Origin of the sequence: Rhodoferax sp., from assembly GCF_013297935.1 — a bacterium.
Lineage (GTDB): Bacteria > Pseudomonadota > Gammaproteobacteria > Burkholderiales > Burkholderiaceae_C > Allorhodoferax.
Window position 1 is genome coordinate 57,672 of the sequence record NZ_JAAFIX010000009.1, and the last position, 56,948, is coordinate 114,619.

Annotated in this window: 52 protein-coding genes and 1 tRNA gene (2 of these 53 cut by a window edge); 36 read left to right on the forward strand and 17 right to left on the reverse strand. The window is 61.5% G+C overall.

What is annotated here, in order from left to right:
* The 5 genes in view from QZW03_RS13130 to QZW03_RS13150 are tightly spaced (each overlapping or abutting the next) and all read left to right on the forward strand, a layout consistent with a single transcriptional unit that may run on beyond the window.
* On the forward strand, positions 1 to 475 hold the 3' end of the coding sequence (locus tag QZW03_RS13130; protein ID WP_296510460.1) for an EscU/YscU/HrcU family type III secretion system export apparatus switch protein. 680 nt of this gene lie to the left of the window's left edge; only the last 475 of its 1,155 coding nucleotides appear in the window; the start codon falls outside the window, past its left edge; the stop codon is at positions 473 to 475.
* Positions 472 to 2,553 carry a flagellar biosynthesis protein FlhA gene (gene flhA / locus QZW03_RS13135; protein WP_296510461.1) on the forward strand — a complete coding sequence of 694 codons (2,082 nt, stop codon included), beginning with the start codon at positions 472 to 474 and terminating at the stop codon, positions 2,551 to 2,553. Before QZW03_RS13130 ends, flhA begins: the two co-directional genes overlap by 4 nt.
* Positions 2,550 to 4,004, forward strand: a complete 1,455-nt coding sequence (flhF, locus tag QZW03_RS13140; RefSeq protein WP_296510462.1) for a flagellar biosynthesis protein FlhF — start codon at positions 2,550 to 2,552, stop codon at positions 4,002 to 4,004. The genes flhA and flhF overlap by 4 nt, the downstream gene beginning before the upstream one ends.
* Positions 3,997 to 4,791, forward strand: a complete 795-nt coding sequence (locus tag QZW03_RS13145) for a hypothetical protein (protein ID WP_296510463.1) — start codon at positions 3,997 to 3,999, stop codon at positions 4,789 to 4,791. The genes flhF and QZW03_RS13145 overlap by 8 nt, the downstream gene beginning before the upstream one ends.
* A complete protein-coding gene (locus tag QZW03_RS13150) occupies positions 4,791 to 5,507 on the forward strand; it encodes an RNA polymerase sigma factor FliA (protein WP_296510464.1) in 717 nt (238 codons plus the stop codon). Before QZW03_RS13145 ends, QZW03_RS13150 begins: the two co-directional genes overlap by 1 nt.
* Positions 5,508 to 5,569: 62 nt before the next feature.
* On the opposite strand, the gene QZW03_RS13155 is transcribed toward QZW03_RS13150, so the two are convergent.
* The 3 genes from QZW03_RS13155 to flgA all read right to left on the reverse strand — a co-directional run bounded on the left by QZW03_RS13155 (position 5,570) and on the right by flgA (position 7,154).
* The gene (locus tag QZW03_RS13155) at positions 5,570 to 5,947 is read right to left on the reverse strand and encodes a hypothetical protein (RefSeq protein WP_296510465.1); all 378 of its coding nucleotides are present in this window, start codon (positions 5,945 to 5,947) and stop codon (positions 5,570 to 5,572) included.
* A gap of 43 nt (positions 5,948 to 5,990) precedes the next feature.
* A complete protein-coding gene (gene flgM / locus QZW03_RS13160) occupies positions 5,991 to 6,323 on the reverse strand; it encodes a flagellar biosynthesis anti-sigma factor FlgM (RefSeq protein WP_296510466.1) in 333 nt (110 codons plus the stop codon).
* Positions 6,324 to 6,416: 93 nt separating this feature from the next.
* A complete protein-coding gene (flgA, locus tag QZW03_RS13165; protein WP_296510467.1) occupies positions 6,417 to 7,154 on the reverse strand; it encodes a flagellar basal body P-ring formation chaperone FlgA in 738 nt (245 codons plus the stop codon).
* A gap of 175 nt (positions 7,155 to 7,329) precedes the next feature.
* Here flgA and flgB point away from each other — a divergent pair, with 175 nt between their 5' ends.
* The 12 genes from flgB (at position 7,330) to QZW03_RS13225 (ending at position 19,280) form a co-directional block, all read left to right on the forward strand.
* Positions 7,330 to 7,770 (forward strand): flagellar basal body rod protein FlgB, encoded by a 441-nt coding sequence (flgB, locus tag QZW03_RS13170; RefSeq protein WP_296510468.1) that lies wholly within the window; start codon positions 7,330 to 7,332, stop codon positions 7,768 to 7,770.
* A gap of 28 nt (positions 7,771 to 7,798) precedes the next feature.
* Complete coding sequence (gene flgC, locus QZW03_RS13175; protein WP_296510469.1) at positions 7,799 to 8,203, forward strand: flagellar basal body rod protein FlgC; 405 nt, start codon at positions 7,799 to 7,801, stop codon at positions 8,201 to 8,203.
* Positions 8,204 to 8,220: 17 nt separating this feature from the next.
* The gene (locus QZW03_RS13180) at positions 8,221 to 8,868 is read left to right on the forward strand and encodes a flagellar hook capping FlgD N-terminal domain-containing protein (RefSeq protein ID WP_296510470.1); all 648 of its coding nucleotides are present in this window, start codon (positions 8,221 to 8,223) and stop codon (positions 8,866 to 8,868) included.
* A gap of 26 nt (positions 8,869 to 8,894) precedes the next feature.
* Entirely contained in the window at positions 8,895 to 10,298 is a 1,404-nt protein-coding gene (gene flgE / locus QZW03_RS13185; RefSeq protein WP_296510471.1) for a flagellar hook protein FlgE, read from the forward strand.
* A gap of 25 nt (positions 10,299 to 10,323) precedes the next feature.
* Positions 10,324 to 11,064: a flagellar basal body rod protein FlgF gene (locus tag QZW03_RS13190; RefSeq protein WP_296510472.1), complete on the forward strand. Its 741-nt coding sequence runs from the start codon at positions 10,324 to 10,326 to the stop codon at positions 11,062 to 11,064.
* Between the two features lie 5 nt (positions 11,065 to 11,069).
* Positions 11,070 to 11,852: a flagellar basal-body rod protein FlgG gene (flgG, locus tag QZW03_RS13195; protein WP_296510473.1), complete on the forward strand. Its 783-nt coding sequence runs from the start codon at positions 11,070 to 11,072 to the stop codon at positions 11,850 to 11,852.
* 12 nt (positions 11,853 to 11,864) lie between these two features.
* A complete protein-coding gene (locus QZW03_RS13200) occupies positions 11,865 to 12,554 on the forward strand; it encodes a flagellar basal body L-ring protein FlgH (RefSeq protein WP_296510474.1) in 690 nt (229 codons plus the stop codon).
* A gap of 66 nt (positions 12,555 to 12,620) precedes the next feature.
* Complete coding sequence (locus QZW03_RS13205; protein WP_296510475.1) at positions 12,621 to 13,766, forward strand: flagellar basal body P-ring protein FlgI; 1,146 nt, start codon at positions 12,621 to 12,623, stop codon at positions 13,764 to 13,766.
* A gap of 1 nt (position 13,767) precedes the next feature.
* Entirely contained in the window at positions 13,768 to 14,736 is a 969-nt protein-coding gene (flgJ, locus tag QZW03_RS13210; RefSeq protein ID WP_296510476.1) for a flagellar assembly peptidoglycan hydrolase FlgJ, read from the forward strand.
* Between the two features lie 18 nt (positions 14,737 to 14,754).
* Entirely contained in the window at positions 14,755 to 16,725 is a 1,971-nt protein-coding gene (gene flgK, locus QZW03_RS13215) for a flagellar hook-associated protein FlgK (protein ID WP_296510477.1), read from the forward strand.
* Between the two features lie 19 nt (positions 16,726 to 16,744).
* Complete coding sequence (gene flgL / locus QZW03_RS13220) at positions 16,745 to 18,055, forward strand: flagellar hook-associated protein FlgL (protein WP_296510478.1); 1,311 nt, start codon at positions 16,745 to 16,747, stop codon at positions 18,053 to 18,055.
* Between the two features lie 4 nt (positions 18,056 to 18,059).
* The gene (locus QZW03_RS13225) at positions 18,060 to 19,280 is read left to right on the forward strand and encodes an HDOD domain-containing protein (protein ID WP_296510479.1); all 1,221 of its coding nucleotides are present in this window, start codon (positions 18,060 to 18,062) and stop codon (positions 19,278 to 19,280) included.
* Between the two features lie 61 nt (positions 19,281 to 19,341).
* Here QZW03_RS13225 and QZW03_RS13230 read toward each other — a convergent pair whose 3' ends face one another.
* A complete protein-coding gene (locus QZW03_RS13230) occupies positions 19,342 to 20,805 on the reverse strand; it encodes a PLP-dependent aminotransferase family protein (protein ID WP_296510480.1) in 1,464 nt (487 codons plus the stop codon).
* Between the two features lie 110 nt (positions 20,806 to 20,915).
* Between QZW03_RS13230 and QZW03_RS13235 the strand changes: the two genes are divergently transcribed.
* Genes QZW03_RS13235 through QZW03_RS13270 form a run of 8 tightly spaced genes read left to right on the forward strand, consistent with a single transcriptional unit; the run spans position 20,916 to position 27,602 of the window.
* Positions 20,916 to 21,869, forward strand: a complete 954-nt coding sequence (locus QZW03_RS13235; RefSeq protein ID WP_296510481.1) for a DMT family transporter — start codon at positions 20,916 to 20,918, stop codon at positions 21,867 to 21,869.
* A complete protein-coding gene (locus QZW03_RS13240; protein WP_296510482.1) occupies positions 21,866 to 22,486 on the forward strand; it encodes a LysE family translocator in 621 nt (206 codons plus the stop codon). The genes QZW03_RS13235 and QZW03_RS13240 overlap by 4 nt, the downstream gene beginning before the upstream one ends.
* A 10-nt stretch (positions 22,487 to 22,496) precedes the next feature.
* Complete coding sequence (locus QZW03_RS13245; RefSeq protein WP_296510483.1) at positions 22,497 to 22,826, forward strand: DHCW motif cupin fold protein; 330 nt, start codon at positions 22,497 to 22,499, stop codon at positions 22,824 to 22,826.
* Between the two features lie 49 nt (positions 22,827 to 22,875).
* Complete coding sequence (locus QZW03_RS13250) at positions 22,876 to 24,102, forward strand: PLP-dependent aminotransferase family protein (RefSeq protein WP_296510484.1); 1,227 nt, start codon at positions 22,876 to 22,878, stop codon at positions 24,100 to 24,102.
* 4 nt (positions 24,103 to 24,106) lie between these two features.
* Positions 24,107 to 24,730, forward strand: a complete 624-nt coding sequence (locus tag QZW03_RS13255; protein ID WP_296510485.1) for a glutathione S-transferase — start codon at positions 24,107 to 24,109, stop codon at positions 24,728 to 24,730.
* Between the two features lie 25 nt (positions 24,731 to 24,755).
* The gene (locus QZW03_RS13260; RefSeq protein ID WP_296510486.1) at positions 24,756 to 25,628 is read left to right on the forward strand and encodes a PhzF family phenazine biosynthesis protein; all 873 of its coding nucleotides are present in this window, start codon (positions 24,756 to 24,758) and stop codon (positions 25,626 to 25,628) included.
* A gap of 46 nt (positions 25,629 to 25,674) precedes the next feature.
* A complete protein-coding gene (locus tag QZW03_RS13265; RefSeq protein ID WP_296510487.1) occupies positions 25,675 to 26,640 on the forward strand; it encodes a PhzF family phenazine biosynthesis protein in 966 nt (321 codons plus the stop codon).
* Positions 26,637 to 27,602 carry a threonine dehydratase gene (locus QZW03_RS13270; RefSeq protein WP_296510488.1) on the forward strand — a complete coding sequence of 322 codons (966 nt, stop codon included), beginning with the start codon at positions 26,637 to 26,639 and terminating at the stop codon, positions 27,600 to 27,602. Before QZW03_RS13265 ends, QZW03_RS13270 begins: the two co-directional genes overlap by 4 nt.
* Positions 27,603 to 27,919: 317 nt before the next feature.
* On the opposite strand, the gene QZW03_RS13275 is transcribed toward QZW03_RS13270, so the two are convergent.
* On the reverse strand, positions 27,920 to 28,672 hold the full coding sequence (locus tag QZW03_RS13275) for a heme-binding protein (RefSeq protein WP_296510489.1): 753 nt from the start codon (positions 28,670 to 28,672) through the stop codon (positions 27,920 to 27,922).
* A gap of 155 nt (positions 28,673 to 28,827) precedes the next feature.
* On the opposite strand from QZW03_RS13275, the gene QZW03_RS13280 reads away from it, so the two are divergent.
* The 5 genes from QZW03_RS13280 to QZW03_RS13300 all read left to right on the forward strand — a co-directional run bounded on the left by QZW03_RS13280 (position 28,828) and on the right by QZW03_RS13300 (position 32,879).
* Positions 28,828 to 29,496, forward strand: a complete 669-nt coding sequence (locus QZW03_RS13280; RefSeq protein WP_296510490.1) for a histidine phosphatase family protein — start codon at positions 28,828 to 28,830, stop codon at positions 29,494 to 29,496.
* 268 nt (positions 29,497 to 29,764) lie between these two features.
* On the forward strand, positions 29,765 to 30,994 hold the full coding sequence (locus QZW03_RS13285) for an ammonium transporter (protein ID WP_296510530.1): 1,230 nt from the start codon (positions 29,765 to 29,767) through the stop codon (positions 30,992 to 30,994).
* A 52-nt stretch (positions 30,995 to 31,046) separates the two neighbouring features.
* Positions 31,047 to 31,412, forward strand: coding sequence for a hypothetical protein (locus QZW03_RS13290; RefSeq protein ID WP_296510491.1), 366 nt, complete (start codon positions 31,047 to 31,049; stop codon positions 31,410 to 31,412).
* Between the two features lie 46 nt (positions 31,413 to 31,458).
* Positions 31,459 to 31,866 carry a hypothetical protein gene (locus QZW03_RS13295; protein WP_296510492.1) on the forward strand — a complete coding sequence of 136 codons (408 nt, stop codon included), beginning with the start codon at positions 31,459 to 31,461 and terminating at the stop codon, positions 31,864 to 31,866.
* Positions 31,863 to 32,879, forward strand: coding sequence for a CapA family protein (locus QZW03_RS13300; protein ID WP_296510493.1), 1,017 nt, complete (start codon positions 31,863 to 31,865; stop codon positions 32,877 to 32,879). Before QZW03_RS13295 ends, QZW03_RS13300 begins: the two co-directional genes overlap by 4 nt.
* A gap of 1 nt (position 32,880) precedes the next feature.
* Here the strand turns inward: QZW03_RS13300 and QZW03_RS13305 are convergent, their stop codons facing one another.
* A complete protein-coding gene (locus QZW03_RS13305; RefSeq protein WP_296510494.1) occupies positions 32,881 to 33,717 on the reverse strand; it encodes a creatininase family protein in 837 nt (278 codons plus the stop codon).
* 9 nt (positions 33,718 to 33,726) lie between these two features.
* The gene (locus QZW03_RS13310; protein ID WP_296510495.1) at positions 33,727 to 35,790 is read right to left on the reverse strand and encodes an ATP-binding protein; all 2,064 of its coding nucleotides are present in this window, start codon (positions 35,788 to 35,790) and stop codon (positions 33,727 to 33,729) included.
* Between the two features lie 213 nt (positions 35,791 to 36,003).
* On the opposite strand from QZW03_RS13310, the gene QZW03_RS13315 reads away from it, so the two are divergent.
* The 4 genes from QZW03_RS13315 (at position 36,004) to priA (ending at position 42,380) form a co-directional block, all read left to right on the forward strand.
* Positions 36,004 to 38,157, forward strand: a complete 2,154-nt coding sequence (locus tag QZW03_RS13315) for a thioredoxin family protein (RefSeq protein WP_296510496.1) — start codon at positions 36,004 to 36,006, stop codon at positions 38,155 to 38,157.
* 34 nt (positions 38,158 to 38,191) lie between these two features.
* Positions 38,192 to 38,602 (forward strand): CoA-binding protein, encoded by a 411-nt coding sequence (locus QZW03_RS13320; protein WP_296510497.1) that lies wholly within the window; start codon positions 38,192 to 38,194, stop codon positions 38,600 to 38,602.
* A gap of 102 nt (positions 38,603 to 38,704) precedes the next feature.
* Positions 38,705 to 39,868, forward strand: coding sequence for a uroporphyrinogen decarboxylase (gene hemE, locus QZW03_RS13325; RefSeq protein ID WP_296510498.1), 1,164 nt, complete (start codon positions 38,705 to 38,707; stop codon positions 39,866 to 39,868).
* Positions 39,869 to 40,241: 373 nt separating this feature from the next.
* Positions 40,242 to 42,380, forward strand: a complete 2,139-nt coding sequence (gene priA, locus QZW03_RS13330; RefSeq protein WP_296510499.1) for a primosomal protein N' — start codon at positions 40,242 to 40,244, stop codon at positions 42,378 to 42,380.
* A gap of 62 nt (positions 42,381 to 42,442) precedes the next feature.
* Here the strand turns inward: priA and QZW03_RS13335 are convergent, their stop codons facing one another.
* Positions 42,443 to 42,802: a hypothetical protein gene (locus tag QZW03_RS13335; RefSeq protein ID WP_296510500.1), complete on the reverse strand. Its 360-nt coding sequence runs from the start codon at positions 42,800 to 42,802 to the stop codon at positions 42,443 to 42,445.
* Positions 42,803 to 42,934: 132 nt separating this feature from the next.
* Complete coding sequence (locus QZW03_RS13340) at positions 42,935 to 43,915, reverse strand: AEC family transporter (RefSeq protein ID WP_296510501.1); 981 nt, start codon at positions 43,913 to 43,915, stop codon at positions 42,935 to 42,937.
* 244 nt (positions 43,916 to 44,159) lie between these two features.
* Between QZW03_RS13340 and QZW03_RS13345 the strand changes: the two genes are divergently transcribed.
* Together QZW03_RS13345 and QZW03_RS13350 are read left to right on the forward strand one after the other, a co-directional pair.
* Positions 44,160 to 46,301: a UvrD-helicase domain-containing protein gene (locus QZW03_RS13345; RefSeq protein ID WP_296510502.1), complete on the forward strand. Its 2,142-nt coding sequence runs from the start codon at positions 44,160 to 44,162 to the stop codon at positions 46,299 to 46,301.
* The gene (locus QZW03_RS13350) at positions 46,298 to 47,314 is read left to right on the forward strand and encodes a phospholipase A (protein ID WP_296510503.1); all 1,017 of its coding nucleotides are present in this window, start codon (positions 46,298 to 46,300) and stop codon (positions 47,312 to 47,314) included. Before QZW03_RS13345 ends, QZW03_RS13350 begins: the two co-directional genes overlap by 4 nt.
* A gap of 5 nt (positions 47,315 to 47,319) precedes the next feature.
* On the opposite strand, the gene QZW03_RS13355 is transcribed toward QZW03_RS13350, so the two are convergent.
* The 8 genes from QZW03_RS13355 to rpoC form a co-directional block, all read right to left on the reverse strand.
* On the reverse strand, positions 47,320 to 47,907 hold the full coding sequence (locus QZW03_RS13355; RefSeq protein WP_296510504.1) for a hypothetical protein: 588 nt from the start codon (positions 47,905 to 47,907) through the stop codon (positions 47,320 to 47,322).
* 207 nt (positions 47,908 to 48,114) lie between these two features.
* Positions 48,115 to 48,190, reverse strand: a tRNA-Phe gene (locus QZW03_RS13360).
* Positions 48,191 to 48,215: 25 nt separating this feature from the next.
* A complete protein-coding gene (locus tag QZW03_RS13365) occupies positions 48,216 to 48,887 on the reverse strand; it encodes a response regulator (protein ID WP_296510505.1) in 672 nt (223 codons plus the stop codon).
* A gap of 34 nt (positions 48,888 to 48,921) precedes the next feature.
* Complete coding sequence (locus QZW03_RS13370; protein ID WP_296510506.1) at positions 48,922 to 51,216, reverse strand: ATP-binding protein; 2,295 nt, start codon at positions 51,214 to 51,216, stop codon at positions 48,922 to 48,924.
* On the reverse strand, positions 51,213 to 51,821 hold the full coding sequence (locus QZW03_RS13375; protein WP_296510507.1) for a DUF4390 domain-containing protein: 609 nt from the start codon (positions 51,819 to 51,821) through the stop codon (positions 51,213 to 51,215). Before QZW03_RS13375 ends, QZW03_RS13370 begins: the two co-directional genes overlap by 4 nt.
* Positions 51,802 to 53,127: a 16S rRNA (cytosine(967)-C(5))-methyltransferase RsmB gene (gene rsmB / locus QZW03_RS13380; RefSeq protein ID WP_296510508.1), complete on the reverse strand. Its 1,326-nt coding sequence runs from the start codon at positions 53,125 to 53,127 to the stop codon at positions 51,802 to 51,804. Before rsmB ends, QZW03_RS13375 begins: the two co-directional genes overlap by 20 nt.
* 7 nt (positions 53,128 to 53,134) lie before the next feature.
* A complete protein-coding gene (locus QZW03_RS13385) occupies positions 53,135 to 53,692 on the reverse strand; it encodes a hypothetical protein (protein WP_296510509.1) in 558 nt (185 codons plus the stop codon).
* Between the two features lie 88 nt (positions 53,693 to 53,780).
* Positions 53,781 to 56,948, reverse strand: partial view of a DNA-directed RNA polymerase subunit beta' gene (rpoC, locus tag QZW03_RS13390; protein ID WP_296510510.1) — the 3' portion only. The gene runs 1,059 nt beyond the window's last position; only the last 3,168 of its 4,227 coding nucleotides appear in the window; its start codon lies off the right edge, out of view; its stop codon occupies positions 53,781 to 53,783.

Here is a 56,948-nt window from a genome sequence, read left to right on the forward strand (position 1 = left end):
GGAAGAGGGCAAGGAGTCCGACGGCAACCCTCAACTCAAGGGGAAAATCCGCCAAAAGCAACGCGAGCTGGCCCAGAAAAGCAGCGTGGGCGCGGTGCCCAAGGCAGATTTCATTGTCATGAACCCGACCCACTTTGCGGTCGCTATCCGCTACGACGAAGCCACCATGCGGGCTCCGCGTGTGATTTCAAAAGGCGCTGACTTGCTGGCGATGCGGATTCGCGATGTTGCGAAGCAGCACTCGATTCCGGTGTTGCAGTCCCCCATGCTGGCGCGCGCTTTGTATGCCAACGCGGAGTTGGATCAGGACATTCCGGCGACGCTGTACACCGCGGTGGCCCAGGTTCTGGCCTATGTCTATCGCTTGCGGGCGGCCTTGCGCGGTGAAGGCACGATGCCGACCGAAGTGCCGCAACCGTTTGTTCCGCCGGAACTTGACCCCCTGTCCAAGACCGTGAAGGCAGCACCCGTATGAACGCCCAACTCAAATCCTTCCAGCAGTGGTACGCCGCGAATGCCGGCGTGATGCAAGGCGCCGCAGCCCCCATGCTGGTAGTCGCCATTCTCGCCATGATGGTGTTGCCCATGCCTCCGCTGCTGCTGGACATGTTCTTCACCATCAATATTGCGGTCGCCCTGATGGTGATGATGGTGGCGGCCTACATGGTTCGACCACTGGACTTCGCAGCATTTCCCTCGGTGTTGCTGCTGACCACCCTGATGCGCCTATCGTTAAACGTGGCGTCCACCCGTGTTGTGCTCCTAGAGGGCCACACAGGCCCGGGCGCTGCCGGTGCGGTGATTGAGGCGTTCGGCCACTTTCTGATCGGCGGCAACTTTGCGGTGGGTTTGATTGTGTTTGCCATTCTGGTGGTGATCAACTTTGTAGTGGTAACCAAGGGCTCTGAACGTATTGCGGAAGTGTCCGCCCGCTTCACCTTGGATGCGATGCCCGGCAAACAAATGGCGGTAGATGCGGATTTGAACGCTGGCTTGATCGATGAAAAAGAGGCCAAGCGGCGTCGGGCCGAGATCGGCGAAGAGGCCGAATTTTTCGGCTCCATGGACGGTGCCTCCAAATTTGTGCGCGGCGACGCGATTGCCGGCATTTTGATTCTGCTGATCAACATCTTTGGTGGTTTCGCGATCGGCATACTGCAGCACGACCTGAGCGCATCTCAGGCCGCCAACTCCTACATTCTGCTGGCGGTAGGTGATGCGCTGGTTGCGCAGATTCCGGGTTTGCTCATTTCCGTAGCGGCTGCCATGGTGGTGTCGCGGGTGGGTAAAGACAAAGACATCGGTAAGCAAATTGTGGGGCAGATGTTTGTGTCCCCCAAGGTGCTGGGTATCACGGCCACGATCATGGTGATCCTGGGCCTGATTCCCAACATGCCCCATTTTGTTTTTCTGTCGATTGGCGCCGTGCTGGCATATGGCGCCTGGGCGCTTGCCAACAAGCCGGTTCCGGTGGAGGCAGATGTCGCCCCCGCCGCCGCCACCGGGGACGGAGATGCCACGTGGGATGATCTGCAGCCGGTTGACCAGCTCGGCCTGGAGCTCGGTTATCGCCTGATCGCACTGGTAGACAAAACCCGCCAAGGCGATTTGCTAAACCGCATCAAGGGTGTGCGCAGAAAGTTCGCGCAAGAGGTTGGCTTTTTGCCACCGTCTGTGCATGTGCGGGACAACCTGGAGCTCAAACCCAGCGGCTACCGGATCACCCTGCGTGGAGTGATCGTGGGCGAAGGAGAGGCATTCCCCGGCAATTACCTGGCGATCAACCCCGGAGGCATCACAACCCCGTTGATCGGCACCGCCACTACGGACCCGGCTTTTGGACTCCCTGCACACTGGATCGACGAACGCCAGAAGGAAGCCGCGCAAATGGCCGGATTTACCGTGGTTGATTCTGAGACTGTCATGGCAACCCATTTGTCACACTTGATGCAAGTCCAGGCCTCCAAGCTATTGAGCCGGACAGAAACACAACAATTGGTAGAGCACGTGGCAAAACTGGCCCCCAAACTGATCGAAGAGGTCGTACCGAAGATGGTCTCCGTGGCCGTCTTTCAAAAGGTGCTGCAGCTGCTGCTGGACGAGTCGGTGCACATCCGCGACATCCGCACCATCATCGAATCCATCGCCGAGCATGCGCCGGCCACCACGGACCCGGTGGAGCTTGCAAAGCGGGTGCGGGTGGCGTTGTCGCCCGCCATCGTTCAGCAGATTTACGGCCCGACCCGCGAACTCAATGTGATTGCGATCGACCCCGGCCTGGAGCGCTTGCTGGTGCAGGCCCTCGGTAGTGCTTCCGGCTCCGCACTGGACCCGGGTGTTGCCGATATGTTGAGCCGCAATGCCGCAGAGACCGCCATGAAACAAGAGGAAATCGGAGTGCCGGCCTGCCTGCTGGTGCCTGACCAGATTCGGGGTGCCATCTCCCGCCTGGTGCGACGCGTTGCCCCTCGCCTACAGGTGCTCGGCCACAGTGAAATTCCAGAAACCCACACCATCCGTATCGGTCCGATTTTGAGAGGCGCCACATCATGAACGTCCAACGCTTTACTGCCGCCACTTCCCGCGAAGCACTGGCCAAGGCCCGCCAAGCCTTTGGCGAGGGAACCCTGATTCTGTCGAACCGACCGACTGCCAATGGTGTAGAAGTCGTTGCTACCGCTGAAGAGAGCCTGGCCACTCTGGATGCGGCTGTCGGCAGCGCCGGCGCACGCTCTGGCAGCGGCGGATCTCAGCGCAAATCGCCACCGAGCTATCGCGAAGTGGCCAGCAAGGTGGAAGAGGATGCCGAGCAACTGGCCATGAGCACCCTGTCTTTTCAAGACTACGTGCGTGAGCGCATGATGCGCCGGCGTGCGGAGGCCATGCAAGCACCCGCAGCCGTGCCGCAGATGATTCCCGCCCCCATGCCGGCCCCGGCACCGCTGGAGCGCCCGAAGCCCACACTGACCCAGCGCATCGCCATCGATATTGAGGCCCAGCCCAAGCGGTCAGCGCCTGTACGCAAGCCGGCTCCGGCTGCCCAAGCACCTGCCGTTAACAAGATCGTGATGGATGAGCTGCACGCCATGAAGGAGTTGATCGAAGACCGCTTCAACACACTCACCTGGTTGGGTCAGGCAAAACAAAATCCGATCCAGTCCAACATGATGTTGAAGATGATCCGCGCAGGCTATTCGCCCACCCTGTCGCGCGCCATCCTGGAGCGCCTGCCCGAAGACATGGATGCCTCCGAATCGGTTCGCTGGGTCCTGGATGTGCTCGAACGCAACTTGCACACCGATGCAGCCATCCCTGCGCTCCACGAAGAAGGTGGTGTGTTCGCCCTCATTGGCGCTACCGGTGTGGGCAAGACCACCACCGCAGCCAAACTGGCCGGACTGTGCGCCCGCACCCACGGCCCGGGCAGCGTAGGACTGATTACCCTGGACACCTACCGTATCGGAGCGCACGAGCAACTCCGCGCTTACGGAAAGATGCTGGGCGTGGTTGCCCACCTGGCGCATGACCAGGCAGCCCTGCAAGATCTCTTGAGTCTGTTGTCCAACAAGCAGATGGTTCTGATCGACACCACGGGCATTGCCCCCCGCGACCCCCGCAAGCGCGAGCTCCTGGAGTTGCTGGACTTGCCCGAAATCAAACGCCTGCTCGTCCTGAATGCCGGCGGCCACGGCGACACGCTAGATGAAGCCGTGGGCTGCTTCAAGACGGGTGAAACACAGCAGGTCATTCTGTCCAAGACCGATGAGGCCGTTAAGTTAGGCCCGTCTATAGATGCCTGCATCCGGCATCAGTTGATGCTGCGCGGCACGACCACCGGTCAACGCGTGCCTGAGGACTGGGAGCCAGCAGTCGCAGCCAAGCTGGTTCGCGCGTCCATGCGGAGCACGGGTGCTTCGGCCTACGACCCGAAAACGACAGACCTTAGCTTCTTCTTCAGCCAACCTGCCAACACCACTTCACACAAGGGGCGCATGAATGCTTGACAGACCTCCGAACCAGGCAGCCGGCTTGATGGACTTTGCCGTCCCGCACACGCCCAAACTCCTGGCCATGGTCAGCCATGGCGACGAACACGCAGAACTTCCTCTGCTACTTCGTGTCTGCGGTGCTTTGGTCACCTTCGGCTACACCGTCACGGTGTTGGACGGCTCCGTCCTGGAAACCGCAGAAAACCCGGGTCTGGAGCAGCTGCTGAACTTTACCTTTGCATCGCCAGCAGCAACCGAGAGCCCGGCGTGGAGCATCCTGCCCGCCGGCCTTGGGCTGCAGAGCCTTGCGGCCGCCCACAAACACGGGGGCCCGGGCATCGGCGATTGCGGATCCTTCTTTCCCCACGAAAGCATTGTGATTGTGTATGCCAACGCCCACAGCCTGACACCCTTGGTCAAGGGCAGTCGTATCCGGCCCTTGCTGGCCATGTCGGCCGCAAAAACCTCGCTGCTGACCACCTATCTCGCACTCAAACGCTTGTTGCTGAAAGCCAAAGTTGAGCCTACTATCGTTAATATGGTGGACCCCACGAAACCGGCTAAAACAGGCACCAAATCACCCACGAGCCTCAGTGATTGTGCGAAGTATTTTTTGAATTACGACATATCTCCCGTGCACATCAGGGCACCCGTCGGTGACGAACTGCCTTCGCCCAGCATTGAGCGATTGGCGTTGGGACTGCTAGAAAGTGCCCTGCCACTGGAAGCCGGCTGGGCCTACGCCCCGCACCAACAGAGCCGTCGGGCCTTCAGCAGCGCAGTTCCCGCAGGGAGACATTGATGTATACCGCCAAAGGGCAACTCGACCGCTCCGCACTGATCAAGCAATACCAACCATTGGTGCGCCGCCTGGCCCACCACATGATGGCCAAATTGCCGCCCAGTGTGGAGGTAGACGACCTGATTCAGGTCGGATTAATCGGCCTGTCCGACGCACTATCCCGCTACGAGGCATCGCAGGGCGTTCAGTTCGAAACCTTCGCCACCCAGCGCATCCGTGGCGCCATGCTCGACGAGCTTCGCGAGAACGACTGGATGTCGCGGGGTTCGCGCAAGAGCCAAAAAGAAATCGAGACCGCCCTGCGCAAGCTGGAGCACAAGTTGGGCCGGAGCCCGGCGGAGTCTGAAATCGCTGCAGAACTCGGCATGTCTCTGCCGGACTACCAGTCGCTGCTCGGCAAGGTCCGGGGTACCCAGTTGGTGTACCTGGAAGACATGTCGCGCCGCAATGAAGACGACGACACCTACCTCGACCGCCACGTCGCCGACCAGGACGCCGATCCGCTCAATATGTTGCGCGACCAGCGCTTGCGACAGTCGCTGGTGGACGCCATCAAGGGGCTGCCGGAGCGCGAGCAGTACATCATGAGCATGTATTACGAGCAGGATATGAATCTGAAAGAAATCGCTGCCGTGCTGGATGTGACTGAGTCACGGGTGTGCCAGTTACACAGCCAATCTATCGCCCGGCTACGCGCCAAAATGCGCGCCCATTGATGGCACTACCTCAACAAAAAAGGGCCTCACGGCCCTTTTTTTTCGGATGAACTTCGGTGGTCTCAAACCGCCATTGGGCTTAAGCGGCCGGACGACTTGGGGCCGGCCCCATAAGCACCACCACCTGCGTAGGTAGGGTCCATGGTTGCGGGCACCACCAGATTGAGTGTCTGCTCCACCAGCATGGCGCGTCGCAACAGGTTTGCGCGTACGACCTGGAAACCTTCAGCCAATGCCTTGATCCGCGCAGTGACGACCGCGTCGTTCAGGCCTTGGCGCTGCCATTGTTGCCAGACCTCTGCGAGATTGATGGATAGTTTTTGAACCTGCTCGGACAGCGCAGGCAATACCTCGATATCACCGGCCGCAACAGCGACTGCCAGTTGATTGAAATGACTTTCCAGCGCGTCGAAATAAGAATCCGGACTGAACGTATTCATGGTGTCACCTTTGCATCAAATGAAATGCACAGGTGACCCCCATTTACCGGGTGGTGCGGTTCAACATTTCCTGCGCGTTGGACAAAAGCTTGTCGGCAATGGCTTCGGCATTCACCGTGAACGAGCCGTCCTGGATGGAAGCGCGTACGGACTCTACCTTCGCCATGTCGACATCTGCCGCTTCGCTGCGCTCCGGTTTTTCCAAGGCGCGCGCCGCGGTGGACACCGTCACCGCCACGCCGGCGGACCGGGTGCTCTGGGTGGCGTTGGTGTTCGCATTGGCCGCCGCATTGCTGCTCTGCGCAGCCTTTTGGGCAGCACCGGACACCGTAGATGTTACGGAAGCGGGTAATTCTGAGGGTTGACCAATTTTCATCGCGTTCTCCAAAACTACGGTAAGCGTAGCCTCGTACGAATGTTATCGGTCCGTGCGGTGTGAACTTTAGGGATATTTGCACAATGTTTGCCCCTAAAGATCAATTTTCACTGTGCGGACATCCAGTACGGTACCCGTGGTGACCCGCCCGTTGTCCATTTTTACGCGCGCCTGTTGCCCGATCACGCCCGCCGAGAGCGCTTGGGCCTCACTGGAAATCTGAAAACCCGGCCCCTGGGCCACAATTTTGACCGAAGCCCCCGCCTGAAACACCTGCGTCGGCCGGAGCATCCCTTGCCGCAAAGCCTGACCGGTCGTCAGCACGCGTGAGGCGGTCTGACCCAGCCACGCAGAGCGCTCGGTGAGCACTGCCGCAGGCTCCTCGGCCCAATCGACCTCGCCGCGGATGATGTCGCCGTCGTTCACGTTGACCCCCGCTGCCAGCTGGTTTTTTACCACCCAGGCTTCCCCCCAGGCGCGCACGGTCACGGGCAGCGTGATATTCCAGCGGCTCATGCCGTCTACACACTTCACCCCTAAGCGACTGCGCCCCCACAAACGGGAGCCGGGCGGAACATAGACCTCCATATTCCCGCAGGCTGCGAGCCGGACCCGACTGTCCAAGGCGCCGACCTGAACCTCCATCCGGAGGGGGGATCCGCCGGGTCGTTGAGACTTCAACACCGCGTCGCCCGCCCATTGCTGCGCCAGCGTCTGCACACTGAGTGCGCTTTGCTCTTGGGCCACGACCGGCGAAGCCCACACGGACAGAGCCGCCGCCACCAGCCAGGGTGCGCGCGCAAGATAGAAAGGGGGATGACGGGTTGGCATAGCAGGCTCCAGTAATGGCACTGACTATAGGAATCCGGTCGCCCCACGAAGCCCGCAAATACGCAGCTTTCCTCGCCTTATTCCAAAGCTCAAAAATTAAAGCTTTTTCCATAATTGCCTCACGTCGCGAGCCGGGGTCCTTCCCGGGGAGCGAATGCCATCAGCCGAGGTGCCTATGTTCTCCAACCTAACCAATGCTTTGGATTTCCAATCAAAGGGATTGGTGCTGCGCGCAGAACGACAACGCGTCATTGCCAGCAACATCGCCAATGCCGACACGCCCGGTTACTCCGGACGCGACTTCGACTTTAAGAAGGCCATGGCGGAGGCGACTTCGGGCCCGGCCATGCCCTTGGCAAATCCATCGAGCGGCAAATCGCTGGATGGCACTACCAATAGCCGCCACATTCCTCTCAGCACCATCGAAGGCTCCTCCATCGGTGACAACAGCAAGCTGGGCTACACGATCCAAACCCAACCCGCCATGGATGGCAACAGTGTTGATCTGGACCGCGAGCGCGCCAACTTTGTAGACAACTCGGTCCGCTACGAGGCCACGCTCCGTTTCATTAACGGCTCTTCCCGAACAATCTTGAGCGCTATTCAAGGCCAGTAGGCATTGAATTAGACCGAGGAGACCCACCATGTCCATGTTTTCCATCTTCAACGTCAGCGGTAGCGCCGTCAGTGCGCAGTCGCAGCGCCTCAACGTCGTCGCCAGTAATCTGGCCAATGCGGACGCCGTGGCAGGGCCCGATGGTCAGGGCTACAAAAGCCGCCAGGTGGTGTTTGAAACCGTGCCCATGGGCTCCGAAGCCTCGGCCGGGGTCAAAGTCAACGCTATCAAAGAGAGCAACGAGCCTTTGCGCAAGGTGCACAACCCGCTGCACCCTTCCGCCGATGCAGAGGGATATGTCACCCAATCGAACGTGAACCCCGTGGAAGAAATGGTCAACATGATTTCCGCCTCGCGTTCGTACCAGAACAACGTTGAAGTGATGAACACCGCCAAAACGCTGCTGCTCAAGACGCTGCAGATGGGTCAATAACCCCTAAGGAACACACCATGGCCACCGCAGTCAGCAACGCCACCTCGCTCACCGGCACCGGCGCCACCACCAGTGGCATCGTGAGTGCGCAGGAGCAAACCGATCGCTTTATGAAGCTCCTGGTCGCACAGCTCAATAACCAGGACCCGATGAACCCTATGGACAACGCCCAGATGACGAGTCAGATCGCGCAGATCAATACCGTCTCCGGCATCCAGGAACTCAATGCCACCATGCAAAGCATGGCCGCCCAGTTCACCTCTATGCAGGTTCTACAGGGCGCCAGCATGGTGGGGCATGGCGTCCTCGTGGAGTCCAACACCTTGTCGGTCGATGGCGGCGCCGCCAAGGGCGCCATCAACTTGGCAAGCAAGGCCGACAAAGTCACGGTGGACATCAAAACAGCGGGCGGGCAGTTGCTGGAGACCATCAACCTCGGCGCACTCCCGGCAGGTCAAAGCAACTTCCAGTGGGATGCCTCCAAATACAGCGGTCTGACCAGTGCCACCTTCAAGGTCAATGCGACACAAGGCGGCAATACCGTGAAGTCCACCGACATGGCCCAAGACACCGTCACCGCGGTCGGCACCGACAACGGAGCCATGTCGCTCCAGCTCAAAGGCCGCACCGCCGTGACCTACAGCGCCATCAAGTCCATTCTCTAACACTGCATTTCCAAGAGGTAACTCCCATGAGCTTTCAAACAGGACTCTCCGGCCTCAACGGCGCCAGCAAAAGTCTGGACGTGATCGGCAACAACATCGCCAATGCGAACACCGTCGGCATGAAGTACTCGCGCACCGAGTTTTCAGCGCTGGTGGCGGGCCAGTTGGGCGCCGCGGGCGGCAGCACGAGCACGACGCCGGGTATCGGGGTAGCCGTAGGCAATATTGCGCAACAGTTCACCCAGGGCAACATTTCGATCACCGGCAATAACTTGGATGTGGCCATCAATGGCGGTGGCTTCTTTCAGATCACCCTGCCTGACCAGTCCACCGCCTACACGCGGGATGGCCAATTCAAGCTGGACTCGAGTGGCAACTTGATTACCAACGGCGGCGCCAACGTCATGGGCTACCCCACCGACTTGCTGGGAAACCGCACCAGTATCACGCCGCAGAACATGACGATTCCCACCAACGCACCGATTCCTGCGCAGGCAACCACCGCGATCACGGCGGAATTCAATCTCGATGCCCGCACCAAGCCCGCGATCCAGAGTACCCCTCCAACGCCTATTTCGACCTACGGCACCACCATGACCGCCTTCGATTCCCAAGGCAATGAGGTCCCCGTGAGCCTGTACTTTGTAAAACGCGGGCCGGATACCACCGTTAACCCCGCGGTGACGGTAGATACGTGGGATGTGTTCGATGCCAACACCGTTGCGGCCGGTACCACCGCCATGAATACCAATGCCGCGCGATACGCAACGCACACCGCCAATGTGGCCTACAACACGGCCAACCCTGCACCGGCAGACCAGAAGCCCACCTTTGCGGCAGCCGGTACCGGTGCCTTTGTGGCACCGGCTCTCACGATCGTGGCTACAGGCGCGCTTTTTCAATTGAATTACGACGTTAACGGCAAGCTGACATCGCCCCTGGCCACCCAGACACTGACCCTGAATTCTCCGAACACGGCCATTGGCCCCTTCACGACCACCTTGGACCTCTCCAAGACAACCCAGTACGGCACGACCTTTGCAGTGTCCAACCTCACCCAAGACGGATACACCGCAGGTGACCTCACCGGTATCTCCATCGATGAAAGCGGCGTCATCACGACCCGCTACTCCAATGGGGAGTCCCAGGCGCGCGGCCAGCTCTTGCTGGCAGATTTCCGCAACGTGCAAGGTCTCACCCAGATCGGCGGTGGCAACTGGACGGAGTCCTTTGCATCCGGGCAGCCCGTATTGGGCAACCCGGGTCTCGGCAAGTTCGGCGGCCTGCGCTCCGGCTCCCTCGAAGACTCCAACGTCGACCTCACCGGCGAGCTGGTCAACATGATGACCGCCCAGCGCAACTACCAGGCCAACGCCCAAACCATCAAAACGCAGGACCAGATCATGTCGACCCTGGTCAACCTGCGCTAAGCCCACACTCCGGAGCTGACACACCATGGACCGTCTGATCTACACCGCAATGACCGGCGCCAACGCGGCGGCAAGCCGTCAGTCGGTCATTGCCAACAACCTAGCCAACGTGTCGACCAATGGCTTTCGCGCCCAATTGGCCACCTACCGTGCGGTTCCCCTGCGCGGCGATGGTGCCACCACCCGGGTGTTTGCGCTGGAATCCACAGCCGGCCACCTCAACACCCCCGGCCCCGCCATGCGCACCGACCGCAGCCTCGATGTCATGGCCAAGGGAGACGCCTGGTTTGCGGTGCAAGGACTGGACGGAACCGAGGCTTACACCCGCAACGGCCACATTGAAGTCGCCACCGACGGCACCCTCACCACCGGCAACGGACTGCAGGTCCTTAGCAGCGACGGTTCGCCCATCACCTCCCCCGCCGGGGCGGAGCTGACCATTCAACCGGACGGCAACGTGAGTGCCAAAGTCGGCACCCAGCCGGCTAACGTCATCGGCAAACTCAAGCTGGTGGTACCCACCCCCGAAGACCCCTTGGTGCGCGGAGGCGATGGTCTGTTCCGGGCGCTCTCCGGCGACCCGTTGAACCAGGAAGACACCGCTCGAGTGCAGTCTGGCATGTTGGAAGGCTCCAACGTCAATGCCATTGAGGCCATGGTCGGCATGATCCAGACCGCGCGCCAATTTGAAGCCCAAACCCGGCTCATGCAAACGGCGGAGTCCAACGACCGCTCCGCCGGCCAGCTACTCAACTTGCAAGGATAAACACCATGATCAACTCGCTCTGGATCTCCAAAACGGGCATGGAAGCCCAGCAAATGCAGTTGGACGTCATCTCCAACAACTTGGCCAACGTCTCCACCAATGGCTTCAAGAAATCACATGCAGTTTTCGAAGACCTGATGTACCAGAACCTGCGGCAAGTGGGCTCCAACACCTCGGAGCAGTCCACCTTGCCCACCGGCCTGCAACTGGGTTTGGGCGTCCGCACGGTGGCCACCAGCCGCTCGTTCTCCCAGGGGAACCTGCAGCAGTCCAGCAACAACCTGGATGTCGCCATTCAGGGCAATGGCTTCTTCCAGGTCACCATGCCGGACGGCACCACGGGCTACACCCGCGACGGCGCCTTCCAGGTCGACAATGCCGGTCGTTTGGTCACCTCCAATGGCCTGCCGATCTTGAATGGGATTACCGTCCCGGCCAATGCCACCAGTCTGGCCATTGCCCAAGACGGCGCGGTCACGGCCCAAGTGCCCGGAAATGTTGCACCGCAGCCCATCGGCACTATCACACTGGCCAGCTTTATCAACCCGGCCGGCCTGGAGCCCAAGGGCCAAAACATCTATGCTGAGAGCACCGCCTCCGGCCAACCCAATGCAGGCACCGCAGGTGCGAACGGCTTGGGCACCCTGGCGCAGGGCTTTGTGGAAACATCCAACGTCAATGTGGTGCAAGAACTGGTCACCATGATCCAGACCCAGCGCGCCTATGAGATGAACTCCAAAGCCATTCAAACCTCCGACCAGATGCTACAAAAGCTCGGTCAGCTGTAAAGAGGAGGCGCCATGCTCTCAGTACCCTTCACCCGTTTGGCAGTGGCCGCCGCGACCGCATGGTTGCTGGCCGGTTGCCAACAAATGCCGCAAAAAGTGGCGGTCGACTTTGTCGAACCCCGCATTCCTGCGGCGCCGATTGCCTCGGTGGCCTCCAAACCCGCCAACGGCAGCATTTACCAGACCTCCGCCTTCCGCCCCGCTTTCGAAGACCGCCGGGCGCGGCTGGTGGGCGACGCGGTCACGATCCAGATCGTTGAAAACGTGACTGCGAGCCAGAAGTCCACCTCCACGGTGAATCGCAACACGTCTATTGACTCCGCGATCACCGCGCTCCCGGACCAAACCCTTGCAGGCCTGGGCAAACTCAATATCGGCGCGGCCACCAACAACAACTTCTCAGGCAAAGGCGGCACCGAAAGTGCCAATACCTTCGCCGGCTCCATCACCGCCACCGTCATCGAAACATTGCCCAACGGGCACCTGATCGTGACCGGCGAAAAGCAGATCGGGGTGAACCAAAATGTGGACGTGCTGCGCTTCTCCGGCACGATCGATCCACGCATGCTCCAGCCCGGTAGCGTCATCAGCTCCACCCAGGTGGCCAACGTGCGCGTGGAGTCCCGGGGACGCGGCGCCCAGGGCGAAGCCCAAACAGTTGGCTGGTTATCACGGTTCTTTTTGAGTTTTCAAGCCTTCTAAAGAAATCCAGAATACTGCCGAGGGGTAACAGATCCAGTCGGATCGCCCCGTTAACCGACTCGGCACATGACACACTGGAACCACCTCGCAAACACCTTCCGCCTGCGGCGCTTGGGCGGCTTGTTCGTGGCAGTCGCTTTGGCCATGGCGCCTGGGGTCCATGGCGCTCAGCGCATCAAGGAAGTGGCCGCCATTGAAGGCGTGCGCAGCAACCAACTTACAGGCTTCGGCCTCGTGATCGGCCTGGACGGCACGGGCGACCAGACCACCCAGATGCCCTACACCACCCAGGGCCTCAAAAACTACATGGAGCAGCTCGGGCTCACGCTCACCGCAGCCTCGCTCACGCAACTCCAAATGAAAAACGTGGCGGCCGTGCTGGTCACCACCCAACTGCCGGCTTTCGCCCGGCCGGGGCAAATGCTCGACATCAACGTTTCCTCGCTCGGCAACGCCAAATCGCTCAAAGGCGGTACGCTGATCGCTACCCCGCTCAAAGGGGCCGATGGCGAGGTTTACGCCATGGCACAGGGCAACCTGATCGTGGCCGGTGCAGGGGCTTCCGCCGGGGGCAGCAAAGTACAAGTCAACCATCTGAGCGCGGGACGTATTCCGGACGGGGCACAGGTCGAGCGCGCGGTCCCCACCAGCCTGCAGGAAGGCGCAACGATCAACCTCAGCCTGAATGCCTCCGACTTTCAAACAGCCCGCAAAGTCGCGAAAGCGGTGAACAACCGCTTCGGTGCCGGCGTGGCGCAGGCACTGGACGGACGCACAGTGCAGGTCAAGGCCCCGACCAACCCCAACGACCGCGTGAGCTTCATTGCCGACATGGAAGAGCTCCCGGTTGACAGCTCCGTGGCGGCGGCCAAGATCATCATCAACTCGCGCACCGGCTCCATTGTCATGAACCAGGCAGTGACCCTGGGTGCTTGTGCCATTGCGCACGGCAACCTGTCGGTGAGCGTGTCGTCCAGCCCCGTGATCAGCCAGCCCAACGCACTCTCCAACGGCCAAACTGTAGTGGGCGAAAAGGCCAACATCGAGATCAAGCAAGAAGCAGGCAAACTCATTCAGCTCCCCCAGGCGGCCCAGTTGACTGATGTCGTCAAGGCGCTGAACTCATTGGGTGCCACCCCCCAGGATCTGCTGGCTATTCTGCAAGCCATCAAATCCGCCGGCGCCCTGAACGCGGAGTTGGAGGTGATTTGATATGAGCTACGGTTCTGCTTTCGGCCCGTCGTCGTTGTCCAGCACCCAGGACCTGGTGGCGGATGCCCGCTCACTGAGTTCGCTCAAAGCCGGCGCGGACAAGGCCACACCCGAGACTATCCGCGAAACGGCCAAGCAATTCGAGTCGCTGTTCATGCGGGAGCTGATCAAGAGCATGCGCGAAGCCACCATGAAAACCGGCATGCTGGACAACCCCGGCTCTGACCTCGGCACCGATTTGTTCGACCAACAGTTGTCCGTCAGCATGTCCGGCCAGCCCGGCGGCTTGTCCGAACTCATTTCCCAGCAGCTGGCCCGCCAGATGGGTGTGGAGATGCCACAGTCCGGATTTTCCGGCTCTACCAGCACACCCAGCACCAGCCTCGCGCCGGTACGCGCACCCGACATGCTCACACCTAAAGTTGCCTCGGACAAACTTGCTCCGTCGGACGCCGCCCTGCAGCCGGTCAAAACCAAAAAGGCGCCTACTGCCTCCCAGGCAGACTTTGTTGCCAAACACTCCGATACCGCCACCAAGGTGGAAAAGGCCACGGGCATTCCCGCCAGCTTCATGCTGGGCCAGGCGGGGCACGAAACAGGCTGGGGTAAAAGTCAGATTCGCAACAAAGACGGCAGCAACTCCTTCAACCTGTTCGGCATCAAGGCCGGTGCCAGTTGGAAGGGGAAAGTAACCGAAGTCACCACCACCGAGTATGTGAATGGTGTGTCCGAAAAACGGGTCGCCAAGTTCAGGGCCTATGACTCGTTTGAAGACTCTTTCAAAGACTACGCCAGGCTGATCAGTGACAGCCCCCGCTACGCCAAAGCCAAAGAACAAACAGGCTCGGTGACCGCCTTTGCCAGCGGCCTGCAAAAGGCAGGCTATGCCACCGACCCCGAGTACGCAGCCAAACTGAGCCGCGCCATCAACACCACCTTGCAACTGCGCCGCGCGCAAGTGCAGGTGTAACCGAGCCAGCGACAGACTATGAGCGTTCTCAACATCGGCACCCGCGCCCTGCAGGCCAACCAGATTGCCCTGCAGACCGCCGGCAACAACATTGCCAACGTCAACACGCCCGGCTACTCCCGCCAAAGCGTGGTGCTCACGGCAGTGGAAGGCCAGTTCACTGGCGGTGGCTACATTGGCAAGGGCGTGGATGTGCAAACCATCCAACGCAATTTCAGTGCCTTTCTCACCCGTCAGGCCACACTCGCCAGCGCGACCCAGAACGCGGATGCCGCCCGCTCCAACAAGCTCAATCAGTTACAAGACATTTTCTCGGGCGGCAGCACCGGCCTGGGCGCCGCGGTCAGCGACATGATGAATGCGTTTTCTGACGTTGCCAGTGCGCCTACCGACCTCACCGCCCGCACGGTGGCGCTCACGCGAGTCGATGAAACAGCAGGCCGCTTCCGGGCAGCCTCGCAGGCATTGGATGACCTGCAAACCGGCGTGCAGCAGGAGCTCGCCCAGAAGGCCAACAACATCAATACGCTAGCGCGCAACATTGCCGATGTGAACCAAGAGATTGCGCGCGCCCAAGGGTCGGGCCAGCCCCCCAATGACCTGCTGGACCGGCGGGACCAATTGGTGCGCGAGCTCAATCAGTTTGTTCAGACCACGTCCATCGCTGCCGACGACGGCACCGTGGGCATCTTTTTGGCGGGCAGCCAGCCGCTAGTTTTAGGAACGACGGTGTCACCGGTCTCGATCGTGAACGACGATTTCGGCGACCCGCTCAAAAGCAAGCTGGCCATCACCCGCGATGGTCAGCAAGTGCTGCTGGATGAAAACGCCTTGGGCGGCGGCGAGGTCTCGGGTCTGCTGCGGTTTCAAAACACAGATCTGACCGAAGGCCGCAATCTGCTGGGGCGTTTGACCCTGGCCATCACCACGCAAATGAATGCGCAGCACGGCCTTGGGCTGGATCTGGACGGCAACGCAGGCGGCCCCTTGTTCACCACGGTAGATCTCAACACCACGGCCAACATCCGCATTCCGGCTGCCCCAGCTACCTTGAACACCGGCAACGCCACGCTGGGACTGGCCATCGCAGACTCCACCCAGTTTGCAGCCTCCGACTACGAGGTGAGCTTCGGTTCCGCCACCTCCGGCACCATCACCCGCAAGTCGGACGGAAAAGTCATCACCTTCCCTCAGACCCCGGCTGCCACTGCGCCGGCCTTGGCGGTGGTGGATGGCCTGAGCATCAACCTTTCCACAGGTACCGCCAACGTGGGCGACCGGTTCCTGATCAAGCCCTTCTCCACCTCGGCCAGCAACGTGGCGCGGGTTTTTTCCACACCCCGTCAGCTGGCGGTCGCCAGCCCGATAGCCGGGGCCATGGGCACCACCAACAAGGGCAGCTTGCAGCAGGTCTCGCTCACGGCCCTGAGCAACAACCAGTCGGCAACACCGCACGCCCCGGTCACACTCACCTTCACTAGTGCCACCACCTACACCCGCAGCGATGAGCTGCCCGTGGCAAATGCGACCAGCTTCACCTTTGACCCCAGCACGGCAATTACCGCTGTTGACCCGCTCGCCAACTGGAGCCTCAAGCTCACCGGCACACCCAAGGCAGGGGACACCTTCACGGTCGTGGACATCAAAGACCCTGCTTACAAGCTGGACCTCAAGCTCAACGGCGGCAACGCGACTGCCATGATGAACTTGCGCGACAAGGCCCTGTTTGACGGCGCCGCCATGACCGATGGCTATGCCAGCGCGATTTCGCAAATCGGCATCCGCACCCAAAGCGCCGGCTACTCGGCCACTGTCTCGAGCTCTATCGCAGCTAGCCTGGAAAAAGACCGCAGTGCGGTCTCCGGTGTCAATCTGGACGAGGAAGCAGCCAAGCTCATCCAGTTCCAGCAGGCTTACCAGGCTTCTGCCAAGATGATCCAGATAGCGCAAAACATTTTCGACACCCTCATCCAAGGCCTCGGCCGTTGAGGCTTGAAGGAGTTACACCATGGCCGTCAACCTCTCCCGCCTAGCCTCTGCCAATACTTACGACAATGCGCTCAGCAACCTGTCCAAACGGCAAACCGCACTGTCCAACCTGCAGGAAAACCTCACCTCCGGCAAAAAAGTCGTACGCGCCAGCGACGACCCTACCGGCGCGGCCCAAGCCGAGCGCGCACTCACCCGCCTGGCACGCATCGCCACCGACCAGCGCGCGCTGGAAGCCCAGCGCAACACCATCGCCAATGCCGAAAGCACACTGGGCGATGTGGTCGATGCTTTGCAACAGTTCCGCGAACTGGTAGTGAGCGCCGGCAACGGCAGCCACACCGCGGCAGAGCGGAAAACTATTGCAGATCAATTGCAGGGTTTGCGGGAGCAAATTCTGGGCTACGCCAACCGCAAAGACACCAACGGCCAACCCCTCTTCGGGGCGCTTGCCAGCGCAGCGCAGCCGTTCACCGGCCCTAGCGCCGCGGCGCCCGACTACACCTACAACGGCTTGCCAGGCCAGTCCTCCACCAGTGAAACTGCCATTGCCAGCACGCTGGATGGCGAAAGCGCTTTTATGCACCAGACCTCGAGAGACGGGGTCTACAACGTCACCACTAGCACCATTCCGACCAACCGAGCACTGACCACAGGCAATGTGACAGTCACTGACGCCGCTCGGGTAACTCGGGCGAGCTATCAAATTACCTTTGGTGCGGTTGTGAATGACCCCATTACCGGCACGAGTACGACCGAGTTCACCATTGTGGAAACCAATGCGGCGGGCGATCCGCCCACCTGGGGTGTACCCAATCAAATCGGCCCGATACCCGTGCCAAGCTACACCACCGGCAAACCGGTCACCATCAAAATTGAAGACACTGCGGGGGTTCCACCCACCTTGGTGGCGATGCCCGGCCTGTCGCTCACCATCACCGGTACGCCCGCGGCGGGCGACGTCATCACCGTAGACCCCAACCCCAGCATCTTCAGTGTGATGGACGACGCCATCCGCGACATCGGCAGCGCTGCCAACGCCAATGCCGCCACGCAAGCGGTTAGCCAAGCCATCTTCAACCTCGACATCGGCATGAACCGCGTCTCGGCCATCCGGGGCCAGGCCGGCGACTTGCTTAACCGGGCAGACCGCATTACCTCCAACCAGGAGAGCAAGAGCATCCAGTTAGAGGCGGACCGCTCCCGCGCCGAGGATCTCGACATGATCAAGGGCATTGCCGATTTCCAGAACCAGCAAACCGGCTACCAGGCGGCACTGCAGTCGTACGCGCAGGTGCAAAAGCTCTCGCTGTTCAACTACATCAGCTAAGGCCATGAGCAGCTCAGTACTCGGCAGCATCACCATCGGGTATGAAGCCCTGTGGGACCAATGGCGCAAGCGCTTTGGCGTGCGGCTCTGGCTGGACCCGGACAGCAGCAGCGCGGTAGATGCCACGCACCTGATCGAGTCTATGCAAGAACTCTGGCCCGCGCCCCGCGAGCTGTGTTTGCTCCACGCCCGCTCACCCGGCCTGCTGGCCGACTTGCTGGACCACAGCAGCGCATCCAATGTCTGGATAGAAGTCCCCGAGCAATGGTTGAGCGACGCGCTCCTGGCCGGGCGGGTGCGCAAGGCCCAGCAACGCGGTGTCAAGTTGGTGTGGTGCGGCGAGCCCGGCGAGCACCCGCAAGCCGACATGGCGCAGTGGTTTCACACCACCGTGCTCTCACTGACCCCCACACAGGCGCTGGGGGCGCTGCGTGCGGCCTTGCAGCGCAGCCAGGACGGCAGCAGCGCCGCGCCACGCCGCCGCGAGAGCCCGGTGCAAGGCGGGCAACTCTATGAATCCTTAGCCAGCCAAGCGCTGGTGGAGCATGCGCTCGACCAGCAGCATGTGCGCGCAGTGTCGGGCTGGCCGTCAGAAGAGGTCTTGTACGCCTACCGTTACCGCCAGATCCAACCCGCCCGCCAGGCGCTACTGGACTTGGTACGGGCCATCGATGCGGACGAATCGCTCGATGCACTGGAACACGCCCTGGGCCGCGAGCCTCTGCTCTGCTACCGCTTCATGCGCTACGCCAACTCGGCCGCCCTGAGCCTGCGCAACGAAATCGGCAGCCTGCGCCAAGCCCTGATGACGCTAGGCTACAGCCACCTGCGGGCGTGGCTGATGGAGTACCTGCCCCACGCGAGTGCGGACAGCAACATCGACCCCATCCGCCACAGCATGGTGCTGCGGGCCCGCATCATGGAGCACCTGGCCGATGCCGGCGTGGAAGACGACCTGCGCCGCGAAGTGTTTTTGTGCGGCGTGTTTTCGCAAGTCGACCTGTTGCTGGGCGAAAGCCTGGGCGCGGCCCTGCACCGCTTGCCCCTGCCCGGGCGTGTGGCCTCGGCCGTGGTGGGCCAAACCGGCCCTTACGCGCCGTGGCTGGAAGTGGCAACCGCCTTGGAGGGACGCAACACCAAAGTCATTCGCGAAGTCTGCCGCGCCCACCAGATACCCACCGACGAGGTCAACCGCGCACTTTTGCGGGCACTAGCTCAGGGTTAAGTGCCTAATTGGCCCCTAGCCCATTCACACTATACGCCAGTAGCTCCTGAATTAGTAGCAATTAACCCCTGCCCACCTGCTCATCCCGCAGCCGTGCAAACGTCTTCCAGAACTGCGCTTCCTGGGTGCTGGCAAAGTTGATGCGCATCAGGCTGCTGGGCGTGCGCCTTGCATGAAACAGGGCACCGGGCGCCAGCAGGTAGCCCTCGTCGAGCATGCGCTGGCTCAGGGCATCGGTGTCCACCCCGGTTTCTACCCACCCAAACAGGCCCACCGGGTCCGAGGCAAAGGTGCAGCCATGCGCCAGCGCCAGCTTCACGCTGCGGGCGCGGGCGGCGTCGAGCTGGGTGCGAATGCGCTCGGCGTGCCGGCGCAGCTGGCCCTGGTCTATGCACCAGGCCATGGCTTTTTCCAGCAAAGCGGGCGTGGTCAGGGTGGAGAGCAGCTTGGTGTCGAGCAAGCGCTCGGCCAAGTCTTTGGGTGCCGCCAGGTAGCCCACGCGCCAGTTGGGCGCCAGAATCTTGGCAAACCCCGCCACATAAATGGTACGCTGCAGCCCGTCCAGTGCGCACAAGCGGGTGGCGTGCTCGGGGGCAAAGTGGCTGTAGGTGTCGTCTTCAACAATGTGAAAGTCGTGCTGATTCGCCAGCTGCAAAATGCGGTAGGCACTGCTGGGCGAGAGGCAAAAACCCGTGGGGTTGTGGAACACGCTCACGCTCACAAACAGCTTGGGGCGGTGCACCTCGCAGTACCGGGCCATCACATCCAGGTCCGGCCCGTCGGCACGGCGCGGCACCGGCAAAATGCGCATGCCCAGAGCGTCCAGCCGCGCAAACTCTACGGCCCAGCCGGGCTCTTCGACCATCACATAGTCACCCGCTTGCAGCAGGGTGCGGCTCACCACATCGAGCGCATGGGTAGCGCCCATGGTCGTGATGATCTGCTCCGGCGCGGCGTGCACCGCCAGCCCCGCCAACTTGGTGGACAGCGCCCGGCGCAGCCCGATGTCACCGGCCGGCTCACCGTATTGCAACGAAAACGCGTTCAGCGCCTCCACACTGCAACTGCGGCGCACCGCGGTGGCCAAAAAAGTAGTCTCCAGCCACTCCTTGGGCAGCACACCCATGCCGGGCTGCGGCTTGTTGCTCACGCCATGGAACATGCCGCGTATCAGCGCAGTGGCGTTGAGCGGCGCGCGCTGGCGGGGCATGGTGAGCATCAAGCTGGCCCCCTCAGCGCCCGGCTCACTTGCTCCTGAAATAATAGCTACTCGCGCAATATCTACTTGGGCTAGAGGCATATCTCGCACATAAAACCCGCGGTTGCGGCGCGCTTCGATCAGACCTTGCGCCAGCAACTGGTCATACGCGGCCACCACGGTGGACGGGCTCACCTTCTGCTGCTGTGCGCACAGGCGCACTGAGGGCAGGCGCGCGCCCGGCGCCAGCAATCGGTCGCGAATGCGCTGGGCGAACACGGTGCACAGCTGCTCAGCCAGGGTCTGGGCGGCGGTTTTCATGAGCATGGAGAGCCTGCTTTCAAGGTGGTGTAACGGCCATGCCAGCAATACAGTTTGCCGACTGTTTAGCAAAACTGTACTGCAACTGTGCTGTTTTTCAAAGTACATTGATTCCCATGAATTCCCAAAACGAAACACGTGGCCTCTGGCTGGGCCTGCTGGGTGTGGCCATCTTTGCCATCACCCTGCCCATGACCCGCCTGGCCACCGGCACCGCCGACGCGCCCCAGCTCTCGCCCTGGTTTGTGACTATGGCGCGGGCGGCGCTGGCGGGCGGTTTGTCGATCGTGTTTTTGCTGGCCACGCGCTCCCGCTGGCCCACCGCGACCGAGTGGCGGCCGCTGGCGGTGGCCACGCTGGGCAATGCGCTGGGTTTCCCGCTGCTCATCGGTTACGCGCTGCGCACCATCAGCGCCAGCCATGCGGCCGTCATCATCGCCTTGCTGCCGTTGGCAACGGCCGTGGTGGCCGCGCTGGTCATGCACCAGCGCGCACGGCTGGGCTTCTGGCTGAGTGCCGTTATCGGTGCGGCACTGGTGGTGGGCTTTTCGCTCTACCGCGCCATGCAGCACAGCACCGACCTGGCGCTGGAGTGGGGCGATGTGCTGATGCTAGGCGCCGTGGTGTCTGCTGCACTGGGCTATGTGTATGGCGCCAAGGTCACCCCCACGCTGGGCGCCGAGCAGGTGATTTGCTGGGTGTGCGTGCTGGCCTTGCCGGTGACCTTGCCCGGCACCTGGCTCACCTGGCCCGAGCACAGTGTGCACACCACCTCCTGGTGGGCGCTGGGCTATGTGGGCGTGTTTTCTATGTGGGCGGGCTTTTTTGCCTGGTACCGCGGACTGGCGCTGGGCGGCACGCTCAAAGTCAGCCAGGTGCAGCTGCTGCAGCCGTTCTTGAGCATTCTGGCGGCAGTGCCCTTGTTGGGCGAGTCGCTGGACATGGTGACCCTGGGCTTTGCCCTGGCTGTAGTGGCCACCGTGTTCACCGGCAAGCGCTTTGCGGTCTCGGCACCGGCTGGCACCGCGGTGACCCCGCCTGCGCCGCGCTCCACCGGAGCCACCGCATGAGCCCCGACACGCTCCTAGCCGCTGGCCTGTTTGCAGTCGTCAGCTCCGTCACGCCGGGCCCCAACAACACTATGCTCATGGCCTCGGGGGTGAACTTCGGGTTTCGCCGCTCGCTGCGCCACCTGTGGGGGGTGAACCTGGGCTTTACCTTCATGCTGCTGTGCGTGGGCCTGGGGCTGCACTCGGTGTTGGACCAGTTTCCCCAGTTTTACGACGTACTGCGCTATGCGGGCTCTGCCTACATGCTCTGGATTGCCTGGCAACTGGCCCGCACGCAGCCTGCCGCACCGGCCGAAACCGGCAACACAGGTCAAGCGCCCACAGCCGCGCAGCCCATGGGCTTTTTTGCAGCGGCCGCTTTCCAGTGGATCAACCCCAAAGCCTGGGTGATGGCCGTGACCTGCATGAGCACGTATTTGTCTGCCACCGCCGGTTGGGCGCAGGTGGCCTTGTTAGCCGGGCTTTTTATGCTGCTAGGTGCGCCCTGCTCGGCGTTTTGGGTGGGCTTCGGCCAAGCCATGCGCGGCCTGCTGCAAGACCCGCTGCGCCTGCGCATCTTCAACATCACCATGGCGCTGGCCCTGGTGGCGTCGCTTTACCCTATGCTGATAATTTGAAAGCCGAACCATGGAACTACACAACATCCCCTTTGGCACCACCGACTGGTCCACCATCCCGGCCGAAGAAAAAAGTGCCCAGGCTGGCCGCGCGCTGTGGCGCACGCAACACTTTGGCAATGTGCGGGTGCGCATGGTGGAGTACACGCCGGGTTATGTGTCAGACCACTGGTGTGTCAAAGGCCACATCCTGCTATGCCTGCAGGGCGAGCTGCATACCGAACTGGAAGACGGCCGCAGCTTCACCCTGCGCCCCGGCATGAGCTACCAAGTGGCCGACAATGCGGAACCCCACCGCTCAACCGCGCCCCTGGGCGCCACCCTGTTTGTGGTGGACTGAGTGAACCTTGAACACTGAAAAAACGACACTGAATCCCTCTGGAGCTTTTATGACGCATTGGACCCTGGCCGCACGTGCCGCCAAGATGAACCCCTCGGTGATCCGCGAGATCCTCAAAGTGACCGAGAAGCCCGGCATCATCAGCTTTGCCGGCGGCCTGCCCAGCAGCAAAACATTCCCCGTGGCCGAATTTGAAGCCGCCTGCGCCAAGGTACTGCGCGACGATCCCGCAGGCGCCCTGCAATACGCAGCCTCCGAGGGCTACGGCCCGCTGCGCGAAATGGTGGCCGCCCAGCTCCAAGCCCAGAGCGCCGCTGCCGGCGTGACCTGGAATGTAGACCCTGCCCAAGTGCTCATCACCACCGGCTCCCAGCAGGGCCTGGACCTGGTCGCCAAAATCTTGATCGACGCAGGCAGCAAAGTGCTGGTCGAGTCCCCCACCTACCTGGGCGCGGTCATGGCCTTCATGCCCATGGAGCCGAATGTGGTGAGCGTGGCCAGCGACGCCGAGGGCCTGGACCTTGCCGACCTGGAAGCCCAGTCGGCCGATGCCCGCTTTTTGTATGTGCTGCCCAACTTCCAGAACCCCACCGGCCGCACCATGAGCGAGGCGCGCCGCGCCGCCCTGAGCGCCCAAGCGGCGCGCACCGGCCTGCCCATCATGGAAGACAACCCCTATGGCGACCTATGGTTCGACCAGGCCCCGCCTGCCCCGCTGACCGCGCGCAACCCCGAAGGCGGCATTTATCTCGGCTCATTTTCCAAAGTGCTGGCGCCCGGCCTGCGCATGGGCTTTATCGTGGCGCCCAAGGCGGTGTACCCCAAGCTGCTGCAAGCCAAGCAAGCGGCTGACCTGCACAGCCCCGGCTTCAACCAGCGCCTGATTTTTGAGGTGATGCAAAACGGTTTCCTGGACCGCCATGTGCCCACCATCCGCAGCCTGTACAAGGCCCAGCGCGACGCGATGCTCGAAGCTCTAGCCAAGCACTTCCCCGAGTCGCAAGGTCCGGACGCGGCTAACGCCGACAGCACCTTCACCTGGAACACCCCCGCCGGTGGCATGTTCTTGTGGGCGCGCCTGCCTACCGGCATGAACGCCGTAGACCTGCTGCCCAAGGCGGTGGACAAGGGCGTGGCCTTTGTGCCCGGCGCGCCGTTTTACGCCGGTCAGGGCGATGCCCGCGCCATGCGCCTGAGCTTTGTGACCCCCAGCGTGGAAGAAATCCACCGCGGTGTGGCCGCACTGGCCGAAGCCATTCACGCCCAACGGAGCTAGCACCATGGCGGTCCATATCTGGGGGCGCCTGAGTTCGCTCAACGTACGTAAAGTGGTGTGGGCCGCGCAGGAAACCGGTGTGGCCTTCACCCGCAGCGATGCGGGCATGGCCTTCGGGGTGGTCAAAACCCCCGAGTACCTGGCAATGAACCCCAATGCGCTGGTGCCCACCCTGCAAGACGGCGAACTGGTGCTGTGGGAGAGCAACGTGATCGTGCGCTACCTGTGCGCCAAATATGGGACTGCCGAGTTGTACCCCCAGGATTTGGCGCAGCGATTCAACGCCGAGCGCTGGATGGACTGGCAACAAACCACCCTGAACATCGGCAGTGGTGGTGCTTTTTTGCAGTGGTTCCGCACGCCTGAAGACAAGCGGGACGCGGCCGTCATCGCCAAATCGGTGGCCACCACCGAGCCCGCCATGGCCCAACTCAACGCGCACCTAGCGGACCGGGCCTACGTGGGCGGCGAGCACTTCAGCATGGCCGACATTCCCGTGGCCTGCGACGTGCACCGCTGGTTCGCGCTGCCCCAGCCCCGCCCGGCGTGGCCGCACCTGGAGCGCTGGTTTGCCAGCATCCTGGCGCGCCCCGCTACCCGCGGCGTGCTCGATCTCCCGATTTCATAACCTGCTTTTTCTCAAAAGGCTCCTCGTGCCCCAGCTCCGCCCCTTCGCCCAAGTCGATGTGTTCACCGCCCAGCCGTATCTGGGTAATCCGCTGGCCGTCGTGCTCGACGGCAGTGGCCTGAACGATGCGCAGATGCAGGGCTTTGCACGATGGACCAACCTGTCTGAGACCACGTTTTTGCTGCCCCCCACACCGGCAGCCGCCGCACAGGGCGCGGACTACCGGGTGCGCATCTTCACCCCCGGCGGGGAAATGCCCTTTGCCGGCCACCCCACTTTGGGCAGCTGCCACGCCTGGCTGGAAGCCGGTGGCACGCCCAAAGCGGCAGACCGCATCGTGCAGGAGTGCGCCAAGGGCTTGGTGCAGATTTGCCGCGACGGCACGCGCCTGGCGTTTGCCGCCCCGGTGTCGCAACGCAAAAACCCCAGCCCCGGCTTGCTGGCCCAGGTAGCGCACGCACTGGGCCTGACGGCCAGGCAAATCATCTCGGCCCAGCACCTGAGCAACGGCACCGAGTGGCTGGGCGTGCTGGTGGACGACAGGCAAACCGTGCTGCAACTGCAGCCCGACCACCCCGCCCTCAAGAATTTAGGGGTAAAAGTGGGTGTAGCCGCCGTAGATACTGCGCTAGCAGCTACAGTTTCGATAGCAGGCAAGCTGGAGGTGCGCGCCTTTGCCTCGCTGAACGGCATCTACGAAGACCCGGTCACCGGCAGCCTGAACGCCAGCCTGGCCCAGTGGCTGATCGCGGACGAGTACATGCCCGCCAGCTACCTCGTGCACCAAGGCACCTGCATCCAGCGCGAAGGCCGCCTCCACATCCGGCAGGACGCAGGCGGCCAAGTCTGGGTGGGTGGCGACTCGGTCACCTGCCTGCGTGGCACGGCCACCCTGTAAACACCCTTCCTCACCTCATCCCACCTCATTCCCGAAGGCTCCTGCCATGACCGCAGCCCCCGCCCGCGCCCGCCCCTTTGCCCAGGTGGACGTGTTCACCGCCACGCCTTACCTCGGCAACCCACTGGCCGTGGTGCTGGACGGCACCGGCCTGAGCGCCGAAGCCATGCAGGCTTTTGCCAACTGGACCAACCTGTCTGAGACCACGTTTTTGCTGCCCCCCAGCCCCGAGGCTGCGGCCCAGGGTGCCGACTACCGGGTGCGCATCTTCACCCCGGGCGATGAGCTTCCCTTTGCCGGCCACCCCACGCTGGGCAGCTGCCACGCGTGGCTAGAGGCGGGGGGCGTGCCCCAGGCGGCAGGCACCATCGTGCAAGAGTGCGCCAAAGGCTTGGTCAAGCTCAAACGCGACGGTACGCGCTTGGCCTTTGCCGCGCCCAGCCTGCAACGCAGCACGCCCGATGCAGCGCTGATCGCCCGTGTGGCGGCGGCGCTGGGCCTGCAGGCAGAGCAGATTCTGGCAGCGCAGTGGCTCAACAACGGCCCCACCTGGCTGGGCTTGCTGCTCGACAGCATGGACACCGTGCTGGGCCTGCAGCCGGATGCTGCGGCACTCAAAGATTTGGTGCCCGGCGTGGGTGTAGCCGGCATGGAAACTGCGCCAGCAGCTCCTGATTTGATAGTGCGCAGCAACCGGGAAGCGCGCGCCTTCATCCACCCGGACGGTGCCCGCGATGCGGGTGCCAGCCCCGCGGATGACGACACACCCTCGGTCGAGGTGCGGTTTTTCGCGCCCGACATCGGCGTGCTGGAGGACCCGGTCACCGGCAGCTTCAACGCCAGTCTGGCCCAGTGGCTGATTGCCGACGGAGTGGCCCCGGCCCGCTACGTGGCCGCCCAAGGCACCTGCCTGGGACGTGCCGGGCGGGTGTGGATTGAACAAGACGCCACCGGCCAAGTCTGGGTCGGCGGCAACTCGGTCACCTGTATGGAAGGAAAGGTCACTCTATGAACCCATTGCTCCCCACCCTGAACGACATCGAAGCTGCCGCCCAGGTGGTGTACCGCGAATTCGGCCCCACCCCACAGTACCGCTGGGGCCAGCTCAGTGCCCGGCTGGGCACCACCTGCTGGGTCAAGCACGAGAACCACACGCCGGTGGGCGCTTTCAAAATCCGCGGGGGCCTAACTTACTTTGACCGGCTGGCCCAGCGCGGTGCCATGCCCGCCGAAGTGGTGGGCGCTACCCGCGGCAACCACGGCCAAAGCGTGGGCTGGGCCGCACGGGCGCACGGCGTGCCCTGCACCATCGTGGTCCCGCACGGCAACTCGGTGGAAAAGAACGCCGCCATGCGCGCACTGGGCGTCACCCTCATCGAACACGGCACCGACTTTCAAGAGAGCCGCGAACACGCCATGCACCTGGCCCGCGAGCGCGGCGCCCACATGGTGCCCAGCTTCCACCCCGACCTACTGCGCGGCGTGGCCACCTACTGGTGGGAACTGCTCAAGGCCGCGCCCGAGCTGGATGTGATTTATGTGCCCATCGGCCAAGGCTCAGGTGCCTGCAGCGCCGTGGCGGCCAAGCGGGCACTCCAGCACAAGGCTCGCATCGTGGGCGTGGTGAGCGCCCACGCCACCACCTATGCCGACTCATTCGCAGCCGGCAAAGTGGTGGAAGCGCCCGTGACCACCCAACTGGCCGACGGCATGGCCTGCCGCGTGGCCGACCCCGAGGCGCTGGAGATATTGATGGGCGCCATTGACCACCTCGTGCGAGTGACCGACGCCGAAGTCGCCCAAGCCATGCGCGACCTCTTCGCCTGCACCCACAACGTGGCCGAAGGCGCGGGCGCGGCCAGCTTTGCGGCGGCCATGCAGGAGCGCGATAGTCTGAAAGGGCAGACGGTGGGGATTACCTTGTGCGGGGGGAATGTGGACTCGGCGGTGTTGGCGGAGGTGCTGCGGAATTGATAGCTGCTATTGCAATATCTACGGGCGCTACAGGCCATTTCTACACATAAACCACCACAAACAAGCCTACCGAATTCGCGATTCAGGCGGATAAACTGATCGATATCAACGAAGGCTGCCCTGACATCACCGTGTCCGGGTGGCGATATGTCTGATCAGTATTTTTGTTACGCACCGAGTGACAATTTGCAAAACAGAGACGCACATTGCCAACCAGTGCGCGACCAACTCTTGCGTGGCGTTGTGTATCGGCGTCGGCTTAGCCTTCGCGGTGCACCGAACTTAAATGCGATCGACGATAGGGTTTTTACACAACGCTATTGGACTGGAATCAAAATCTCGCTGCGCCGAAGCAACGGTGGCACGGAAGGTGGGTCATACCTTGCAAACTGCGGCAATCCGTTTGGCACCAGCCCTTTCTTGTCCATCCAGCTTCTCAGCATCACTGTTTGCTCTGCTACGTTGGCCTCTGTGCTGAATTTAGAGAAACGGACAGAAGCAAATTTTTGCTCGGGTATGGCGCGCGTTGTCACCCGGGGATCTGCGGACTTTGGCAAAGTGTCCAACGTGTAGCTCGATGGCATGACAAAGTGCAACCGGTAAGTCGACGGCGATTGTGCTTCCATGGTGACCGGCAACGTCATGGAAATCTTCTCAGGAACCTTCTCCAGGGTGACAGGAACAGTCATTGAAATTTTGTCGGGTGCTTGTTTTTCCTGGTCTAACGAAGCGTTCGCCCCCTCTCGGAAAATGTACTGCTTGACCAATCGAGACCCCTCTTTGCCGGCCTTGGTCAGGTCTCCCTGAACCGTCACCTCAGCAACGATCATGGGGCTGTATCTTCGCAATTCAAAATCTGCTTCTTTGTCCAGCAACTGAAACTTAGGCTGCTCAAGCGAAAACAGTTGTGCTTGAGCACTGACGACTGTGAGCATTGCCGCCAAAAAAACTGCGGGAATCGCCAGCATGCGAGCCACGCACCGTCGGGCGTTGGATACGGTATTAAGTGAATTGACCATGAAATACTCGATAGTAGTTTTTTGTATTTTATGGTTCACCAAAATACCCATAGGTATTTTCCGCCTTCGCCCTCCTGCAACACCATCAATATAGATTTTGCAGTGGGCATCCCGTCCAGATTTACCGAAGCAGATTGCTATTATTTTCATAGCTACTGTCGCAAACACTACATGGGCTCGGTGCCATTTAGGCTTAAATCCTCCCCATGGGAAACCTCTACCTTGTACGCCACGGCCAGGCTTCGTTTGGCGCTGCAGACTATGACAACTTGAGCGAGCTCGGCCACCGGCAGAGCGTGCGGCTGGGGGAGTACTTTGCGGGCAAGGGCTTGCAGTTTGAGGCGGTGATGACCGGCACGCTCAAGCGCCACGCCCAGACCTGGGCGGGCATTGCGCAGGGTGCGGGGCTCGCCCACCAGCCGCTGGAGTGGCCGGGACTGAATGAATACGACAGCGAGGCGGTGATCAAAGCCATTCATCCCGCGCCGCTGGCCAAGCCCGACACGCCCGAGGTGTACCGCCACCACTTCCGGCTGCTGCGCGACGGCCTCACGCAGTGGATGAACGGTGTCATCAGCCCGCAAGGCATGCCCGATTACGACAGCTTTGTGCGCGGCGTGACCAGCGCGCTGGACCATGTGCGCAAGTCGCACACCGGCAATGTGCTGGTGGTGAGCAGCGGCGGGCCCATTTCCACCGCGGTCGGGCACATTTTGGGCACCACGCCTGAGACCACGATTGAGCTGAACCTGCGCATTCGCAACAGCTCGGTCACCGAGCTGGCCTACACCCCCAAGCGCCACATGCTGGTGACCTACAACACCCTGCCCCACCTGGACGATGCAGCCCACGCGGATTGGGTGACCTACTCCTGAGGGTGTCGCGCCCGCGTCGCCTCTGGAACAGCGGGCGACGGGTCTGGCATAGCTCGTGCTTTGTGCCCTGTGTTGGAACACACCGAGGATCACAATGCACCAAAAAGGTCGGCCCGCCCTCGCACTATGGGCGGGTATCGTCGCACTCAGCTGGTCGCTGAGCACGCAAGCGCAAACCGTGGCCAGCGGTCCCGTGACCGAGGCAGCACCCGCGGTGGTGGCAGCGCCCGCCGCACCTGCACCTACTCCCGCGCCCACCAAACCTTTTATGGCCAAGCAAGACACCATCAACAGTGCAGACACCGCCTGGATGATGACCAGCACCGCGCTGGTGTTGTTGATGACCTTGCCCGGCATTGCCTTGTTTTACGGCGGCATGGTGCGCAAGAAGAGTGTCATCAACACCATGGCCAGTGTGGTGGCGGTGGCGGCGTTGCTCAGCCTGCTGTGGTTTGCGGTGGGCTACTCGCTGGCCTTTACCCCCGGCTCCGCATGGCTAGGCGGCACCGAGCGACTGTGGTTTAGCGGCTTGGGCTACCTGAAAGAGGCCGGCATGGTGGCGGTGAGCCACGTGGCGCCCAATATTCCGGAGTCGGTGTACGCCATGTTCCAGCTCACCTTCTTCATCATTACCGGGGCGCTGATTGTGGGCGCGCTGGTGGAGCGCATGCGCTTCTCGGCCATGCTGCTGTTCATTGGCATGTGGTCGGTGGTGGTGTACGCCCCGATTGCCCACTGGGTGTGGGAGCCCGGTGGCTGGCTGGTGCAAATGGGCGTGCTCGACTTTGCCGGCGGCGCGGTGGTGCACATCAACGCAGGTGTGTCCGGCCTGGTGTGCGCCTACATGCTGGGCGCCCGCAAGGGCTATGGCAAGGAGCCGTTCGAGCCCTTCAACCTCGGTTTGACGATGGTGGGTGCGGGCTTGCTGTGGGTGGGCTGGTTCGGCTTCAACGCCGGCTCGGCGGTGGCTGCCGACGGGCGTGCCGGCCTGGCCATGGCGGTGACGCATATTGCGGCCTCGGCCGGCGCTATCAGCTGGATGCTGGGTGAGTGGCTGATGCGCGGCAGGCCGTCGTTGCTGGGGCTGTGCTCCGGTCTGGTGGCAGGGCTGGTGGCCATTACGCCCGCGGCAGGTTTTGTGGCGCCCGGCTCCGCGCTGGTCATTGGCCTGGTGGCGGGGGTGGCCTGCTACTGGGGGGCTACCGGCCTCAAGCGCATGCTCAACGCCGATGACTCGCTCGACGTGTTCGGGGTGCACGGCATCGGGGGCATTGTGGGCTCCTTGCTGACCGGGGTGTTTGCCAGCAAAGGCATTTCGGGCGTGACCGGCAGTGTGGCGACCCAGGCGCTGGGCGTGTTGGTAGTGGTGGTCTACAGCGGCGCCATGAGCCTGGCGCTACTCTGGCTGACCAAGGTTATTGTGGGCCTGCGGGTCGATGACAACGCAGAGCTGGTGGGCCTGGATGTGTCGCAGCACCGCGAGCACATCGGGGGCTGATGACGTAGTTTGAAACGGTTTGCAGCCGCTCGGGGCTGCCAAGGAGTGTTGCATGTTGAACAGCGAAAAACTGGCGATTGCCGCCCACCTGCATGTGTTGCTACGCCGTAAAACCGGCCGGGTAACCGACACCGAGTGGATGGCCAGCAACACCGAATACGCGGCCGAAATCATCCGCTTCGCCCGGGCCGCAGCCAAGGACGACGGCCACGCCGACATCGGCGAATGGGCTGCCAAGCTGGAGCTGGCCATGGAGCCCCACCATCCCCCCCGACCCGCGACCCGCGACCGCTTGATGGGCATGCTGGGCGCCACAAGCCGCCCGGCCCCTTTTTCGGGGGCGGCACCCGGCGCATCCGACTCCCTGATCGGGGCCAGCGCCCAGGAGGCGCACCGCTACATACGCGGCATCCGCTGAGGAAAACCCGCGGCCGGACCGCGGATATCGTCGGCACAATCTGCGCATGCATCGTTTTTCCTCACGCCTGTGGGCCTGCGCAGCATTCAGCTGTGCCAGCACCCTGAGTCAAGCCACCCCCCTGCTCCGCTGCGAGCTCACCTACGCCGGTAGCACCCAGACCCTGGAGGCCACCGCGGTGGAGGACCCTTACCCGGTGGCGTCGGTCGATGTGGGCGGGCGCTTTCGCTTCAAGGCCGTGGTGGTGGGGAAAGGTGCGCAGCCGGACTACATCAAAACCTATGCCTACCTCGAAACCCGCACCCAGCCGGTGCTGGTGCAGCAGGTCAACTACTACCCGCCCTTCACCGGCGAGCCGCAGGGCCAGCGTTTGAGCGGCAGGCAATTTGTATATGCCGGTCCGGTTGAGCGCGAGCTGCAATACGAGTGCGTACTGCACGGGGTGCAACCATGAGCGCGCAGCCCCTGGGGTGGCTGCGCCATGTGCGCTCGGCGTGGCTGTGGGCTGCGCTCGTCGCTGGCAGCACGGCTGCATTCGCTGCGGAACTACTCCCGGCGGAGCCGGTGACCCTGGTGTTTGCCGGGGACATCGTGCTCGACGATGTGGCAGGCGCCATGATCGAGCGGGGCGAAGACCCTTTCGGCGGATTCCGGGAGTTTTTTGCCAAGGCCGACATCCGCGTGGGCAACCTCGAATGCGTGGTGGCCACCACTGGCTCGGCGGGGGACAAAAACTACACCTTCCGGGCCCACCCGCGGACGCTGCCGGTGCTCAAGCGCCACTTTGACGCACTGGCCCTGGCCAACAACCACTCCGGCGACTACGGGCGCGAAGCCTTTGCCGAAATGCTGACCCTGCTGCCCGCCGCCGGGCTGCAGTACTTCGGCGGCGGCCGCAATCTGGCCGAGGCACATGCCCCGCTGGTCCTCACACGCAAAGGCCTGCGCATTGCGCTGCTGGGCTACAACGAATTCATGCCGCGCAGTTTTGAGGCGGACTTTGATGCCCCCGGCAGCGCCTGGAGTGAAGACGAGCAGGTAGTGGCCGACATTCGCGCGGCCCGCACCGTGCACCGCGCAGACCTGGTGATTCCGGTGATGCACTGGGGTTGGGAAAACGAGCTGGTGGCCAACAGCCGCCAGCGCGCACTGGCTCGCCGCATGATCGATGCCGGAGCCGACGCCGTGATTGGCGGTCACCCGCATGTGACGCAAGACATTGAGCAGCACCGGGGCAAGCCCATCATTTACAGCGTGGGTAATTTCGTCATGAAAGAAACCGACAATGACAACCAGCGCCGCGCCTGGGTGCTGAGGCTGCGCCTCGACCAGCAAGGGGTGCGCAGTTTTGACACCCGCGCGGTCCAGATCGACCTACAAGGCATTCCGGCTCCGGACCTGACCCGCGCCACGCCCTGCTGGAGCCGTGGCGAAACCGGCACCCGAGGGTGCATTGCGCAGGACTAACTCAAGGGCGCGCCTTGAGGGTGTCCTCAGGCAGGGCGTGAACTTCTGACAGCAAGCCGGCCAAGGCCCGCCCCGCGGCCGACAGCACGGCCTCGCCTTTGACGGCGGTGGCCGCAGCGGCGTTGCCCACGGCACCGGTCGGGTTGTAGTCCTGTATTTGCCAGCCGAGTTTTGCGCTCTTGCCATTCCCCAGAATGGGGAATGCTTTGGCCCGGTCTTCGGACGTCGATGCAAAGTTGTCTGCCTGGCCCATGTTCACCAGGTCCGGGCGCAAGGCCAGCATCATCGAGGTTTCAACATCCCCCGCATGGATGCCGAAGCGGTGTTCATGCGCGCTGAAAAGCGCATTCACATCGCTGCCGCCCGGCGCGGTGAGGGGCAGCCCGAACCAGTTGACGCTGTAGACCAGCAGCCCCAACCGTGCCCGCAAGTCCCGGGCCACCACATCCATCAGGCCGACCTGGCCGCCGTGGCTGTTGAAGATCACCATGCGCTTCACGCCGGTGGCGGCCACGCATTCGCCGATTTCGGTCCAGAGACGAATCACCGTTTCGGCCTTCAGGGTCAGCGTGCCCGCAAACTGTGCATGCTCGGGGCTGAAACCCACCGCCTGTGTGGGCAAAAACAGGGCAGGCACATCGGCTGCGAGATGCGGCAGCGCCTGCGCCACCACGCCATCCACCAGCGCGCTGTCGACCTGCAAAGGCAGGTGCGGGCCATGTTGTTCGGTCGCTGCGACGGGCAACACCGCAATCAGGCGGTCCAGGGTGCCGGCGGCGCGGGCTGCTTCGAATTGCGGACTGGTCCAGTCCGCCCAAAAACGGGAGGGAGGGTGCATCACACCATCTTAACCAGCCGCCACTTCCGGCGAGATCACCGGAGCCACCAAGGGCATGCGGATACGGAAGCACGCACCGGAACCTGGCACATTGCTCACATCGATGGTGCCGCCCAGGGTCTTGGTCACGAGGTTATAAACAATATTGAGCCCCAGTCCGCTGCCGCCTTGTCCGAGCCGGGTGGTGAAGAACGGGTCAAACACCCGCGCGAGGTGGGCAGGGGGAATGCCCCGACCGTTGTCGGAGACGCGCAGCTCCAAGCGGTCATCCCCATCGAGGCAGGCACTGATATGGATGGTGCCGGGTTCGCCGTTTTCGTCGAACGCATGGATCAAGGCGTTGTTGATCAGGTTGGTCAAAATTTGCCCCAAGGGTCCGGGGTAGCTGTTGAGCACCACTTCCAGAGGAATGTCGGAGGTCACCACGTGCGGTGATTTGCGGATCGTGGGCCCGAGGGTCAACAGAATTTCAGACACCGTGTGGTGCAACTCAAAGCTGCGGCGGTTCAGGCTGGTCTGGTCCACCGCCACTTGCTTGAAGCTCGATACCAGCTCTGCGGCGTGTTGCAAGCCGCGCATCAAAATGCCCGCGCCCTGCTGGGTGTTGGTGACGAACTCATCCAGGCGGCTGCGGGTCAAGCCCTTGCTCATGCTCTGGGCAAAACTGCTGGCATGGTCCTGCAAGGTGCTGGCCACCGTGAGGCTGTTGCCGATCGGGGTGTTTAACTCGTGGGCGATGCCGGCGACCAGCGACCCGAGTGCCGACATTTTCTCGGCACGCACCAGCTCAGATTGGGCGGCCCGCAGCTGGCCCAAGGCATCGGTCAGCTCTTGAGTTCGCTCCTGAACGCGGTGCTCCAAGGTGGCATTGAGCTGGAGAATGTTTTCGTCGTAGCGGTGTTGTTCGGTAATGTCGTCAAACGCCATGATCAGCACCCGCTCGCCCGCCAGTGTGACAACCCGCCCGGACAGTTCGCAGTAGATCTCAGCACCGTAGAGGCCGCGACGCATCCAAGCCTGGAAATTACTCAACTCACCGGTTTTTTGCAGCGTGTCAAGGGCTTGCTTGCGGACTTCAAGGTCTTTCCAGATGCCCACGCGTTTGCCGTTGCTGCCGATCACGCCGGCGCGGTCCATGCCGAACACCCGGCCCCACGCCGTGTTCACGTCCAGGGTCTGCACCTCACCCTCGAAAGTGGACACCGACATAGCTACCGGCGAGGCATCAAAAATGGCGGCAAACTTGGCTTGGCTGTCGCGCAGGGCCTGCTCGGTGCGGGCCCGCTCTTCGAGCTCCCGCTGCAAAGCCAGTGTTTTTTGCTCACGCTCACTCAAGAGGGCACCAAGGTCTATTCGCATGCCATCCAGCGCATTGGCGAGTTGGCCCATTTCGTCATTTTTGGGACTCGCCACTGACTCAGACAGGTCGCCACGTGCAAGGCGCAGCGCACTCTCACGCAGTCGCAACATCGGCTTCACGATGCGGGTGTTAAACAAGGGCCAAATGAATGCAAACGCCAAGCCCACTTGCAGCAACAGGGCCCCGGCAAAGCGCATCAAATCCGCGCGAGCTTCGGCTTCGACGCGGCGGGTGGACATCATGACCATCAGTTTGCCCACGCGTGCACCGTTGTAAGTGATCTCCCGCTCTTCCACCCGCTGGCTATCCACGGCACCCTGCACGTCGCCACGCTTGACAAAGCTCTCGCCGAACTCGTCGGTGACCGTCACGCTGACGACGTCCGGGTTGCGCATTACCGCCTCGACCAGCTCGATGGCCACCCCCCGATCGAGATTCCACACTGCAACCGCCATACCGCGTGACAAGACGTCGGCATACTGTTTGAGCGGCGCCTCAACCCGAAGAGCCACCTCAGTCTCCTGCTTGCTGGTGATCTGGAAGCCGGCAAAAAACAAGGCAGGCAGCAGAATGCCCGCGGCCACACCGAACATGAGCGTCTGACGCAGTGAAAAACTCGGAAACTTCACGCGGAACAGGCCTTTCCAAAGGTTGTGCAGCCAAGCTGTCGCAGTATCAAGGCGGGCAGGCCGGGGGTCAAGCACATCGGGCACTGTCAACCGGATGCGCCTGTTATAACCCAGCCCACCCACCCACCCACCCACGGCCGTGCGAGGAACTAAATCCCGCCCACCGGCTCAGACCCGCAGATGAACAAATTCTCTCCTTCCGCACGCTGGCGCGGCCTACAGGCCACTCTGTTTCTTGTAGCAGCTTGCGCAGTCTTCACGGGGGCTCAAGCCCAATTTGGCACCTCTTCGGCCCCGATGGCGACTGCACTGGGCGGCACGGCCGCCGGTGCAACGCTCCGGACCGACCAGGTCAACGCAGAGCTCTTGGTGCACGCGCCTGACGGGCTCACCCCCGGTGGCACCCTGTGGCTGGGCCTGCGGCTGCAGCACCAGCCGCACTGGCACACCTATTGGAAAAACCCCGGCGACTCCGGCCTGCCCACCCAGTTGCAGTGGACCCTGCCGGCCGGGCTGAGCGCCGGAGATATTGCCTGGCCGGTGCCGCAAAAAATTGCGATCGGCACCCTGGCCAACCTCGGCTACGAGGGGGATGTCGTGTTGCCGGTCCCCGTGAAGGTGGGGCCGGACTTCAAGGCGACCGGCTCTCCTTCCGGTGCGGATATTCAGTTAGCGGTCAGTTGGCTGGTCTGCAAGGAAGAGTGCATTCCTCAAGAGGGCCGCTTCTCGGTGCGTGTACCGGCGCAAGGCTCCACGGTGGCCAGCGCCGCACTGTTTCAGGCGGCGTGGGCGGCAACGCCCAAGGCCTGGAGCGGCCAGATCGAGGCCCAAGCCGAACCCGAAGGCTTGCGCCTGCAAGTCTCCGGCCTGCCCCCGGCCTGGACCGGGCGGGCTCTGCTGGCATTACCCGAAACCACAGAGGTGCTGGACACCACAGCCCTGCCCAGCCCCGCCGACAGCCTGCGCCAAGGCGCACTCCAGCCACGTCAACAAACCTGGAGCGGCACGACCTGGCAGGCGTGGGTGCCTTATGCCCCGCAGCGCCACACATCGCCCGAGCGCATGGCGTGGGTCCTGAGCGCAGGCGGCACGGAGAGCCTGCGCGCGGAATCTACCGTGACCGGCAGCTGGCCGCCCGTCGCCGCTGCGGCGACCGTGCCTGCTGCTTTGCAGGCCGCGCTGGACAGCAACGCCCGCTCCAACCCGCCCATGGCCCCAGCACCCGACGGAGGCTGGGTGTGGATGGTGCTCGGCGCCTTGCTGGGCGGGCTCATTTTGAACCTCATGCCCTGTGTGTTTCCGGTTCTGGCGATCAAGGTGCTGAGCTTCGCCGCGCAAGGCCACCGCTCCCGGGCGGAGCAACGCGCCCAAGGACTGGCCTACACCGCCGGGGTGGTGCTGTCGTTCATGGCACTCGGCGGCCTGTTGCTGGCCCTGCGGGCCGGTGGCGAGCAGCTGGGCTGGGGTTTCCAGCTGCAGTCCCCCGCGGTCATTGCTGTTCTGGCCCTGCTGTTCACGCTTTTGGCTCTGAACCTGGCCGGCTGGCTGCACATAGGCAGCGTTGTGCCCGACCGCTGGGCTGGGCTACGCCTGCACCATCCGGTGGCCGAAGCGTTTTTGTCGGGGGTGTTGGCCGTCGCGATCGCCTCGCCGTGCACGGCGCCATTCATGGGTGCGTCGCTGGGCTACGCCATGACCGTACCCGGCCCACAGGCCTTGGGCTTGTTTGCGGCCCTGGGCCTGGGCTTGGCACTGCCTTACTTGTTGGCAAGTTGGTGGCCGGCCATGGGCCGGTGGCTGCCGCGCCCCGGGGCTTGGATGGAAACGCTCAAGCACTTTCTGGCCTTCCCGATGGCGGCCACCGTGGTCTGGCTGGTCTGGGTGCTCGGCCACCTGGCCGGTGTCGATGGCGCCGCCAGCTTGCTACTGCTGCTCCTGAGCACGTGCTTGCTGGTGTGGGCCCTGCGTCAGAGCGGGCGCGCCAGGGTGGCATTTACTATGATTTCGATAGCTGCTTGCGCACTATCGGCGGGGGCTACATGGCAATTTGGCTTCAAATCTACCGAGGCCACCCGCTCCGGCAGCGCACCGGCTGAGGCCGGCAGCGGCAGCGGCAGCTGGCAAGCCTGGTCTGAGGGCGCGGTGCAGGCCGCACTGCAGCAAGGGCGGCCGGTGTTTGTGGACTTCACGGCCGCGTGGTGCATTAGCTGCCAAGTCAACAAGCAGACCACCCTGAACCAGTCGGAGGTGGAGGCTGCCTTTGCCGCCAAACAGGTCACCCTTTTGCGCGCCGACTGGACCCGGCGTGACCCGGCCATCACCCGTGCGCTGGAGCAACTCGGCCGCAGTGGCGTGCCGGTGTATGTGCTCTACGCCCCCGGACGCCCCCCGGTGGTGCTGACCGAACTGCTCACCCCGGGTGAGGTCCTGCGCGTCGTGGCCGCGTTGTGAATTACCGCTCCACTCCACGACCACGCTGCACACCATGACCGACGCCGAAACCCTCCGCAGCCTGCTGCACCCGCCCCGCACGGTCGCGGTCGTGGGCTTGTCGCCCAAGCCGCACCGCGAAAGCTTTAAGGTCGCCGCCTATATGCAACAGCAAGGCTGGCGCATCGTGCCGATCAACCCGAATGCGGCAGAAATTTTGGGCGAAAAAGCCTACCCCAGCCTCACTGAAGCGGCGGCGCATGAAGCCATTGCCTTGGTGAACGTGTTCCGCAACAGCGACGACGTGCCGCCGGTGGTGGCAGAGGCCATCGCCATCGGCGCGCCCGCCATCTGGCTGCAGCTGGGCATCCGCCACGACGCTGCACTGGCCCAAGCACAGGCTGCCGGCCTGCTGTGCGTGCAGGACAAGTGCCTGCTGGTTGAGCACGCACGCGCCCTCCGCTGAGCCCGCCGTCTGCCGGACCCTGCACCTGCTCCGGCGCGGCCATTGCGCCTTGACTTGAGGCAAGACAAAGGCGGCGGTGTTATGAACTGCGACAATCGGTCCATGACCGACACCACCCCCACCAGCACCGCGTTCACGACCCAGGCCACCACCTTCGACGGCCTGCACAACCCCACTTTTCTGCAAGCCTGCATGCGCCAGGCCACCGCTCACACCCCTGTGTGGCTGATGCGCCAGGCCGGCCGCTACTTGCCGGAATACGTGGCCACCCGCGCCACCGCCGGCAGCTTTATGGGCTTGGCCACCAACACCCAGTACGCCACTGAGGTGACTTTGCAACCGCTGGAGCGCTACCCGCTGGATGCGGCTATTTTGTTCAGCGACATACTCACCGTGCCGGACGCCATGGGCCTGGGCCTGTCGTTCGCGCAAGGCGAAGGCCCTCGTTTTGCCAGCCCCATCAAGACTGAGGCTGACGTGGCCAAGCTCGCTGTGCCCGACATGGCCAAGCTGCAGTACGTGTTTGACGCCGTCTCCAGCATCCGCAAAGCACTCACCGTGGACGGCAAGGGCCGCGTGCCGCTGATCGGCTTCAGTGGCAGCCCCTGGACGCTGGCCTGCTACATGGTCGAAGGCAAAGGCAGCGACGACTACCGCTTGGTCAAAACCATGATGTACAGCCGCCCGGACCTGATGCACCGCATGCTGACCATCAACGCCGATTCGGTAGCCGCCTACCTGAATGCCCAGATCGACGCCGGCGCCCAAGCGGTGATGGTGTTTGACAGCTGGGGCGGTGTGCTGGCCGATGGCGCGTTCCAAGAATTCAGCCTCGCCTACACCGCCCGCGTCCTGAAGCAGCTCAAGCGCTTCGGCACTGATGGCAAAGTGGTGCCGCGCATTGTGTTCACCAAAGGCGGTGGTTTGTGGCTGCAAGACATGCAGGCGCTGGACTGCGAAGTGCTGGGCTTGGACTGGACTGTGAACCTTGCCAAAGCGCGCGCCTTGGTGGGTGGTGTTGAGAACGGCCCCGGCAAGGCGCTGCAAGGCAACATCGACCCCAACGTCTTGTTTGCGCCACCGGCTGCTATTGAATCCGAAGTGGCCAAGGTACTCGGCAGCTTTGGAACCCCCTACCAAGGCACTGGAACCGGCCCCACCCACATCTTCAATCTGGGCCACGGCATCAGCCAATACACCCCGCCGGAGCATGTGGCGGCGCTGGTGGCCGCAGTGCACAGCCACTCCAAAACCATGCGTGCCTGAATTCCATAGCACGTTTTTTTCAGAAAAACAAAGTTCCAATCGCTTAGTTATGCACAAAATCGGGGGGCTAGGGTTTACCCCTTCCCCCATTCGGGTGGGTGGCGCTACAAAACCCATAGCGCTTCTAAGTGCTTGATTTATATAGGTTTGCGGATTTGCTTTTTTTCTGGGCAGCGTAAGAAAACCCTTGATTTATAAGGCCTGAAGCGGCGCCAAAGGCACATATCAACAAAGTTATCCACAGAAAACTTGGATCAAGCGTAAACGGCATGTAAATCAAGGACTTAGCGCAGACTCCGCAAGTTCACCTCAACAAGTAGCCCCAAGTGCCATTCCATATCCTGAGAACCTCAGCGGCCACCGGAGCCCCGGCATGAGCCATTGGTTGCCCGTTTTGGTGCACACCCCCGCCCATGCCGCGCTGGGTCCGGTACTCACCTACCGCAGCGAACAGCTGCTGCCGGCGGGTACCTTGGTGCGGGTGCCGCTGGGCAAGCGCGAGACCCTGGGCGTGGTGTGGGACGCCACCACTGCGGAGGCGACCGGCGAGTTCGACCCGACCAAGGTGCGCGACATTGCGGGCGTGCTGGAAGGAATTCCGCCCCTCAGCCGGGCGTGGCAACAGTTGCTGGGCTTTACCGCCGCCTACTACCAGCGCTCGGCCGGCGAAGTGGCGCTGGCCGCCCTGCCCCCGCAGCTGCGCGAGCTGAACCCCGAGCAAATGGCGCGCCGCCTCAAGCGCAAAAAGGCGGATGCCGGTGCCGGCGGAGCCGTGCTGGCCGCACCGACCCTCACGCCTGAGCAAGCTGCCGCGATTGCACAGATTGACAGCAACAGCGGCCCCTTTTTGCTCTTCGGCGCCACTGGCAGCGGCAAGACCGAGGTCTATTTGCACTGCGTGCACAAACTTCTGGCCGCCGACCCGGACGCCCAGGCCCTGATCATGGTGCCGGAGATCAACCTCACGCCGCAGTTGGAAGAGCGCTTCAAAGCCCGCTTTGCCCCGCTCTATGGCGAGCAAGCGGTGGTGAGCCTGCACAGCGGCATGACCAACCCGCAGCGCCTCAAAAGCTGGCTCAGTGCCCACGGTGGCGCGGCCCGCATCGTGCTGGGCACGCGCATGGCGGTGTTTACGTCTCTGCCCAAACTGCGGCTGATCGTGGTCGATGAAGAGCACGACCCCAGCTACAAAAGCGGCGAAGGCGCCCGCTACTCGGCGCGTGACCTCGCGGTGTACCGCGGCAAGCTCGATGGTGCCAAAGTCATTCTCGGCTCGGCCACGCCCTCGTTGGAAAGCTGGCACCACAGCCGGCCGGCTGAGGAAGGAGGGCGCTATCTGCGCCTGCACATGCCCAGCCGCGTGGGAGACGCCGCACGCCTGCCCCTAGTGCGGCGGGTGGACATGAACCACCAGCCCCGGCGGGCCATCTTCTCGACCCCGCTGATTGCAGCCATCACCGAGCGGGTGGCACGCGGCGAGCAGTGCATGGTGTTTTTGAACCGGCGCGGCTACGCCCCGGTGCTGACCTGCGAAGACTGCGGCTGGAAGAGCGAGTGCCCGCACTGCAGCGCGTTTCGCGTGTTCCACAAAATCGACCGCACCCTGCGTTGCCACCACTGCGGCTTTACCGAGCGGGTGCCGCGCGCCTGCCCGGACTGTGGCAACGTCGACATCGCCCCTTTCGGGCGCGGCACTGAGCAGATTGAAGAACACCTGGCCGAGTTGCTGGTGGATGTGCGGCGTCACGGCTCTGTCACGCCCGACAAGCCGGAGGGCGAACCGATCCGCATCGCCCGCATCGACGCCGACAGCACCAAACTCAAAGGCCAGCTCGAAGAGCAACTGGCCGCCGTGCACTCCGGCGACGTGGATGTGCTGGTGGGCACGCAAATGATTGCTAAGGGCCACGACTTCCGCCGCATCACGCTGGTCGCAGCAGTAAACCCGGACGGCGCTTTATTCAGCAGCGACTTCCGGGCGCCCGAACGCTTGTTCAGTTTGCTGATGCAGGCCGCAGGCCGGGCCGGGCGCGATGCGTCGCTGGGCGCACAAAGCGAGGTGTGGCTGCAAACTTTTCAGCCCGAGCACGGCCTCTACGCCGCCCTCAAGAAACACGACTACCCCACCTTTGCCGCGCAGCAGCTCCAAGAGCGCGAGCAAGCCAACATGCCACCCTTCAGCGCCCAGGCGCTGGTGCGGGCCGAGGCCAAGACGCAGGAAGCGGCGCAAGCCTTCTTGAACGCCGCCCGCACCTTCGCCCAGACCGAGATGGCTACGTGGGACGGCTGGGCCGAGGCGCTGGCCCAAGTCTTCCTCTACCCCGCCGTACCCATGGCCATCCAGCGGGTCGCCAATATAGAGCGGGCCCAGATGCTGATTGAATGCCCATCACGCGCCACGCTGCAGCAGTTCCTGACCGCCTGGCAAAGCGTGCTGCACGCCACCCGCAGCCAACCCGAATGCAAAGGCCTGATCCGCTGGGCGATTGATGTGGATCCGTTGGCGATTTGAGTTAAAAAGCGGGCTTAGCCCACATCAGACATGCGCAAGCAGCTACAAAATGAATAGCAGTCTTAATGTCTGTCGGTCTTGGGACCGTAGGGCAATGCTTGATCACTGCGCACTTCGTGGGCCTGCACATCCACGACATCGACCACCTCGGCCTCGTTGCCACGCGGTCCGAATCCGCCTGAAAAACCGCCAGCAGCTGACGGCCCGGCCCGGAAACCTCCGTGCTTGAACTGCTGCCTGGCTTGGTTGAAACGCTGAAACGTGGTCACAAAAGCCGGCTTGCGGCCGGTGAGGAGCGCTTTGAGCAGCACCCACACCAGGCTGACCAGCCCCACGAAGATCAGACTCAGCGCAAACACCGCCGCAGCGGCAATAAGCACCAGCTTGAGGGCGGTGCGGAGAATGGCGGAAACAAGGTTCATCAAGGTGTCCATGGCGCTATTGTGCAACGCAGTGCAATGCCACCGGCAAGCCCAAGGGCAGCGGCATATTTAAATGAAATCCGCCCCTAACCCTGGTATCTATTGCGCAACCAGCTACCAAAAACATAGCAGTTATATACCGACCATCAAGGCGACCGCACCCGAGAAGGTAAAGAATGCTGCGGCGGTGGACACCAGAATGATGCGGGCGATGCGGCCGTTGTCCGCCCCGAAGCGCTCGGCCAGGAGCGACACATTGCTCGCACTCGGCAAGGCGGCCAGCAACACCAGCACGGTGAGTGCAAATTTGTCGATGTGCACGCCCGCGCTCACGGCCGACACGCCCACCAGCAATACCAGCAGGGGGTGCAAAAAGAGTTTGATCAGCGCCACCGGCACATATTCCTGCCAGTGCACCTCGTGCGTCTCGTCGTCCTTGGCCAGCATTTGCGAGCGTGCTAGTACCGCACCGATGGTGAACAGCGCCACCGGCGAGGCCGCATCTGCCAGCAGGCCCAGGGTAGATGCCACTGGCTTGGGCAGCTCGAGCTGCAAGGCTGAGAACACTGCGCCCAGAAGGATGGACCAAGGCATGGGGTTGGCGGCCACGCCCTTGAGCGCATTTTTGGCCGCCTGCCCCGCCGACACACCGCCCTGCGCCGGATCGCCCCCCAAGCGCGAGAGCGCGATGCAGAGCGAGGAGGTGATCACCATGTCCACCAGAATGGTCACAATCGCCGGCCCTGCGGCCTTGGCCCCGAGCAGGGCCACCAACAGCGGCACCCCCATGAAACCGGTGTTGGGGAACGCCGCCACCAGCGCGCCGAAAGCGGCGTCGTTCCAGCCAATGCGACCATGCAGCGTCACTGCCACCGTGAATGCCACCATCACCAAGGCGCACAGCAGGTAAGTGAGTGCAAGGCTCACGTCCAGCAACTCACCGATGGGCGTGCTGGCCCCGAACCGGAACAACATGCAGGGGAGCGCGAAAAACAGCACAAACCCGTTCAGCCCGGGGATGGCCGCCAGCGGCAACATGCCCTTGCGCGCCGCCAGATAGCCGCAAAGCACCAAGGCGAAAAAAGGAAAGGTAACAGTCAGGATTTGCAGCATGGCCGCCATTGTCAGGGAAACAAGAGGATGGCCCTTTTCGGCGTGGCATGCGCCACATACCTCGAACTCAGGAGGTGGGGTGTATTGCACAGTGAGGTCAAGGAGGAGCCCGCTCCGGCGGGCGGGGGACACGAACGGCGCAATGCACCCTATCTCCTGAGTGAGCGAACACCAGCCCTCCATGCGCAAACCGGCAACCCGTTAAGATTGCCCGCTCCCCGCACGTCAGGTCCTCCATCCCCCTATGTCTGCCCCCCAAGCCAACCACGGCATGAACCCCGCCCAGCAGGAAGCCGTGAACTACCTGCACGGGCCCTGCCTGGTGCTGGCGGGTGCCGGCTCGGGTAAAACACGGGTGATCACCCACAAAATCGCCCGCCTGATCCAAATGGGCATGCCGGCCAACCGGATTGCGGCCATCACCTTTACCAACAAGGCAGCCGCCGAAATGCGCGAGCGCGCCAAACACTTGATTGGCAAAGCTGCCAAGGATGTGGTGGTGTGCACCTTCCACGCGCTGGGTGTGCGCATGCTGCGCGAAGACGGCTCGGTGCTCGGGCTCAAGCCGCAGTTCAGTATTCTGGACAGCGACGACGTCACCAGCATCATCAAAGACGCCGGCGGCATCATCGACACGGCCACTGCCCGCCAGTGGCAGTGGACCATCAGCGCCTGGAAAGGCGCCGGCCTGAACAGTGAGCAGGCGCTGGCGGCGGCGGAAGACGACAACGAGCGCATCATCGCCACCGCCATGGCCCGCTACGAAGAGCGCCTGGTGGCCTACCAGAGTGTGGACTTTGATGACCTGATCAGCCTGCCCCTCAAGCTGTTGCGGGACTACCCCGAGGTGCGCGCCCGCTGGCAGAGCCTGCTGGGCCATGTGCTGGTGGACGAATACCAGGACACGAATGCCACCCAATACGAGGTGCTGAAGTACCTGGTGGGCGACAAAGCCCGCTTTACCGCCGTGGGGGACGATGACCAGTCCATCTACGGCTGGCGCGGCGCCACGCTGGACAACCTGAAAAAACTGCCGGTCGACTTTCCCACGCTCAAGGTCATCAAACTGGAGCAGAACTACCGCTCCACCAGCGCCATCCTGCGGGCAGCCAACAATGTGATCGGCCCCAACCCCAAGCTGTTTCCCAAGACGCTGTTCAGCGAGCTGGGTGAGGGCGAACCGGTGCGGGTGGTGGATGCCGACAACGAGGAGCACGAGGCCGAGCGCGCCGTGGCCCGCATCCAGAGCCTGCGCGCCAACGGAATTGGTGGGGGCGTGCCGGACGCGCAAGGCAAGCAGTACAAAGAGTTCCGCGACTTTGCGGTGCTGTACCGCGCCAACCACCAGGCCAAGCCCTTTGAGAAGGCGCTGCGCAAGGCGGGCATTCCTTACAAAGTCTCGGGCGGGCAGAGCTTTTTTGACCGGGCCGAAATCCGCGACCTGTGCGCCTGGTTCCGGCTCTGGAGCAACAACGACGATGACCCGGCCTTCCTGCGCGCAGTGACCACGCCCAAGCGGGGCATCGGCCACACCACGCTGGGCACCTTGGGCACTTTTGCCACCCAGTACAAGCTGAGTTTGTTTGAGTCGCTGTTTTCGTCGTCGCTCGCCAGCGTGCTGAGCGCCAAGGCTTTGGGCAGCTTGCATGAGTTCGGGCGCTACATCAACGACCTGGAATACCGCGCCCGCCACACCGAGGGTGCTGAGGCGGCCTTGGCCTTCATCATGGACTGGCTCAAAGAGATCGGGTACGAAAAACACCTCTATGACGGCGAAGACAGCGAGGGGGCAGCCTCCGCCAAGTGGAGCAATGTGATCGAGTTCTGCGAATGGATGGCCCAGCGGTGCGGCGGCCAGATTGACGACGCTGCCGGTGTGACCAACACCCGGGAAGTCAAAAACCTGCTGGAAGTGTCGCAAACCATTGCCCTGCTCTCCACCATCAGCGAGCGCGAAAAAGACCAGAACGTGGTGACCCTCTCCACCTTGCACGCATCCAAGGGCCTGGAATGGCCGCACGTGATGCTGGTCGGCGTGACCGAAGGCATGCTGCCCTTCAAGCTGGGCGACGGGGCCGACACCCTAGGCGGCTCAACCTTGGAGCACGAGTCCGCCAACGAAGAAATCGCCGCGCGCCTGCAAGAGGAGCGACGGCTGATGTACGTCGGCATCACCCGCGCCCAGCGCAGCCTGGCCGTGAGCTGGACCCGCCGACGCAAAAAGGGCCGTGAAATGGTGGCCGCTCTACCCAGCCGCTTCATTGCCGAAATGGCACTGGACTCCGCCACCGCTAAAGAAGACCCCCGCGAAAAACTGCGTGCTCTGCGCGCCGAGTTTGCGGCCAAAGCCCTTGCCACAGCTGCTAACGCAGCGGAGAAGTCATGAAGCACCTACCGTCATTTGCTATATTTTTTATAGCTATCGGCGCATATTCCACTTGGGCTCAAGCCCCGAATGGCACGGATGCTTTTGCCAGCAATGCTGCCGTAGCGGCAGTACCGCCGGCACAGACGCCGGTGCCGCTTGAAGTGGTCAGTTGCAAGAACCCGTCAGCCACCTCCCTCTCGCGGTTCTGGGAGTTGGAGCCGGCCAGCGACTGCGGCACCTTCGGCTTGCGGGGTTATCGCCCTATCAGCCTGGCCGTCATCGGGTCAGACAGTGTGAACACCGCCCCCACCTCACCCGCCACAGACCACACCGGCACATTCCAGCCCTACACCACCAGCGAGACCCGCATCAACCTCTCGGTGCGGACCAAAATTGCGCAAGGTCTGCTCACTGGCGGTGATCCGAACCGGCTGGATTCACTGTGGTTTGCCTACAGCCAGCAGTCGTACTGGCAGCTGTTTAACGCCGATCTCTCGCGCCCTTTCCGTGCCACCGACCACGAGCCGGAGCTGATCTACATTTTTCCGGTGAAGTCGGCACTGCCCTCCGGCTGGCGACTGCGATACGGCGGGATCGGCGTCAACCACCAGAGCAACGGCCAGAGCCTGCCGCTCTCGCGCAGCTGGAACCGCATCATCGGCCGTGCGGGCCTGGAACTGGGGAACAAAATCTCGATCACCGGTGCGCTGTGGCAGCGCATTCCGGAAGACAGCGCCAGCGACGACAACCCGGACATCGTGGACCGCATCGGGCGCGCCGAGTTGTCGACGGTGTGGAACGTGGACGCGGTGAACTCACTTGCACTGACCCTGCGCCATTCGCTGCAAACAAGCGACAGCGGCTCGGTCCGCATTGCGTGGTTCAAGAAAATAGGCAGCGCTCCGGACAATGCCAACCGCAGCAGCTTGCGCTTGCACACGGAACTCTTCAGTGGCTATGGCGACTCTTTGATGGACTACAACCGCAAGCGCACCGTGTTGAGCGTCGGCTTGACGCTGCTGGACTGGTAAACGGCTTAGCGATGGCCGTCGAAGGTCGAGTGGAAGGAGTCTGAGAAACCCGTGGCCTGGCTCGGCTCGGCGATGCCAAACATGCGGTCATGCAGATCCGCCAGCTCCAGCATCGCCTGGGCAGCCTCGGGATTGAAACCGATGCGGGAGTTGCCCATGCCATCCCCGCCATTGATGATGAGTTTGTTAATGTACAAACTGCACTCTTTGTATCCCCACAGAGTACGGATGGTGGTGGCAATGCGGTGGTGATAGAGCTCCACTATTTCCAAGGCCTCCGCCGCACGCTGCGCGGGGGACTTGTCGTCAAGCCCCATGGGCTGGGTCGGAAGGTCTTCGAAATCGGGAAATGCATCCGCTGCCTTCGCCTCGCTTCGGCTGCGAACTTGCACCTCGGAGGCAGAAGCCAATGGATCTGCACTGGTGATGGGTGCTAGACCACTGTAGCGGGAGTCCTGTGCGGCTAAAGCGTTGTCCCACAAGCTCCAGGAGGTCTCCGGGTCATCCTCGACGACTTCAAGGCCGCGTGAATCTCCAGCATCCAAACGCTTGGACGCTGCTGAGTCACTTTTGCCGAGAAACCTACCGAACATGAAGCCGCCTTTTCAAATAAAGATCATCACCAGTCGCTGTGGCGCAGCACCGTCAGCGGACGCACTGCCCAGACGTGACACGACCCGGTTGTGAGATTAATCCTTAGCCCGCTTTCAGGCAAGAGGCCGGAAGGACTAATCAGAACGCTTCAGCTTGCGCCCAAAGAAAAAGCGGCATTCCCGTTAAGAAATGCCGCTTTCGCGTTTTGGTGGCCTGGGGCGGAATCGAACCACCGACACAAGGATTTTCAATCCTCTGCTCTACCGACTGAGCTACCGGGCCTAAGCCTCGTATTCTAGCATTGAATTTATGCGTTATTTCTCTTGCCGCGAGAAAGATCAACGCCGAGCTGTTTTAGCTTCCGGTACAGGTGGGTTCGTTCCAACCCTGTTTTCTCTGCCACCCGGGTCATTGATCCATTTTCTTTAGCCAAGTGATATTCAAAATATGCTTTTTCGAACTCATCCCGAGCCTCGCGCAGTGGCTTATCCAGCTCGAAGTCCTGGCTGGCCTGCGGCCCTGATTCCACAGGCTCGATCATCAGAATAGGTGCGTGCGCAACCGGCTCTGCATTCATGGTGTAGGCCGCCACGGCAGGCGCTGCTTTGCGGACGGCTCCGCGAGCCAAGCCCTGCTCAACCGCCTTCAAGAGCTTTTGCAGAGTGACCGGCTTTTCCAGGAAAGCCAGAGCGCCGATTTTGGTAGCCTCCACCGCGGTGTCGATCGTTGCATGGCCGCTCATCATGATCACGGGCATCGTCAGTGCGCCTGTGGACGCCCATTCCTTCAGAAGTGTGACGCCATCAGTGTCTGGCATCCATATATCCAAGAGCACGAGATCGGGGCGCTCGCGCAAACGTGCGGCGCGTGCCTGCGCAGCATTTTCCGCAAGCTCGACCGTGTGTCCTTCATCATTCAGGATCTCCGACAGAAGCTCACGGATGCCATGCTCGTCATCCACCACCAAAATGTTCGCCATATTGCTTACGCTATCCCTTATGAAGCCCGATTCACTACGATGCCGCTGGCTCGGGCGCTGCCGCCAATGATAACGACACTTGTGCACCCACCACGACACCGTCTTTTTGGATGTTCCCGACATCGATACGGGATCCGTGCTCGTCCGATATCTTCTTCACTACAGCAAGTCCCAGGCCAGTTCCCCGTGATTTGGTCGTCACATAGGGCTCAAAGGCTCGCTTAAGAATGTTGTCGGCGAATCCATCCCCTTGATCCCGGATGGACAGCCGGACCCGGCGGTTGGCTGCTTGCCATTGGGTGCGTATGGTCACGGTTCGCGCAAGCTCTCTGGGTTCGTTGGCAGACAAACAAGCGTCTTGGGCATTCTGGAGCAGGTTGTGAATGACTTGTCGCAGCTGCTCTGCATCTCCCATGACTTGAGGGCACAGCGGGTCCAAGTCCATCACCACAGGGACCTTGGCATTCTCCAAATCGTAAAGGTGCAACACGTCTTGCACCAGCTGGTTCAATTGCAAGGGTTTCAGCTCAGCAGCCGGCAGCCTTGCATAGTCCCTGAACTCATTCACCAAGCGCTTCATGGAGTCCACTTGATCCACGATGGTCTTGACGGATTTTGTGAGAATGGCTTGTTCAGGCGGTGCGACTTTCCCCGTGAGTTTCATCTCCAGTCGCTCTGCAGAGAGCTGAATCGGCGTCAGCGGATTTTTGATTTCGTGGGCAAGCCGACGTGCGACTTCGCCCCAAGCCTGTGCCCGCTGCGCAGAAACAATTTCAGAGATGTCGTCGAAAACCAGCAGCTGGTGGTGGGAGGGAAGCTCAGCGCCTCTAGCAACCAGCGTCAGTATTCCGGCAAACGGACTTGCCACAGGATCGGATGACTGGGCGAGCTCAAAGGGTTGCTGCCAGTGGTCTGCCACTTGCTCTTGGTGACCTTCCACCAAGGCATCAAACTGCTTTTTGGCACCGTCGCCGAACAACTCAAGCCCTGGAATCTCTGAAAGGGCATGACCCTCGTGGGTGCGGAGATCCGTCTTGAGTATTCGAGACGCTCCGGGGTTGGAACTCACGATTCGACCTGCTGGGTCCAGGACGATGACCCCCGAGGTCAAGTTATCGAGGATGGTCTGCAAGTGGGCGCGTGCCGCATCGACTTGCGACATGCTGGCCTCCACCGCATAACGCGCTTCCAGCAGTTGCTGTGTCATCGAGGCAAATGCCCGGGTCAATCCACCCAATTCGTCTCTGCCCTGCAAGGCCAATTTAGGCGTCAGGTCACCTGCGGCCACTTGGCCCACGCCCTCGGTTAACAGCAAAAGGGGCCGTGCGATCTGGTTCCCCAACACCACTGCGAGCAAGACTGCCCCAAAAACAGCAAGAAACAAACTCAGGGTTAAGGTACCGATATACATGCGCTTCAATCCTTCACGGCCGAGCGCACGCTCCTGGTATTCCCGGTTGGCTCGCTCCACCGCGAGTGCATTGCTGACCAAGCTGGTTGGCAGCGCTTTGGTCACCAGCATGTATCGGATTTCCGACACCAACCCCAAACCAGGGTTTGCAATAGGCACGAGTGCTTTGATTCGCGCGGTATTGGGTCCATCAGGCGTCGATTCATCCAGCCCTTCTACCCAGGCGAGCGATCGCTGTTGGCGAGCGCTGCGGAACTGGCTGTTGGTCGGCTTGTCGGGACTCAGTTGAAATTTCGACTGCCCCACGCTGGCCAATAAAGTGCCTGAGCCACTCCAAATGGTGATGTCCGTGGCGCCCAGTTGGTCCAACAGACGCTCTGCCAGCATACCGGATGCACTCTCAGAGTTCTCCGAAAGCAATCCCGCTGCTGCTTTGGATTTGCCGGCCAGATCAACCGTCAAAGTTTCCAGCGTGACCCGCCCCAAGCCTAGACCCGCCTCTAGAGCGCCTTCCACCTGAACGTCAAACCAAGTTTCAATGGACCTGGAAACAAACTGGTAAGACACCACGTAGATAAGCAAACCCGGCATAACCCCGACCAACGCAAAAATGGTGGCCAACTTGAGCAAGAGGCGGCTACCGAAGCGCCCCTGTCGCAGTCTTGTGAAAAGTCGAAACCCAACCCAGGCAATGGCCGCCGCCAGCAAGCTGGCCACCACGACGTTGATGATGAATAGCGTTTGATAGTTGCTTTCATACAGCTCCCGGTTATTTGTTGCCTGGGTTAGCAAGAACAACAAAGTGAGACCGATGAGGACCATGACAGCCGAGCCGATCGCAATGGCTCTGCGCATCGAACGCGAAGTGTGGTTGACCTTTTGCGCCCCCCCCGCAGCCTCGTTGTTAGCGACGCTCATTTGGGCGATTCAAGAGGAAGGGCTTGCGACCGAAGAACGCTCAGGTCCCAGTCTGTTTGCCCCAGTAAACCGATCTGAAATGGGCGCGGCAATTGGCTGACATCCAGGTGGAACTTGAAATCCAAGCGGTATTTCCCTTGGGGCTCCAAGTCTCCACCCGAGGCAATGCGCCACCGGCTGATCTTGCGCACAGCAGCCATAGCGGCAGCGGAGGTGTCGTAGGACTGACTGAGTGCAAGTCCCTGCCCCGCTGCGCTGCCAGCACCGGTGCTCATGCTCAAGCGCCAGCGTCTGGTCAGTGGCTGAAATGCGAGTTTGTAGTTTCTTGCTGACGAGGTTTGCGTCTTGTCGTACCAGTACCAGCGCTCTTTCAAGACATCCGCTTCAGCGCGGAAGTAAATCGGGACACCCTTTAGGAGTGCATCTTCCACCGCGGATGACAACTCGAATTGCAACTGCGCATTGAGCACGACCTCGTCTTGGGACCGATCTACTTCGAATTGAGAGATTTCTATTTGTGTCTGAGCGTAGCTAGGCAGTAGCACTGCGGCCAGCATCAGCAAGCAAAGCTTGCGGAGCAGTCTTTCAAGGTCGCATTTTTTCATACAGTGCATAGAAAAAGCCATCATGGTCGCTCGCTTGATTGTCGACCAGTCCCTCTTGATCTGCTGCTAGGCCGGGCAATAAATGTCCCGGGGACGGCATTAATCGAGCATCTTTGTTGCTCGCAAGAAACGCTTGAACTTGCCCATCTCCTTCAGCTTTGAAGATCGAGCATGTGCAATACAGCAGCCGTCCACCGGCCGCGAGAAGGGGCCACAATGCATTAAGAATTTGCTTTTGCTGGGATGCCAATTGTTGAATATCGGATTCGCGGCGTAGCCACCGGATATCCGGGTGGCGGCGCACGATGCCTGACGCAGTGCAAGGTGCATCGAGCAAAATAGCGCCGAACAGCTCTCCGTCCCACCATGTTGCTGGTTTAGATGCATCAGCACACAAAACCTTGGCAGTCAGGCCCAATCGCCCCAGAGTTTCTCCTATTCGCTCTGCGCGCTGCGGATCCACCTCTAAGGCAATAACTTGCGCCTCGGACATCTCTAACAAATGCGCCGTCTTCCCCCCGGGAGCTGCACATGCATCCAAAACTCTCAACGGCAGCCCTCGCAGCCCACCGTCCAATAGCAGAGGTGCTGCATATTGCGCAGCTCCATCTTGCACAGAGACCCACCCATCCTCAAATCCAGGCAGCTTATGGACCGGAACAGGTTTCGCCAACTCGATGCGGGTTGAAGAGCTTCTGGCGACTGCAACGCCAGCATCTTGCAGTTTTAGCAAGTAGTCAGCCGGATCAACTTTTCGCTGGTTCACCCGAAGAGTCATGGGGGGATGGCGGTTCGCTTCGCTGAGCAATCGTTCCCAGCAGTCGGGATGATCAGCCTGTACACGTTTGACCCACCACAAAGGGTGGTTCCAACTAGCTTCGAGCCGCTTGTTGGCCTCAGCGAGCAATGCGTCACGCTCCCTCTGAAAGCGCCGCAAACATGCATTGATAAAGTTAGCTTGCGCCTTGCTGCGCGGCGACTGCTTGGCCGCTTGTACGGTTTGGTTCACCAAGGTGAATTCGTCGTAACTCGTCTCTTCGTTGGAGGACATCAGACCAAGTGCCAGACACAAAAGTGTGTCTGAGGGCAGCGCAGGCGGCTTTTGCGCGAGCAGTGTCCGCAGTGCTACCGCCCTGCCATGGTTCCGCCAGGCATGAAATGCCAATGCTTGAACTGCCGGTCGCAGGGACGCTTCGACAGCGTCAATAGATGAAGTCCCTGACTGCCCGGCGGACACTCGCAACAATACCTCGACGGTTGCTTGTAACTGGCGCCACAGTTCAGGGGCCTTTCTAGCTTCATTCATGACTGTCCTAAAGAGGAGCAATGGCCCCGAAACCTAGTATTCCCGATACGCAGCGCGCGGGATATTGTTGGATGGCGTCGTTATAGCTTTCAAGGATGCGATTCAAGGCCTCCTTGATCACCAGCACTTTCGCAGAATTTGCTTCCCACTCAATCGCCAAAGTGTCGGGGACTCTGGCGCCGGCGAGGTCTGGAGGTTGCGCGAGCCAAGCATTCCAGGCGTCCTGCAAATGTCCCCAGCTTTCCGCCCGCCTCTGCTGCGCTTCGTCGCTCAACCTGTTTTTCCGGCTTGCACCCCAAACAGCTTCTGCAAAGCGATTGGCTTGCAACAGCTGCAACCAACACTCATCAAATGGCGCAAAGGGAGCTTGCGCGGATGCTTCGTCGCTCTGATCGGTTGCTGCAGCCTGTGTGGCCACTAGACGGACACAAACCATCACCTGTTTGTCCAGCGCAGCTGACACATCTAGCGCGCGTGAACGTAGTCGCATGAGCCGGTTATAGACGCCTACCAGCCAAAACAAACCACACGCGAGAATCAACCATACATAAATCGTTTGACTCATTTCAGCTCCTCGGTACGTGCCAGCGACTTCCGAAAAAAAGCGCCCCAAGTTGCAAGCAACTTGGGGCGCTTTGATTCAGTAGCGAGGATTACTCAGCCGAAGTGTCTTCCCCAGTGGAGAGATCTTCGGTTACCTCAGCGGTGCCTGCCAACTCTGCAGCTTCTGCTTCAGCGATCGCACGGCGTTCTGCGTCGTCCATTGTTTCGCGAACTTTGCGGGCTTCATGGTAAGCCAAGCCGGTTCCTGCTGGAATCAGGCGACCAACGATCACGTTTTCCTTCAAGCCACGCAATTCGTCGCGTTTGCCCATGATGGCAGCTTCGGTCAACACGCGCGTTGTTTCCTGGAAGGACGCAGCAGAGATGAAGCTGTCCGTAGACAACGACGCCTTGGTAATACCCAAGAGCAGGTTGGTGAACGTCGCAGGGATCTTACCGTCGGCACGCAGGGCGTCGTTGGTGTTAAGCATCTCGGAGCGTTCGACTTGTTCGCCATTGATGTAACCCGAATCACCGGCGTTTTCAACCACCACGCGACGCAGCATCTGACGAACAATCACTTCAATGTGCTTGTCGTTGATCTTCACGCCTTGCAAGCGGTACACATCCTGAACTTCGTCCACGATATAACGTGCCAGCTCTTCGGAACCCAGCAAACGCAGGATGTCTTGTGGGTCGGCAGGACCGTCGACCACCGACTCGCCCTTGTTCACCACTTGGCCTTCGTGCACCAAAATGTTCTTTTCCTTGGGCACTAATTCTTCCCAGACCTTGCCTTCTGGATCGGTGATTTGCAAGCGGACCTTGCCTTTGGTTTCCTTACCGAAGGACACCGTACCAGTTACTTCTGCCAAAACACCCTTGTCTTTCGGCGAGCGGGCTTCGAACAGCTCTGCAACGCGTGGCAGACCACCGGTAATGTCGCGGGTCTTTTGACCTTCGATCGGGATACGCGCCAGCACTTCGCCTGGGCCCACATCCTGACCATCACGCACCTGCACGAGGGATCCGACGGGGAAGCCAATGGTCACCGAATGATCGGTACCTGGAATCTTCACTTCGTGACCCGAAGCGTCAATCAGCTTGACTTGCGGACGGACCACCTTGGCGGCACCGCGACGTTTCGGATCAATAACCACCAAGGTCGAGAGACCTGTTACCTCATCCACCTGCTTGGCCACTGTCAAGCCTTCTTCGACGTTTTCGAAGTGGGCTTTACCGGCGAATTCAGTGATGATGGGGCGTGTCAATGGGTCCCAGTTCGCCAGAATGGCGCCGGCCTTGATCGATTGATCTACCTTGACCGTCAGTACGGCACCGTAAGGCACTTTATGGCGCTCACGTTCGCGGCCGTGTTCATCGTGAATGATGATTTCGCCGGAACGGGCAATCACGACCAACTCACCCTTGCTGTTGGTCACATAGCGCATGGTGGCGTTAAAGCCGATATTGCCGTTGGACTTGGCTTCAACGCTCGACGCGATCGCAGCACGTGATGCAGCACCACCGATGTGGAACGTACGCATGGTCAGCTGGGTACCCGGTTCGCCGATGGACTGTGCAGCAATCACACCAACAGCTTCGCCGCCGTTGATCAAACCACCGCGACCCAAGTCACGACCGTAGCACTTGGCACAAATACCAAAGCGCGTTTCGCAGGTCAGTGCCGTACGAACCTTGACTTCATCGACGCCGGCTGCTTCCAGCATTTCGATTTCGTCTTCGTCCAGCATAGTGCCGGCAGGCGAAAGAACACCGCGTGTTTCCGGATGCAGCACGTCGTCCGCAGCGGTGCGGCCGAGGATACGGTCACGCAGGGATTCGATGACTTCACCACCTTCGACGATGGCGCGCATCAGGTAACCACCGTGTGTGCCGCAGTCTTGTTCAGTAACGACCAGATCCTGGGTCACATCAACCAAACGGCGTGTCAGGTAACCGGAGTTCGCTGTTTTCAACGCAGTATCGGCCAGACCCTTACGCGCACCGTGGGTGGAGATGAAGTACTCCAACACGTTCAGACCTTCGCGGAAGTTCGCGGTAATAGGCGTTTCAATGATGGAGCCATCGGGCTTGGCCATAAGACCCCGCATACCAGCCACCTGACGAATCTGCGCCGCAGAGCCGCGGGCACCCGAGTCCGCCATCATGTAGATGGAGTTGAAGGATTCCTGTTGCACTTGGTTGCCATGGCGGTCGGTGACCATTTCCTTGGACAACTTGGCCATCATCACCTTGGACACTTCGTCACCCGACTTGCCCCAGATATCAACCACCTTGTTGTAGCGCTCACCGGACGTCACTAGACCGGAAACATACTGCTGCTCGATCTCTTTGACTTCCTTTTGGGCGCGACCAATGATGTCGTGCTTCTCTTGCGGCACCAACATGTCGTCGATACAAATCGAGATACCGGCCTTCGTCGCCAAGCGGAAACCACTTTGCAAGAGCTTGTCTGCAAACACCACGGTCTCTTTCAGTCCGCACTTGCGGAAAGACACGTTGATCAGCTTGGAGATTTCCTTCTTCTTCAAGGCCTTGTTGATGTTGGCGAAAGGCAAGCCCTTTGGCAGAATTTCAGACAACAGTGCGCGGCCAGCAGTGGTTTCCCACAGCTTGGTTTCCGGCTCAAATTCACCGGTTTCCTTGTTCTTGGTCCACTCGGTCAGACGCACGTTGATACGTGCGTTCAGCTCGACTTGGCCCGCATCGAAAGCGCGCTGTACTTCGCCTGTGTCCGCAAACACCAGACCCTCACCCTTGCCGTTGATACGGTCGCGGGTGGTGTAGTACAAGCCCAACACCACGTCCTGCGAAGGAACGATGGAAGGCTCGCCGTTGGCAGGGAACAGCACGTTGTTGGAGGCCAGCATCAATGTGCGGGCTTCCATTTGCGCTTCCACCGACAACGGCACGTGAACAGCCATTTGGTCACCGTCGAAGTCGGCGTTAAAGGCCGCGCAAACGAGAGGGTGCAGCTGAATAGCTTTGCCTTCGATCAAGATAGGCTCGAAAGCTTGGATACCCAAACGGTGCAGCGTTGGCGCACGGTTCAGCATCACGGGGTGCTCTTTGATAACCTCTTCAAGGATGTCCCACACCACGGGCGTGCCAGATTCAACTTCCTTTTTGGCAGCCTTGATCGTGGTTGCAATACCCATGGCTTCTAGGCGCGCAAAGATGAAGGGCTTGAACAATTCCAAAGCCATCAGTTTCGGCAGACCGCACTGGTGCAACTTGAGTGTTGGGCCCACGGT

Excerpts from the sequence above, each read along its gene's own strand:
- flhA (WP_296510461.1), top strand. The coding sequence starts at position 472 with ATGAACGCCCAACTCAAATCCTTCCAGCAGTGGTACGCCGCGAATGCC.
- flhF (WP_296510462.1), top strand. The coding sequence starts at position 2,550 with ATGAACGTCCAACGCTTTACTGCCGCCACTTCCCGCGAAGCACTGGCC.
- QZW03_RS13145 (WP_296510463.1), top strand. The coding sequence starts at position 3,997 with ATGCTTGACAGACCTCCGAACCAGGCAGCCGGCTTGATGGACTTTGCC.
- QZW03_RS13150 (WP_296510464.1), top strand. The coding sequence starts at position 4,791 with ATGTATACCGCCAAAGGGCAACTCGACCGCTCCGCACTGATCAAGCAA.
- QZW03_RS13155 (WP_296510465.1), bottom strand. The coding sequence starts at position 5,947 with ATGAATACGTTCAGTCCGGATTCTTATTTCGACGCGCTGGAAAGTCAT.
- flgM (WP_296510466.1), bottom strand. The coding sequence starts at position 6,323 with ATGAAAATTGGTCAACCCTCAGAATTACCCGCTTCCGTAACATCTACG.
- flgA (WP_296510467.1), bottom strand. The coding sequence starts at position 7,154 with ATGCCAACCCGTCATCCCCCTTTCTATCTTGCGCGCGCACCCTGGCTG.
- flgB (WP_296510468.1), top strand. The coding sequence starts at position 7,330 with ATGTTCTCCAACCTAACCAATGCTTTGGATTTCCAATCAAAGGGATTG.
- flgC (WP_296510469.1), top strand. The coding sequence starts at position 7,799 with ATGTCCATGTTTTCCATCTTCAACGTCAGCGGTAGCGCCGTCAGTGCG.
- QZW03_RS13180 (WP_296510470.1), top strand. The coding sequence starts at position 8,221 with ATGGCCACCGCAGTCAGCAACGCCACCTCGCTCACCGGCACCGGCGCC.
- flgE (WP_296510471.1), top strand. The coding sequence starts at position 8,895 with ATGAGCTTTCAAACAGGACTCTCCGGCCTCAACGGCGCCAGCAAAAGT.
- QZW03_RS13190 (WP_296510472.1), top strand. The coding sequence starts at position 10,324 with ATGGACCGTCTGATCTACACCGCAATGACCGGCGCCAACGCGGCGGCA.
- flgG (WP_296510473.1), top strand. The coding sequence starts at position 11,070 with ATGATCAACTCGCTCTGGATCTCCAAAACGGGCATGGAAGCCCAGCAA.
- QZW03_RS13200 (WP_296510474.1), top strand. The coding sequence starts at position 11,865 with ATGCTCTCAGTACCCTTCACCCGTTTGGCAGTGGCCGCCGCGACCGCA.
- QZW03_RS13205 (WP_296510475.1), top strand. The coding sequence starts at position 12,621 with ATGACACACTGGAACCACCTCGCAAACACCTTCCGCCTGCGGCGCTTG.
- flgJ (WP_296510476.1), top strand. The coding sequence starts at position 13,768 with ATGAGCTACGGTTCTGCTTTCGGCCCGTCGTCGTTGTCCAGCACCCAG.
- flgK (WP_296510477.1), top strand. The coding sequence starts at position 14,755 with ATGAGCGTTCTCAACATCGGCACCCGCGCCCTGCAGGCCAACCAGATT.
- flgL (WP_296510478.1), top strand. The coding sequence starts at position 16,745 with ATGGCCGTCAACCTCTCCCGCCTAGCCTCTGCCAATACTTACGACAAT.
- QZW03_RS13225 (WP_296510479.1), top strand. The coding sequence starts at position 18,060 with ATGAGCAGCTCAGTACTCGGCAGCATCACCATCGGGTATGAAGCCCTG.
- QZW03_RS13230 (WP_296510480.1), bottom strand. The coding sequence starts at position 20,805 with ATGCTCATGAAAACCGCCGCCCAGACCCTGGCTGAGCAGCTGTGCACC.
- QZW03_RS13235 (WP_296510481.1), top strand. The coding sequence starts at position 20,916 with ATGAATTCCCAAAACGAAACACGTGGCCTCTGGCTGGGCCTGCTGGGT.
- QZW03_RS13240 (WP_296510482.1), top strand. The coding sequence starts at position 21,866 with ATGAGCCCCGACACGCTCCTAGCCGCTGGCCTGTTTGCAGTCGTCAGC.
- QZW03_RS13245 (WP_296510483.1), top strand. The coding sequence starts at position 22,497 with ATGGAACTACACAACATCCCCTTTGGCACCACCGACTGGTCCACCATC.
- QZW03_RS13250 (WP_296510484.1), top strand. The coding sequence starts at position 22,876 with ATGACGCATTGGACCCTGGCCGCACGTGCCGCCAAGATGAACCCCTCG.
- QZW03_RS13255 (WP_296510485.1), top strand. The coding sequence starts at position 24,107 with ATGGCGGTCCATATCTGGGGGCGCCTGAGTTCGCTCAACGTACGTAAA.
- QZW03_RS13265 (WP_296510487.1), top strand. The coding sequence starts at position 25,675 with ATGACCGCAGCCCCCGCCCGCGCCCGCCCCTTTGCCCAGGTGGACGTG.
- QZW03_RS13270 (WP_296510488.1), top strand. The coding sequence starts at position 26,637 with ATGAACCCATTGCTCCCCACCCTGAACGACATCGAAGCTGCCGCCCAG.
- QZW03_RS13275 (WP_296510489.1), bottom strand. The coding sequence starts at position 28,672 with ATGGGTATTTTGGTGAACCATAAAATACAAAAAACTACTATCGAGTAT.
- QZW03_RS13280 (WP_296510490.1), top strand. The coding sequence starts at position 28,828 with ATGGGAAACCTCTACCTTGTACGCCACGGCCAGGCTTCGTTTGGCGCT.
- QZW03_RS13285 (WP_296510530.1), top strand. The coding sequence starts at position 29,765 with ATGGCCAAGCAAGACACCATCAACAGTGCAGACACCGCCTGGATGATG.
- QZW03_RS13290 (WP_296510491.1), top strand. The coding sequence starts at position 31,047 with ATGTTGAACAGCGAAAAACTGGCGATTGCCGCCCACCTGCATGTGTTG.
- QZW03_RS13295 (WP_296510492.1), top strand. The coding sequence starts at position 31,459 with ATGCATCGTTTTTCCTCACGCCTGTGGGCCTGCGCAGCATTCAGCTGT.
- QZW03_RS13300 (WP_296510493.1), top strand. The coding sequence starts at position 31,863 with ATGAGCGCGCAGCCCCTGGGGTGGCTGCGCCATGTGCGCTCGGCGTGG.
- QZW03_RS13305 (WP_296510494.1), bottom strand. The coding sequence starts at position 33,717 with ATGCACCCTCCCTCCCGTTTTTGGGCGGACTGGACCAGTCCGCAATTC.
- QZW03_RS13315 (WP_296510496.1), top strand. The coding sequence starts at position 36,004 with ATGGCGACTGCACTGGGCGGCACGGCCGCCGGTGCAACGCTCCGGACC.
- QZW03_RS13320 (WP_296510497.1), top strand. The coding sequence starts at position 38,192 with ATGACCGACGCCGAAACCCTCCGCAGCCTGCTGCACCCGCCCCGCACG.
- hemE (WP_296510498.1), top strand. The coding sequence starts at position 38,705 with ATGACCGACACCACCCCCACCAGCACCGCGTTCACGACCCAGGCCACC.
- priA (WP_296510499.1), top strand. The coding sequence starts at position 40,242 with ATGAGCCATTGGTTGCCCGTTTTGGTGCACACCCCCGCCCATGCCGCG.
- QZW03_RS13335 (WP_296510500.1), bottom strand. The coding sequence starts at position 42,802 with ATGAACCTTGTTTCCGCCATTCTCCGCACCGCCCTCAAGCTGGTGCTT.
- QZW03_RS13340 (WP_296510501.1), bottom strand. The coding sequence starts at position 43,915 with ATGCTGCAAATCCTGACTGTTACCTTTCCTTTTTTCGCCTTGGTGCTT.
- QZW03_RS13345 (WP_296510502.1), top strand. The coding sequence starts at position 44,160 with ATGTCTGCCCCCCAAGCCAACCACGGCATGAACCCCGCCCAGCAGGAA.
- QZW03_RS13350 (WP_296510503.1), top strand. The coding sequence starts at position 46,298 with ATGAAGCACCTACCGTCATTTGCTATATTTTTTATAGCTATCGGCGCA.
- QZW03_RS13355 (WP_296510504.1), bottom strand. The coding sequence starts at position 47,907 with ATGTTCGGTAGGTTTCTCGGCAAAAGTGACTCAGCAGCGTCCAAGCGT.
- QZW03_RS13365 (WP_296510505.1), bottom strand. The coding sequence starts at position 48,887 with ATGGCGAACATTTTGGTGGTGGATGACGAGCATGGCATCCGTGAGCTT.
- QZW03_RS13370 (WP_296510506.1), bottom strand. The coding sequence starts at position 51,216 with ATGAGCGTCGCTAACAACGAGGCTGCGGGGGGGGCGCAAAAGGTCAAC.
- QZW03_RS13375 (WP_296510507.1), bottom strand. The coding sequence starts at position 51,821 with ATGAAAAAATGCGACCTTGAAAGACTGCTCCGCAAGCTTTGCTTGCTG.
- rsmB (WP_296510508.1), bottom strand. The coding sequence starts at position 53,127 with ATGAATGAAGCTAGAAAGGCCCCTGAACTGTGGCGCCAGTTACAAGCA.
- QZW03_RS13385 (WP_296510509.1), bottom strand. The coding sequence starts at position 53,692 with ATGAGTCAAACGATTTATGTATGGTTGATTCTCGCGTGTGGTTTGTTT.